The organism is Roseateles sp. GW821-FHT09H11, assembly GCF_059415845.1.
In genome coordinates this window covers 336,716-394,386 of sequence record NZ_JBWKOA010000005.1, presented here as the reverse complement: position 1 = coordinate 394,386, position 57,671 = coordinate 336,716, and the positions used below count along the sequence as shown (strand labels likewise).

Below are 57,671 nucleotides of genomic sequence, written 5' to 3'. Positions count from 1 at the left end.
GCTTGGCGCGGCTGAAGCGCCAGTCGTTGACACGCAACTGGCTTTCGCGGCGCAGGTCGACCGGCGTCACGACGACCGGGCGTTCCTTGCCGGAGGGCTCGCGGATCTGCAGCAGCACCTGCTTGCCGGCCTGGCCGCGCATCAGCTCGCTGGGATCCGGCACCGACTGGGCCTTGCGTCCGTTGATCTGCGTGATCACGGCGCCTTCGGCGATGTTGAGGCCGGGCGCGGCGAGCGGGCCGGCCTCCGACGGCAACTCCGGATCGCCGGCGAAGATGCGCGTGATCTTCCAGCCGTTGCCCTTGGGATCGCGCTCGAGCTGCGCGCCCAGGCCGGCGTAGCCGGGTTCCTCGGCGCCCTTGCGGAGTTCGCCCGGGGCGACCTGGCTGTGCAGCAGGCTGAGTTCGCCGACCATCTGCGCCATCAGCTCGGCGAGTTCGCCGCGCTCGGTGACGCGCTCCGTCAGCGGGAAGTACTTGGCGCGCATGGCGACCCAGTCCACGCCGTGCATGTCCTTGTCGTAGAAGAAATCGCGCTGCATGCGCCAGGCGTCGTTGAACATCTGGCGCCATTCGGCCTTCGGGTCGACCGCGATCTGCCAGTCGGACCAGCGCACGCGCGACTTGTCCAGATCGCCCGGCAGCTTCGGACCGGCGTCGACGATCAGGATCTCGGGCGCGGTGCCCGGCGCGGCCGAGCGGCGGATCATCAACTTCTTGCCGTCGGCGCTCAGGTCCCAGGCGGCGACGCCGTCGGCGAAGGTCTCGATCTTGGTCTCCTGCGGACCGATCGGCAGCTGGCGCAAGGCGGTGCCTTCCTGCACATACAGGCGCTTGGAGTCGACCGCCAGGCCGCTGTAGTTGCCGGCGGCGGCCGGGACCTCGTACAGGCGCAGCGCCAGGCCCGGGATCTGGATCTCGGGCTTGCCGCCCTTCGCGGCGGCAGGCTTGGCTTCCTTGGCCGCGTCGGCCTTGGCTTCCTCGACCTTCTGCTTGGACTCCTTGTTGTCGGGCTTGTCCTTCTCCTGCTCGCGGATCTCGGCTTCTTCCTTGGCCTTCATGCCTTGGAGTTCATCCGGCGCGGCGAACGGGAAGCGCAGGTTCGGCTGCAGTGCGATCGCGTAGATCTTCCAGCCCTTGTCGAAGTAGGGACCCATGTTGCGGTCGCCCCAGGGGCCGGGGTTGCCGGTCACGCTGAAGGTGCGACGCGACAGGAAGTACAGCCATTGACCGTCGGGGCTGAAGGCCGGCGCGGTGGCGGCGTAGCGATCGCTGCCGAGCTGATGGACCTTGCCGTCGGCGACGGTGAGCAGCATCAGCTGCTCGCGGTACGGGTTCGCCGTGGTGCGGACGAAGGCGAGGGACTTGCCGTCCGCCGACCAGCTCAGCGCCGCGGCGCCGTCGCCGAGCGTGTCGTGGTCGACCTCGCGCGTCGCGGCGGCGCGGGCGGGGTTCTTGAGGTCGGTGAGGAAGAGCCGGCCTTCCTTGTCGGTGTGCGCGATCCAGCGGCCGTCGGGCGACGGCGACAGGCTGCGACGCAGCACGGTGGCGCCTTCGGTGATCTGCCTGGGCTGGCCGGTGCCGTTCGCGGCGAAGCGCCAGATCTCGAATTCGCCGCTGAAGTCGCAGAACGCGAAGACGTCGCGGCTGTCGCCGCTGAAGGCGCTGTCGCGGCAGCGGCCGGCGTCGTCGGCGGAGGCGGGGATCGGCAGTTCGGCGCGGCGCAGCGGGCCGACGCCTTGCGTGGCGAGGCGGCCGCGCGCGGTCAGCACGACCTGCTCGCCGTTGGGCGAGAGCGAGACGCCGGTCAGGAAGTCCTGCGGACGAGCGATCCAGCGCTTGCGCTGCTGGTCGTAGTCGCCGGCCAGGCGGAGGTCGATCTTCCGCTCGGCGGTGCTGCCGTCGAGGTCGACGCGGTAGAGGTCCGCTCCGAGCGCGTAGACCGCCTGCGCGCCGTCCAGGCTGGCATGGCGGACGTCCCAGCCCTTGTGGCGGGTGTGCTGGCGCAGGTCGGAGCCGTCGGCCTTCACCGACCACAGGTTGTAGGTGCCGTCGCGGTCGGAGAGGAAGGCGACACGGGCGGTGCCGGACGCGTCCTTGTAGGGCATCGGGCGGCGGTCGTTGGCGCCTTCGGGCAGCAGCGGCCGGGCCTCGGCGGTGCCGGCGAGATCCATCACCCACAGCCGGGCGAGGGCGCCGCCGCGGTACTGGCGCGCGTTGTCGCCGCGCAGGCCGTTGCGGGTGAAGTAGAGGGTCTTGCCGTCAGGGCTCAACGCGCCGTCGCTGGCCTGACCGACCGGCAGCGCGCGATGCAGGCCGCTGGTGAGGGAGACCAGGTGCAGCTGGGTGCCGGGCTCGCCGCGTTCGGTGGCGCCGGAGTAGAGCACCTCGTTGTCGGCGGTGATGCCCCAGACGCGCACGGCGCCGGTGTCCCAGGTCAGGCGGCGGGCGATGCCGCCGGCCGCGGGCATCACGAAGACGTCGCCGGCGGATTCCTGCTGGCCGACGAAGGCGATCCAGCGGCCGTCGGGCGAGACGGCCGGGAAGGTCTCCGCGCCGCCGTGCGTGGTCAGGCGCTGCGCGGTGCCGCCTCCGACGTTGGCCTGCCAGAGATCGCCTTCCGCGACGAACACCAGGCGGTCGCCGCGCAGCGCGGGCTGGCGATAGAAACCGAGCGACGGGTCGACGAGGGCGGGCCGGGCCGGCGTGCTGCGGGCGACGGCATCCGCCGTTCCGGCGGCGGCGGCCGAGGTCGCGGTGGATTCGGCGGCGATGGCGAGGGTGGCCATCGAGCAGGCCGTGGCGATGGCCAGGCGACGGAGCGTGATGCGCATCGGAAGTCTTCCTTGTGGGAGTCCGGGACGGAGCGTCGGAACGTGAAGGGGAAGGGGCCCGGCCTGACGGCTGCCGGAAGTCATGCGGCGCGGATTCTGGCGCCGCGATCGGCGTCAGCGATTCGTCACCCCCATGGCCACGTGCCCGGCGGGCACGTGCGGGACGGCGTTCTGGACGTGGCCGTGCTGGTCGTCGAAGAAGAAGTCGGGCTCGAACTCCCGGAGGAATTCGCCCTTGGGCAGGCCGCCGAGGAACATGGCCTCGTCGACCTCGACGTCCCAGTCCATCAGCGTGCGGATGGCGCGCTCGTGGGCGGGCGCGCTGCGGGCGGTGACCAGGGCGGTGCGCAGGCGCATCGGCACGGCGGGCGCGGCCTGCAGACGCTGGAGCTCATGCAGCACCTGCTTGAACGGACCGGCGGGGAGCGGGGTCAGCTTGCGGGCGATCTCGTGTTCCTGGAAGGCGTCGAGGCCGTCGCGCTGGTAGATCTGTTCGGCCTCGTCGGAGAAGAGCACGGCGTCGCCGTCGAAGGCGATGCGGAGCTCATCGGGATAGGCGGCGGAGGCGCGCGCCGACTGCGGGAAAACACGGGCCGCGGCAACGCCCGCGATGAGCGCTGATCGCACATCGTCCTCGTTGGCGGAGAGGAAGAGCTGCGCCTTGAGCGGCTTCAGATAGCGCCACGGACTGTGGCCGCGGGTGAAGACGCCGCGTTCGATGTTCAGTCCGTAATGCTGCGCGGAGCGGAACACGCGCATGCCGGAGATCGGGTCGTTGCGCGACAGCACGACGACCTCGACGCGGGGCGTCTCGCCGGCCACGTTGAACGCGAGCAGCTTGCGCACGAGGGAGAACGCGGTGCCGGGTTTTGCCGGCTCATCCAGGCGCTGCTGCTGCAGGCGCATGTAGGCGCGGTCGTCGCTGTCCTCGAAGAGCTGGTTCTCCTCTTCGAAGTCGAACAGCGCGCGGGAGGAAAGGGCCACCACCAGGCGGCCGTCGAGAGAGGCGGGCATGGGCGGGATGATAGGCCGCCGCCCGACCTCGAGGCATCGGCGCGTGCGCCGATGGCAAGCCTTACTGCGCCGCCAGCTTGTTCATGTCGATGATCGGCAGCAGCACCGACAGCACGATCAGCATCACCACGCCGCCCATCGCGACGATCAGCAGCGGTTCCAGCAGCGTGGCCAGCGTCATCGCGCGGCGCTTCACTTCATTGCCGAGTTGCTTCGCCGCGCGCTGCAGCATGTCGGGCAGTTGACCCGTCTGCTCGCCCAGTCGTGCAAACATCGAGAGCAGGCCCGGGAAGCGCTTCTTCCCCGCCAACGCCGCGCCCAGCGGCGCGCCTTCGCGGACCTGCGCCAGCGCATCCATCGCGTCCGCGCGCATCGCCTGGTTGGACAGCGTCTCCGCCGCGGCCTGCAGCGCCTTCAGGATCGGCACGCCCGCGCCCGCCAGCATCGCCAGCGTGCCCGAGAAACGCGCCGCGTTGTAGCCGCGTGCAAGCCGACCCAGCAGCGGCAGGTTCAGGAACGCCGCGTCGAAGCGCTGACGCGGCCCTTCGCGCTTGAGGATCTGTCGCATGCCGATGACGCCGCCGACGACGACGATCACGATCAGCAGCCCCCAGTTCCGGAGCACGTCGGAGATGCCCATCATGATCCGCGTCAGCAGCGGCAGCGTCTGGCGCGTCTGCGTGAACACCGCCGCCACCTGCGGCACCACGTAGGTCAGCAGGAAGCTCACCGCCAGCACCGCGATGATGCAGACGATCACCGGATACGCCAGCGCACCGAAGAGTTCCGAGCGCAGCCGCTGCTGTTCCTCGAGGTCGTCCGCCAGGCTCTCCAGCACGGGGCCGAGCGCTCCGCTCTGCTCGCCCGCGGCGACCACCGCGCGGTAGACGTCGTCGAACTCGCGCGGCGCGGTGGCCAACGCCCGTGCGAAGGACGAGCCCGCATTGACCTCCGCCTTCAGCTGCGACATCAGCTCGCGCTGGCGCGGATCCTCGGCTTCATCGGCCAGCGCCGCCATCGAGCGTTCCAGCGGCAGACCCGCCGACACCAGTCCCGCCAGCTGTCGCGTCCACACCGCCAGCCCCGCCGCCTTGAACGCGCGCCGCGCGAAGCGCGACTGCTTGCCCGGCTGCGCCGCCACCGCCTTCACCTCCATCGGCACCAGCCCCTGCGCCCGCAACTGCGAGCGCGCGGCTTTCAGGGTGTCGGCCTCCAGCAGGCCCTGGCGGGCTTTGCCGGACGCGTCCAGGGCGTCGTACTTGAAGGCGGGCATCGCTCGGAACCTCGTGTCTCTACTGCTCGTGCGTCCGTGTCATCGCCGCGATCACTCGCGCGTGACCCGCAGCACTTCCTCTTCGGACGTGATGCCCGTGGCCACCAGCCGGTCGCCGTCCTCGCGCATCGAGCGCAGGCCGTTGGCGCGCGCCGCGGCCAGCAACTCGGACTCCGCCGCCTGGTTGTGGATCAGGCTGCGGATCGCGTCGTCGCACACCATCAATTCGTACACACCGGTGCGGCCCTTGTAGCCGCTGCTCGAGCAGGCCGGGCAGCCCACCGGGTGGTAACGCACGCCGCCGCCGGGCAGCGGCTCCGACGACTTGCACACCGGGCACAGCTTGCGCACCAGCCGCTGCGCCAGCACGCCCAGCAGCGAGGAGCTCAGCAGGAAGGGCTCCACGCCCATGTCGGTCAGACGCGTCACCGCGCTCACTGCGTCGTTCGTGTGCAGCGTCGCGAGCACCAGGTGACCCGTCAACGAGGCCTGGATCGCGATCTGCGCGGTCTCGTAATCGCGGATTTCGCCGATCATGATCACGTCCGGATCCTGGCGCAGGATCGCGCGCAGTGCCTTCGCGAAGGTCAGGTCGATCCGCGAGTTCACCTGCGTCTGCCCGATGCCGGGCAGCTCGTATTCGATCGGGTCCTCGACGGTCAGCACGTTCGTCGTCGACGTGTCCACCGTCTGCAGCGCCGCGTACAGCGTCGTCGTCTTGCCCGAGCCCGTCGGACCCGTCACCAGCACGATGCCGTGCGGCTGCTGCACGACGCGCTGGAAACGCTCCAGCCGCTCGCCGTCCATGCCCAGCGCCGACAGCGTGAAGCGTGATTCCGACTTGTCCAGCAGACGCAGCACGGCGCGTTCGCCGTGCGCCGACGGCAGCGTGCTCACGCGCACGTCGATCGCGCGGCCGCCGATGCGCAGCGAGATCCGGCCGTCCTGCGGCAGACGCTTCTCGGCGATGTCGAGCTCCGCCATGATCTTCAGGCGCGAGATCAGCGCCGCGTGCAACGCGCGGTTCGGCCGCACGACCTCGCGCAGCGTGCCGTCGACGCGGAAGCGCACCGAGCTCTCGCGCTCGTAGGGTTCGATGTGGATGTCGCTCGCGCCGTTGTTCGCGGCCTGCGTCAGCAGCGCGTTGAGCATCCGGATGATCGGTGCGTCGTCGGCGGCTTCCAGCAGGTCCTCGACCGCCGGCAGGTCCTGCATCAGGCGCGACAGGTCGACGGCGTTCTCGACCTCGCCGATCACCAGCGCCGCGTTGTCCTCGCCGCCCGCGTAGGCGGCCTGGATGCGCGTCGAGAGTTCGGCGACGCTCAGGCATTCGATGCGCGACGGCGCGTAGACGCGCTGCAGCTCGGACAGCACCGGCAGCGTCAGCGCCGGCGAGGCCCACAGCGTGCGCTGCTGGCCGTCGTCCTCGATCAGCAGGTGCTGCGCCTTGGCGACGGCGTAGGGAAGGGGATGGCGGCTGGCCATGATCGCTCCGGGCTCAGCGGCCTTGCGGGTTGCTCGGCGGGGTGTTGCTCGGCGTGGCTGGTCCCGGCACCGGCGACGACGCCGGGTACACCGGCAGCGGCAACTGCTGGGGCAGCGTGCCGCCCGGCGTCGAGGCCGGCTTCTCCGGCAGCAGCGGGGCGCCGGTCTCGGGCAGCACCAGCGTGCTCTTCGGCTGCGATTCCTGCTGGTAGGCGCGGATCGCGTCGTAGCGGTCCATCGTCAGCGCCGCGGCGCTTTCCGGCGTGCGCAGCACCACCGGACGCAGGAAGATCATCAGGTTGGACTTGACCCGCTTGCGGCTCTGGTTCTTGAACAGGTTGCCCAGGATGGGGATGTCGCCCAGGCCGGGAACCTTGTCCTCGCCGTCGGTGTATTCGTCCTTGAGCATGCCGCCGAGCACCAGCACCTGGCCGTCCTCCAGCGTCACCGAGGTCTCCACCGCGCTCTTGTCGAAGGTCGGACCCTGCGTGGCCGAGTTGACCGAGGCCACCACGCTGGAGTTCTCCTGATACGCCTTCATGCGCACCGTGCCGTTCTCGCCGACGGTGGCGCGCACCTTCAGCCGCAGGCCGACGTCGCGACGCTCGAAGGTCTGGAACGGGCTGGTGGTCGTGCCCGACGTCGTGGTCGAGTTGCCGGTCAGCACCGGCACGTTGCTGCCGATCAGCAGGTCGGCTTCCTCGTTGTCCTGCACGATCAGCGACGGCGTGGACAGCACGTTGGTCCCGGACACCGAGCCGAGCACGTTGGCGATGGCGCCCAGCGTGTAGAGGCTGCCGACCTTCTTGATGATGCCGACGTTCAGGCCGGTCGGGATCGTCCCGCTCGAGATCGCGCTGCTGACGCCCGTGGTGCCGCCGGCCGTGGCGGCCGTCAGGTTCAGGATGTTCGAGAAGCCGGTGCCGAAGTTGGTGCCGATGGCGCCTTCGCCGAAGAGCTGCTGGAACTGCACGCCGAACTGGCCGGCCTTGCTGGCATCGACCTTCACGATCAGCGCCTCGACGTAGACCTGCGCGCGGCGCGTGTCGAGCTGCTCGACGACCGCGCGGATCTGGCGGTACATCGGCTCGGGCGCCGTGATGATCAGCGAGTTGGTCGCGGGGTCGGCCTGGACGAAGCCGCCCGTGCTGACCTGCGCGGTCTGGCTGACCTGCGTGGAGGTGCCGCCGCTGCCGCCCGACCCGCTCGTGCCCGAACTCGACGAACTGCCGCCAAACGACGAGCTGTTGCCCGCGAAGCCGCCGGACTGTCCCGCGCTGCCGGTCTGCGCGCCGGCGAAGCTGCCGGTGCCGCCCTGGCCGCTGCTGGAGCCGCCCGCGCCCGGGCCCGCGTTGTTCGTGTAGGCCGCGCGCAGCACCGTGGCCAGACGCACCGCGTCCGCGTTCTTCAGGTAGATCACGCGGATGCTGCCGCCGGTGTCGCTGCTGGGCTGGTCCAGCTTGGCGATCATCGCGCGCAGCTGCATCAGCTTGGCCGGATTGGCCGCGCGCACGATCAGCGCGTTGCTGCGCGGATCGGCCATCACGCTGCCGCTGCCGCCGCCGGCGCCCCCCTGCACCTGGACGCCCTGCGTGCCGCCGCCGCCGTCCGACAGCCGCTGCACCAGCTGGACGATGTCCGAGGCCACCGCGTTGCGCAGCGGGATCACCTCGATGTCGGTGTTGGACGGCTGGTCCAGCGCCGCGACGATGCGGCTGATCCGCTGCAGGTTGTCGGCGTAGTCGGTGATGACCAGGCTGTTGTTGCCCGGGTTCGCGTTGATCGTGTTGTTCGGGGTGATCAGCGGACGCAGCACCGCGACCAGGTTGTTCGCGTTCTCATGGCTGAGCTTGAAGATCTGCGTCACGACCTGGTCGCCGCGCGTGCGCGACTCGCCGGCGATCGTCACCGCGCCGGTCTGCAGCTTGGCTTCGGCTTCGGGCACGAGCTTCAGCAGTCCGCCCGTCTCGACCATCGCGAAGCCCATGCCGCGCAGCGAGGCGAGGTAGCTCAGGTAGGCCTCCTGCACCGGCACCGGCTGTTCGGCCGTCAGCGTCATCGTGCCCTTGACCCGCGGATCGACCAGGATCGGCTTGCCCAGCGCGGCGGACATCGCGCGCGACACCGCCTCGATGTCGGTGTTGACGAAGTTCAGCGTGACCGGCGTGCTCGCGCGCACGGCCGGCTGTCGGCGGTTCTGCTGCTGATTCGACTGTGCGCCGGCCTGCATCGGCAGGCTGCCCGCGATCAGGGTGATCGCGACGCCCAGCGCCGTCGGTCGCATCATGTGCTTGTTCATGCTCATCCCACCGAGATGATCGAGCGCGCACCGTTGCGGCGCCCGATGATGTTCAACAAATTGGCCAATGCGGCTTCGCTGCCCGGCGCGGCTGTCGCCTCGCCCCGGAATTGCGTCCGCGTCGCGCCCAGGCTCCCCTGGCCGCTCAGTTGCAGCGGGCCCTGGATCGTGGTCAGGATCAGTTGCGGCGCCTCGCTGCCGCCCACGAGCCCCATCCGGTAGCTGCCCAGCGGCGTCACCTGCGCCAGGCGCGAGGAGAAGTCGCGCAGCTCGACCTGGGCCATGCCGTTCACCTTGACCGTCTTGCCCCGGCCCTCGAAGACGAAGCCCTGCGAGCTGACGGCGATGACGCCGTCCGGTGCCAGCGTGTTCCACGGCGTGCCGAGCCCGGCGAGCCAGGCGGCCGGCCAGCGGATCCACGGCTGCTCGGGCGTGGCGTCGGGCAGGCGCACGGTGACCCGGTCCATGCCGAAGCTCGCCGTCAACGGGACGCCGGGCTTGATGCAGCAGGACTGGTCCAGCGTCAGCCGCATGGCCAGTCCGCCGTCGATCCACGCCGGGCGCAGCGACCAGCCCAGCCGTTGCGGCAGTTCGCTCGCATCGCGGCTGCCTTCGCCCGGGCTCAGGATCACGCGCGCGCTGCCGTTCCAGAGGCTGCCGCGCGCGTCGGCGAGCAGCAGCCGTTCATTCGTGGCCGAGGCCACCGCCTTCGCCAGCCAGGCCGCCGGGGCCCAGACCACGACCGCGGTCAGCAGGCCCAGCACGGCGCCGGCCAACGCCCAGCGCATGGCGCCGCGATCGGTGCGGACCAGCGCCACGGCCTTGCCCGGAGCGGCCAGGAGCATGAAGGCCGACTGCATGAAAGCCGACTCCATGAAGCGTTGTTGTCGCGACATGGCTCAGTTCCCCGCCGCTGCGGGCAGCAGCACCGTCAGGCGACCGCTGAAACCCTGCGGACCGTTCTGCAGCTCGGCTTCCTGAGGCCGGGCGCGCGCGCCCTGGCGCGCCTCGCCGAGCCACATCGCCAGCGCGCCGCCGGGCACGCCGCGCAGCCGCAACTGCGCCTGCGTGCCGTTGATCGTCAGTTCGGCGGCCGGGCCGAGGCGGGCCGTCGCGGCCCGCAGCGCGGTCATCGACTGCTCGGCCGAGACCGGCACGGCTTGCTTCAAAGCCTGCGTCTGCTGAGCCATTGCCCGCATCTGCTGAAGCTCGCGATCAAGCCGGTCGATCTCGCCCGGCGCCTTGCGCAACGTGGCCCAGGCCGGCGCCAGCGCGATCAGCCAGAGCAGCAGCAGGCCGACGATCGCGGCGGTCGCCCGCGCGATCAGACGTTCGCGCGGCGTGGCGGCCTGCCAGCGGGCCCGGAGGTCCCGTTGCATGGTCGTGAGGGCGTTCATCGGTTGTCGGGTCGCAGGCTGAGTTGGAGCGTGTCGCCGTCCTCGGCGACCCGCAGTGCGGGGTCCTGGCCCAGCCGCTCGCGCAGTTGCGCGCGTTGCGGGGGCGAGAGTCCGGCGAGTTGCAGCCGGCCCTGTTCGAAACGGACGTTGGGCAGCGGCGGCTCGCCTTGCGGCCACACGCGCGCCACGGCGCCGAGCAGGTCCTCGAGGTCGCCGGGGCCGACCTGGCCGGCGCTGCCGCGCAGGGCCTCGGTCTCGCGGACCATCTGTGCGCGGGCGTCGCGAACCACGCGGACCTGCGGGAAGGCTTGTCGCAGCAGCGCTTCCTGCTCGGCCTTGCGCGCATCGATGGCGCGGCCTTGTTGCCACGCCATCGCGTTCAAGCCGATGACCTGCACGGCGATCAGGCCGATGACGCCCCAGCGGAACGGCCGCCAGGCCGGCGTCTGCAGCGTCTGCCACGCCTGGTGGACGCGCTGCCAGCCGCGCCGGCGCGGGGTCAGGTCGAACTGCAGCAGGTTGATCGGTGCCTCGCGGGCCGCCCAGGCGCGCTCGGTGTCGTTGAGGACGCCCACCGGGCGACCCAGCCACTGCTCGGCCACCGCCGAGGCGGCGGGGCTCGCGGTCACCGGTGCGTTCGTCCACCAGTCCTCGCCGAGCCAACCGCGCAGCCCGCCGCTGTCCAGCGGGAAGGTGGCCACGCCGTCGACGCGCGAGACGCGCAGCCGGGCGCGGTCATCGGAGCCGGCGTGGATGTGCCCGCCCTCCGTGCCGCCGGCGGTCTGCGGCCACGACAGCGGCAGCAGCGACTCCACCAGCAGACCGGCGGCTTCCATCGCCTGCAGATGCGCGCGCAGCGGTTCGCGCGCGGTCACGGCGATCCAGTGCGACTGGCCCTCGGTGCCGGAACTTTCCATCAGCGCGAGGTGCAGCCGATCGGGGTCCTCGAGCAGGTGATCCTCCATCACGCCGACGACGGCGCTGCGCAACTTTGCGCCCTTGATCTTGGGCAATTGCGCGGGGAGCCAACTGACCTGGTCGTCGCCGAGCAGCAGCATCACGCGGTCGGCGGGCGGCATCGCGGCCAGCGCGGCGCGCTGGCCGTGCCCGCGTGCGTGGGCCGGCGCCTGCGCGTCGTGGCTGAACCAGAATTCGTAGTCGTGCGGGGCGGCACCGTTCTGAGGCGGGCTGGCCGGCAGGAGGATGAGCAGGGTACTCATAGGATCGCGGATTCTAGGAGGGCTTGCGTGACGGAACGGCGCCGCGCGCCCCCGAGCAAGCCCGTAGTCGCGCCTTTACAAGTGCATGCATCCCGTCCCTCTTCTTTCCAATCGTTTCAAGAGCGCGTGGGCGGCGCGCGACGCCGCCTCCGGCGTTCAAGGTGTGGCCCCGTAGCCGTTGGTGGTTCCCGCCAGCGTCGACTGGCGTTGCAGGCGCTGCCGATCGATGACGCGAACGTTAGTGCCGTCCCGGAACACTAGTGAGCGCTGAGCGAGGATCCGATCATCCATGCGCAACTGGCCTTCGACGAAGAAGTAGTTCGAGGTGAAGGCGGCCATCTGCTGGCGCGTGTCGGTGGCGGGGATCCCGGCCACCAGCGAGGTCAGCCGGTCGTCCCAGGCGGTGAAGGCCTTGCTCTGGCGGGCCCGCACGATGCTGTCGGCGACGCCGAGGTCGACGCCCAGGACGTCCGCGATGACTTCCCGGGGCGCGGTGTTCAGGTTCAGCGTCGTCTGCGCCTTGGGCAGCAGCACGGCGAGCGTGCTCAGGCGGGCGATCTGTTCATCGTTGAGGCCGAACCAGCGCAACTGCTCGATCCGGGCCGGCCTCAGCGGCACCTCGCCCTGCTGGTCCGTGCCCTTGCTGCCGGCGGAGGCGATGAGATTCTTCTGGACCTGTTCGGCGATCGAGGCGCTCATGCCCGCGCGCTGGAAGATCCTGCGCGCCGCGTTCAGGTTGTCGAGGGCCTTCTGGACGGCCTGGGGATCGGGCGCCTGTCCGGGCTGGGTCTGCGCCGGCTGCGTCTCCAGGTTGCGCAGGTTGAACAGCCCCTGCGCGTCCTCGATGTGGCCGGAGAGGAACGCGTCGGGCCCCGAGTCCTCCGACTTGTTCTCGTCCTGCGACAGGAAGCTCGACAGCCGCGCCTCGGCCAGCGGCACCGCCCACACTTCACCGAGGTCGTCGCTCTTCGCGGTGTTGTTGCGCGCGGACCGGACATCCTCGCTCAGGATGAGCCGTGCCCAGTCCAGCGCGCCCTGCAACACCCAGTCCGCCTGTGCGCGACCGCGGTCGGCGGCCTCGATCTGGATCGAGCGCGACTGCCGCCACAACATCGCGGCGGACAAGGTCGTCACCAGCACCACGATCAGCAACGCGGTGAGCAGGGCCGCACCCCGGCGCGATCGCGTCGACCGCGGGGCGCGGGCGGGAGCGTGAACGGCGCGCATCAGCTGCCCCCCTCCACCGCGACCTCGCGGACCAGCTCGCCGCGGTAGCCGCTGTCCTCGCCGAACTGCAGCCGCATGCGGACGCCGTCAGGCACCGCGTTGGTCGCGGCCGCGTTCTTGTTCGCCGGGTCGCTGTTCGCCGGATCCTTGTCGAGCGTGGACTGCGCGTTGGCCCACGCCCCTTGCTGGAAGAAGTACATCTGCCAGCCGACGACACGATCGAGCCCCGGCAGCTCGCGCATTTCCTTGGCGTTGAGCTGCTGGCTGCGGAACCACGCGTCCCGCAACGCATCGGCGTTGTTCAGCGTCTGCGACTCCCAGCGCGCCAGCCGGCCTTCCTTCAACTGCCAGGCGACGAGCTGCAGGCCCGTCTCGCGCCGACGTGTGATGCGCAGCGTCGCGCCGTCGAAGGTCAACGCGTCGAACACGTCGCTCTTCTGCACCTCGCGCAGATCCAGCTCCCATTGGCGGATCAAGGTCTGCAGCGTCTCGGCGCGATCCATCGCGACCTCGTTGCGCTCGCGGCTGGTCGTCAACGCCGACACCGCGCGCCAGGCCATGACCGACATCACCGCCATCACGACGAGCGCGACGACGACCTCGATCAGCGTGAACCCGCGCGCCGCGCGCCGGGAGGAGCCTGTGGCGCGGCGCATCAGGAGTTGCGTCCCACGATGGTGGTGATGGTCAGCAGCGGCCGGTCCTTGTCGTCGAAGACCTGCGCCTCGACGCGGCGGAAGTTCGGATTCGGCGTGCCGCGCACGATCATCTTGACGCTGAAGTCGCGGCCGAGCTGCGAGCAACTGACGCTGTTGTCGCCGATGCCCGGGAAGGCCTTGGTCAGGCGCATCTCGGTGAGCTCGTTCTCGGCGCACCACTGCGCCAGCGAGTTGATCGCCAGCCGGTCGGAGTTCGAGGTCATCGCGCCCGCCGCGCGCAGCCCGGCGGCCAGGCACAGCGCGACGATCGTCAGTGCCACCAGCACCTCGACGAGCGTGAAGCCGCGGTCGCGCGGCGCAGGCCTGGCGACGGGCGTGGTTCTCATGTGCCGCCCTTCGCGATCGCGAACGGCCGCAGCCCATCCGTGGCCAGCGTGATGCGGTGATCGCCGCGGATCAGTGTCAGGCGTTGCGCGCCGATCAGCGGTTCAGGCCCCAGACGGATCGAGCGCCCATTGGCGCTGGCGCCCTCGATCTCGACGATCGGCGGGTCGCCCAGCCAAGGCCGCTCCAACTCCAGGCGCTTGATCAGCGCGACCGGCAGGCCGGTGACGCGGTAGCGGCTGGCGTCGTTGTTCGAGTCGGGGACCCAGCGCACGTCGAGCGACGCCGCGCGGGCCTCGGAGCGCGCGGTCTCGAGCACGGACGCCAGATGCAGCGCCTCGCGCTCCAGCTGCACGTCGGCGCGGTCGCGCATGGCCACCGCGACGGTGGCGCTGGCGATCGCCACGATCGTGATCGCGACGATCAGCTCGATCAGCGTGAAGCCGCGTTGAAGCAGTCGGCCGGACGGACGCGCGCGCACGGCTCTGGGCAGTCGGTGGGGGAGGGGACGAAGCGCACGGCGGGCCGCGCGCTTATTCCCAGGAGCCGATGTCGGCGTCGGAGCCCTCGCCGCCCGGCTTGCCGTCCGCGCCCAGGCTGTAGACGTCGATCTCGCCCTTCAGGCCCGGGTTGTCGTACTGGTACGGATTGCCCCAGGGATCCTTGGGCAGCTTCTCGATGTAGACCTTCCAGTTCGGCGCCGCCGGGCCGTTGGTGGGCTTGGCCACGAGCGCGCCCAGGCCCTGCTCGCCGCTCGGATAGCGGCCGTTGTCCATCTTGTAAAGCTTGAGCGATTGCATCAGCGTGTTGACGTCGGAGCGCGCCGCGGTGCGACGGGCTTCGGACACGTGGTTCATCACCGCCGGCACGACCACCGCGCCCATGACGGCGACGATGGTGATGGCGACGATCAGTTCGATCAGCGTGAAGCCGCGGGCACGGCGCGGAGAGAACTTGGAGAAGGGTCGACGCATGGTGTTGCAATCCTCGTGGAGCCACCCTTGGTGGCCCATCGCGCTGCATCATAATCGTCGGATGCATGCACGATGGTTAAGCTTCGTAGTCTGGGCGGCGCTGGCGGCGAGCCTTGCGTATTGGGCGTTGACGCTGATGGTGAAGGGGCCGCAGGCGCCCGCCATGACGCGTTCCGCGACCGGTGAAAGCGCGCCCGCAGACTGGACTCGACTGTTCGCTGCCGCGAAGGTGGCGGAGACGCCGGTCGAATCCACCTCGTCGCGTTTCCAGCTGCTGGGTGTCGTGGCTCCGACCGCCGGCGGGCGCTATCCCGGGGAAGGCGTCGCCTTGATCGCGATCGCCGGCGCGCCGCCGAAGCCCGTGCGCATGGGCGCTTCCGTCGATGGCGACCTGAAATTGATCGAGATCAATCGTCGTGACGTGGGCCTGGGCACCGGCAACGCGGTGACCGTCCGGCTGAGTCTCGCGCCGGGCGCGCCGGATGTGGTGCTCGCTCCGCCGCCGCAGTTCGCGCCAGGTGGCGGCATGGCCCCGCCGCCGAATTTCAACGTTCCGCAGATGCAGCCTCATGCTGGCGCGCCGGGACCCGACGGCATCGTGCCGCCCACCGCCGTCACCGGTTCCTTGCCGCAGATGCCTCCCGGCGACGGCAGCGCCAACCCCATCAAGTAGTTCCAAAGAGGTAGCGCGTGAGGCGTTGAGCACGCCTGGCGCGTCATCGGGCGCATCGGCGCGCGCGCAGGGTCAGTACTTGCTGCCCAGCGTGGACCGGCCCGGACCTGTGTGCAGCGCGCCCGCGTTGCTCGATCCCGTGTCGCGCAGGTCGGACGGACGACTGTGGATGGCCCCGTCGGGCAAGTCCTGCACTTCCGTCAGCAGCGCCGCCGCGCAACGGACCAGCGGCCACGCCAAGGTCGCGCCGGTGCCATCCCCGCATTCCATGCCGAGTTCCAGCAGCGCCGCCGCGTGGAACAGCTGAAGCGCCTCGTCCAGTCCGCGATGGGTGGTGCTGCGGCAGAACACCGCGTAATCAGTGACCGGGGGAGCGATCATGGACGCCACCTTCAAAGCCGCGCACGCGGCGATGCCGTCCACCAGAATCAGCTGCCGCTTCGACGCCGCGACCAGCATCGCGCCGACCATCACCGCCAGTTCGAATCCGCCGAAGGCCGCGAGCACCGCCATCGGTTCGCGCACCTCGCGGTGCCGCTGCTGAGCGCCTTGCAGCACCAGCATCAGATGCGACAGGTCGTCGTGCGGCATGTCGGGGCCGGAGATGATGAAGTCCTGCACCGGCATGTCCATCAACCGGGACAGCACCAGCGCAGAAGCTTCCAGCGAGCCTTGGCCCAGCCCCGCGCAGGCGATCACGTTGCCCGCCAGGTTGTCGGAGATCTCCATGCCGACGCGCACGCCGGCATGCGCCTGTTCCACCGTCATCGCCGCGCCAGCCCGCGAGTTGCGCGTCCCGTGCGCGATCTTGCGCGCGAGCAGACGCTGCTGCGGGCTGAGTGGCTCGGCGATGCCGCAGTCGACCACCGTCACATGCATGCCCTGGTTGCGCGCGAACACGGTCGAGGGCAGGCGGTGTTGCAGGGCGAGCAGGGCCTGCTCACGCGTGCTGCGACCGTTGGGCAATGCGATGCCGTCCACCGCCAGGCCGTGGTCGGCCGCGAACAGCACCAGCGTGGGGTCGCGGAACTTCGGTGTCTGCGTCGCCTGGATCAGGCCCAGTCGCACCGCGAGCGGTTCCAGTTCACCCAGTCGGCCGGCCAGCGTGCAGCGGCGTTCCAGGCGCTGGCGCAAGGCGCGTTCCAGCTCCGGATTGGCGGTCGGCGAGATGAGGGACTGATGAATGGACATGGGGACCGCCATTCTCGGTCCGCGCCGCAGGCGGGCCATCGGCAATTGCCCCCGCCGCCTCGCCTCTGCCCCTTGTCCCGGGGGCAGCTGTTGGTGTCAAGCCGTAACCGCCAGGCCGTCCGGGCGTCGGTGCGCCCGCGCGGTCACGGCCCCTTGACGCGGTTCAACGCAGGAAGAGCCGGTACACCGGGTTGTCGGTCTCTTCGGTACAGGGGTAGTTCAACTGGTCGAGGAAGGTCTTGAACGCCTTGCCGTCGCCCTTCGGAACCTGCAGACCGACGAGGATGCGGCCATAGTCCGCGCCCTGGTTGCGGTAGTGGAACAGGCTGATGTTCCAGTCCGGGCTCATGCTGGACAGGAAGCGCATCAGCGCGCCCGGCCGCTCCGGGAAGATGAAGCGGAAGAGGCGCTCGTTCTCCGCGAGTTCGGTCCGACCGCCGACCATGTGGCGGACGTGCTGCTTGGCCAGTTCGTCGTCGGTGAGGTCGACGGTGGCGAAACGATGGCGCTCGAAGCTGCGGACCAGCTTGTCGGCTTCCTCGCGCTTGGTGATGGAGACGCCGACGAAGACGTGCGCCACCTGGCGGTCGGAGATGCGGTAGTTGAATTCCGTGACGCTGCGGCCCTGGACCAGTTCACAGAAGCGCCGGAAGCTGCCGCGTTCCTCTGGGATGGTGACGGCGAACAGCGCCTCGCGCTCCTCGCCGACCTCCGCGCGCTCGGCCACGAAGCGCAGCCGGTCGAAGTTCATGTTCGCGCCGCAGGTGATGGCGATGTAGGTCTCGCCCCGGGTCCCGTGCTGCGCCGCATACTGCTTGATGGCTGCGACACCCAGTCCGCCGGCCGGCTCCAGGATGCTGCGCGTGTCGACGAAGACATCCTTGATCGCGGCACAGACGGCGTCGGTGTCGACCAGGATGTAGTCGTCGACCAGCTCGCGGCAGATGCGGAAGGTTTCCTCGCCGACCAGCTTGACCGCAGTGCCGTCCGAGAAGAGCCCCACGTCGGTCAGCGTGACCCGCTTGCCGGCGCGCACGGAGCGCACCATGGCGTCCGAGTCCTTGGTCTGGACGCCGATGATCTTGATCTCCGGCCGCACGGCCTTGATGTAGGCCGCGACCCCCGAGATCAAACCGCCCCCGCCGATCGCGACGAAGATCGCGTCGATCGGCCCCGGGTGCTGGCGCAGCAACTCCATCGCGATCGTGCCCTGGCCGGCGATGACGTCGGGATCGTCGAACGGGTGGACGAAGCTCAGTCCGTGCTGCTGCTCAAGCTCCAGCGCGTGCCCGTACGCGTCCGTGAAGGACTCCCCGGCCAGCACCACCTCGCCGCCCAGCGCCTGCACGGCGTCGATCTTGACCTTGGGCGTCGTCACCGGCATCACGATGACCGCGCGGCAGCCGAGTTTCTTTGCCGACAGCGCCACGCCCTGGGCATGATTCCCCGCCGATGCGCAAATCACCCCGCGCGCCAATTGCTCGGGCGCGAGATTTGCCATCTTGTTATAGGCACCCCGCAATTTGAAGCTGAATACCGGCTGCTGATCTTCGCGTTTCAGCCAGACTTTGTTGCCGATGCGCTTGGAGAGATTGCGGGCGGCATCGAGGGAGGTTTCCTGCGCGACCTCATACACCTTGGCGTTAAGAATCCGTTGGAGATAACTCTGGTCGGCCGGGAGTAACGCGGGGTGTTGCGCCGATGGGCGCGTCGAGGTGTTCTTGCGCGATGCGCGGCGGGTGCCGGCCATGGAAATCCCCTCCAGTTCCCCGTCCCGCGCGGACGCGGCGGGAGTCGGGCGGACGATGATAGCGAGGGTCTGCCCGGGGCGCGGGCACGCCTGAGCGGCGGCGGCCCATGCGCTTTCGCCATTGGAGGAGCGAGCCTTGCGCTGCGGAGCGTGCGCGGACGGACGAAAAAAAGCCCGAGGCTTGTGGCCTCGGGCTGAATCCACCATGGAGGCGGTGGAGGAGACAATCGGTGCGGGGCTGACCCTACAGAGTGGGGTAGCGCTATCGCATGCCTAGAATTCTAGGGGGATGCATGTTGCGCTGCAATATTTTTTGGGGGGTCCAGCCCTGGAGTCGGGCCTCTAAATGCGCAAAATCACCGCCAGAGTGGGTGACCGTGATGGGCGGTCCCGCAAGAATTGGGGTCAGATCACCGCCCCGCATGGCTCGAACGGCCCATGGAACGAAGGAACGACGAATGGAATGCACGATCAACTGGATGGGCGCCGACGGCATGAGCTTCATCGCCGAGACCGGCAGCGGCCACATGATCAACATGGACGGCGCGCCCGATGGGGGTGGTCGCAACCTGGCGCCGCGACCGATGGAAACCGTGTTGGCCGGGACTGGCGGCTGCACCGCCTATGACGTGGTGTTGATCCTGAAGCGCGGCCGCCACGATGTGCGCGGTTGCCAGGTCAAGCTGAGTGCCGATCGCGCCGACGCCGATCCGAAGGTCTTCACCAGGATCCACATGCACTTCGTCGTGACGGGCAAGGGCCTGCCGCAGGCGAGCGTGGAGCGCGCGGTGCAGCTCTCCCACGAGAAGTACTGTTCGGCCAGCATCATGCTGGCGAAGACGGCGGAGATCACCACGTCGGTGGAGATCGTCGAGGTCTGATTCCCGCCCGCCCGCCCGGCGGGCGAGGGCGCACGCTAGAGATGGTGCGCCGTGCGCGTCATGACCTTGGCGGCTAGGCGCATCAAACCCCGTACCGGCGCAGGCAGGTCGACGCCGCCGAGCCCGCGCGCCTCTTCGGCGTGACGGGCCTCCTCTTCCTTCATCTGCGCGACGATCGCTCGCGAGCTGTGGTCGCCCGCGGGCAGCCGCTTCAGGTGGCCGGCGAGGTGCGCCTCGACCTGACGCTCGGTCTCGATGACGAAGCCCAGGCTGACCTTGTCCCCGATCAGCCCGGCGACGGAACCGATCGCGAAGGCGCCGCCGTACCAGAGGGGATTGAGCAGGCTCGGGCGGTCGTTCAGCGCACGGAGTCGCCCGGCGCACCAGGCGAGATGGTCGATCTCCTCCTGCGCGGCGTGCTCCAGGTGTTGACGCAGGGCCGCGTCCCTCGTGGTCAGGGCCTGGGCGCGGTAGAGCGCCTGCGCGCAGACCTCGCCGACATGATTGACGCGCATCAGCGACGCGGCGAGCTTGCGCTGCGGCTCATCCAGCGGCTCGTCGGCGGATGCCGCTTCGGGCGCCGGTCTCGCCATCGGCGCGACACCCGCCAGCGTCTTCAGGCTGTGATCCAGCGTGGATATCCACGCGTCCGCTCGAGAAAGTATGCGCGCCGGGCGCTGAGGCTGGGATTCCATCTTGAATGCTCGCGGTGGGCGTGACGCCGCAGTTTAGGAGCGGGGCGTCAAGTGGTTCGGTGGTGCCGGGTGATCCTTTGTGCGAATGCGTGATGACACAATTTTTTAATCCCATACGCGTTGCTTCGATCCAACGAAATCAGGACTTTTACGGGGTGGCTGCTGGTCAGGCGTGATCGGACCTGTTGCAATACACCACAGCTTCATTGCAGGAGCTTGGTTTGCGGGCGATCTACCAACCGCAACCTCATTGAAGATCTAGGAGTCTCTAATGAAGAAATCTCTCGTCGCGCTGGCTGTGCTGGCTGGTTTCGCTGGTGCCGCTGCCGCTCAATCGTCCGTCACGCTGTTTGGCGTGATCGACGTGGCCGCCCGTTACACGAAGGCCAATGGCCAGGACACGAAGCAACTGACGAACGACGGCAGCTCCTCCAGCCGCATCGGCGTCCGTGGCGTCGAAGACCTGGGTGGCGGCCTGAAGGCTGGCTTCTGGCTGGAAGGCGCCCTGGCTGCCGACACCGGCACCGCTGACGCCACCCGCTTCTGGGGCCGTCGCGCTTCCGTGAGCCTGATGGGCGACTTCGGTGAAGTCCGTCTGGGCCGTGGCAAGACCTCGACCCGCCTGGTCGTCGATGATTTCGACGTCTACAGCACCACCGGTCTGGGTGACGTGACCCGCACGTACAGCCTGCTGGGCTCGAACATCGACACGATCAACCGTGCCGACAACCTGGTTCAGTACTTCCTGCCGGCCGACCTGGGCGGCGTGTACGGCTCGTTCGACGTGGCTGCTGGTGAAGGCACCGACGGCAAGAAGTCCTTCGGTGGCCGTCTGGGCTACAAGATCGCCGACTTCAACGTCGCCGGCGGCTACCAGTCGACCGACTCGCTGGGCTCGAAGTTCAAGCAACTGTCGCTGGGCGCCAGCTACGACTTCAAGGTCGTGAAGGTGCAAGGCCTGTTCAGCCAGCTGAAGTTCGGTTCGCGCAAGCAGAACCTGTTCACGGTCGGCGCCGTGGTGCCGGTGACGGCTGCCGGTTCGGTGACCGCTCAGTACACCAAGGCTGAGACCAACGGTGCTGCTGACGCAGTGGTGGCGGCACGCGGCGACGCTCAAGCCTTCACCATCGGCTACCAGCACAACCTGTCCAAGCGCACCGCGCTGTACACGACCGCGTCGATCATCGACAACGACAACTCGAACTTCCGCGTTCAGAACAACGCTGTTGCCGCTGCTCGCGGTGGCAAGTCGGGTGGCCTGGACGTCGGTATCAAGCACAGCTTCTGATCTTCGGATCAGCGCGCTGCGCTACGAAAGCCGCCCCTCGGGGCGGCTTTTTTTCGTCTCAACGTTAGCCCGTAGGGAGCCTGTCGCGCAGGTGCCAGGTCTTGCGCTAGTCGATCAAGCACTGTCGTCGCAACGCACTGTTGTAGATTTTGTAGACAGTCTTCGCGGGTTTTCCCTCTGGGAGGGCGTCACAAACTTGACAGGGTTTGCTCGCGTGGGCGATGTGCAACACAAAGCGTCTCCGTCTGGGGGCTTCGCTGAGAATCGATCTCGGCGACCACACCAAACATACAGGAGACATCACATGAAGAAAGCCGCCTTGGCGTTGAGCATCCTCGCAGCGAGCACCAGCGCCGCCTGGGCACAGTCGACCGTGCAGCTCTACGGCATCGTTGACGTAGGTCTGCGCTGGACCAGCAATGCGAACGCCGGAAGCTCCGAGAAGCAGGTGATCCCCGGTGGCATGTCCCAGAGCCGTCTCGGGGTGAACGTGACCGAGGACATGGGCGGCGGGCTGAAGGCCATCGCCAACCTCGAGCACCGTCTGAACTCCGACACCGGCACCGTGGCCGCCGCCGATTTCTGGCGTCAGTCCTGGGTCGGCATCCAGTCGGCCGACTTCGGCCGCCTCACGCTGGGTCGCCAGTACAACATCCTGTTCGACATCTACACGTCGACCTACGCGTCCTTCAAGTACTCGCCCTACATCGAGGCCTACAAGCCCGAGATCGGCCTGTCGATGGGCGCGCGCCAGGACAACATGGTCAAGTACCTGTTCGAGAAGGGCCCCATCCGCGGCGAGGTCCAGGTGTCGGCGGGTGAAGGCAATTCACAGAACAAGTCGTTCGGCGGCCTGCTGCGCTACAACCAGGGCCCCATCGCCTTCGGCGGCGCCTTCCTGCAGGTCGAGGACACCCTGGGCAAGAAGGTCAAGGGCTACACCGCCGGCGGCGCGTACACGAGCGGCCCGTGGTACATCAACCTGTCCTGGGCGACCAACAAGTTCGACCGGGGCGGCTTGCTGGGCGCGGCCTACACGTCCGGCTTGCTGGGCACGGTGCTGAATGCGGCCGCGAACGATGTGAAGAAGCGGGACATGATCTCGGTGGGCGCCGCCTATCAGCTGACCCCGCAACTGAACTTGGGCGCTCACTATTGGTACGCCACGCAGACGCACTACAGCGCTGCTCTGGCCAACACCAAGAGCAAAGGGCACTACGTGGCCTTCGTCGCGGACTACGCTTTCTCCAAGCGCACCGACGCTTACTTCGAGCTGGACTACACCAAGCACGAGGGCGCGGTCCGCTTCGCCAACAACGCCGAGAAGCGTGGTGGTTCGATCGTCGGTATCCGTCACCGCTTCTGATCGTCCTTTGGGAGACGGCGGACCTGACCACCCCGCCGCCGCCGCGCAGCAAACCGCCTTCGGGCGGTTTTTTCGTTCTTGTGCAACGGTCGGGACGACGTCGCGTTCGCGCCGCGTCAAGGGCTAACCCACTTGCCGGTGGGCGTACGCTGCTTGATGATGGTTCCCTTCTGAAGTGCTCCGCCTCCGGGGTCAGGTCGTGCCAGGGCCGATCACAAGTCGCGTCGCCCGAGCCCATGCCGGAGGCCCTCGTCCATGCTGGTTTTCATTCTTCGCCGTCTGGCGCAGGCCGTCGTCGTCATGCTGACGGTGGCCTTCATCGCCTTCATGCTGTTCCAGTACGTCGGGGACCCGGTCAACAACCTGCTCGGCCAGGACGCCACGCCAGAGCAGCGCGAGCAGCTGCGCAAGGATCTGGGGCTCGATCAGAGCTTCATCGTGCAGTTCGCGCATTTCGCCGGCAACGCGGCGCAGGGCGAGTTCGGCGTCAGCCTGAAGCAGGGGCGCAAGGTCTCCGCGCTGATCGCCGAGCGCTTCCCGGCGACGCTCGAGCTGTCTGCGACGGCCGCGCTGATCGCGCTGGTGTTCGGCATCCCACTGGGCGTCTACGCGGCGCTGCGGCGCGGGACCTTCGGCTCACAGCTGTTGATGACGCTGTCACTGCTGGGCGTGGCGTTGCCGACCTTCCTCATCGGGATCCTGCTGATCCTGATCTTCGCGGTGCAACTGGCCTGGCTGCCGAGCTATGGCCGGGGCGAGGTCGTGATGCTCGGCGCCTGGAGCACCGGGCTGCTCACCGGCGACGGGTTGCGTCACCTGCTGTTGCCGGGCGTCACGCTGGCGGTGTTCCAGCTGACGCTCATCATGCGCATCGTGCGCGCCGAGATGCTGGAAGTGCTGCGCGCCGACTACATCAAGTTCGCCCGCGCCCGCGGCCTCAGCGACCGGACGATCTACTTCGGGCATGCGTTGAAGAACACGCTGGTGCCGGTCATCACGATCACCGGCCTGCAGCTGGGATCGCTGATTGCCTTTGCGATCATCACCGAGACCGTGTTTCAATGGCCCGGCATGGGATTGCTGTTCATCCAGGCGGTGCAGTTCGCCGACATTCCCGTGATGGCGGCCTACCTCTGCCTGATCTCGCTGATCTTCGTCGTGATCAACCTGGTCGTCGATCTGCTGTACTTCGCTGTCGATCCGCGCTTGCGCGTGAGAGGCGGCGCGCATTGACATGAACGCTCCAGAGCACCTGACCGCCGCCGCGGCCGGCACCTACCAGCGACTCTTCGAGGCGCGCGGAGAGCTTGTTGCGCTGCGCCGCGAACTGCACACGATGCCGGAACTCGGCTTCGAGGAGCACCGCACCGCCGCGCGCATCGTGCAGGCGCTGAAGGCCTGCGGCGTCGACGAGATCCACCAGGGCCTGGGCCGCACCGGCATCGTCGCGACCATCCATGGTCAGACGACGCCGGGCACGGCGCCCAGACTTTTCGGGCTGCGCGCCGACATGGATGCGCTGCCGCTGCGCGAGCAGAACGACTTCGCCTGGCGTTCGTCGACGCCCGGCCTGATGCATGCGTGCGGACACGACGGCCACTGCGCGATGCTGGTCGGGACGGCGCGCTACCTGGCGCAGACGCGGCGTTTCGCCGGCACGGCGGTGCTGGTGTTCCAGCCGGGCGAGGAGGGCTATGGCGGCGCGCGCGAGATGATCGCGGACGGGCTGTTCGAGCGCTTCCCGGTGGAATCCATCTACGCGATGCACAACTGGCCGCACCTGCCGCCCGGGAAGATCGGTCTGAACCGCGGCGCGATGATGGCCGCGGCGGACCGCGTGAACATCACGATCCAGGGGCGCGGCGGTCATGGCGCGCATCCGCACCTGAGCGTCGATCCGGTGCTGATCGCCGGTCATGTGATCACCGCGGTGCAAAGCCTGGTGTCGCGCAACATCGCGCCGATCGAGCAGGCGGTCGTCAGCCTCTGTTCGATGCATGCCGGCGAGCCGAGCGCCTTCAGCGTCATCCCCGAGGCCGCGCAGTTGACCGGCACGGTGCGCAGCTTCAAGCCCGAAGTGCAGCAACTGCTCGAGGAGCGGATGACGCGCCTGGTCGAATCGGTCGCCCTGGGTTTCGGCGCGAGCGCCAAGGTCGACTACCAGCGGCTCTATCCCGCGACCGTCAACAGTGCGCGCGAGGCCGACTTCGCCGTGCGCGTCGCGCAGTCGCTGGTCGGCCCTGAGAACGTCGACGACAAACTCGTGCCGAGCATGGGGTCCGAGGACTTCGCCTTCATGCTGCAGGCCCGACCCGGCGCCTATCTGCGGCTGGGACAAGGGGGCCCCTGCGGGCTGCATCAGCCGCGCTACGACTTCAACGACGAGATCCTGCCGCTGGGCTCCGCACTGTTCGCGGCCCTGGTCGAGCAGGGCCTGCCCCTCGCCCCGCATTGAGCGGACCTCCGCGTCCCGCCCGCCATCGTCCCGACAGCCCGCCCTCCTGATCTCCGAATGACCGCCTCCCTTCCTCCCCCGCCGGCCTCCGGTGCACCGGCTCCGCGCCCGCCGACCGCGTTGAACCGCTTCTTCGACGGCGACGTCTGGCATTCGTTCACCCGCTCGCCGTTCGCCATGGTCGCGGCCTTCGTCGCGCTGTGCTGTCTGATCTGCGCGCTGTTCGCGACCTGGATCGCGCCGCACGATCCGTTCGACCTGTCGGCGCTGGAGCTGATGGACTCGCGGTTGCCGCCGGCGTGGATCGAGGGCGGATCGACGAAGTACCTGCTAGGCACCGACGACCAGGGGCGAGATCTGCTGTCCGCGATCATGTACGGCGCGCGGATCTCGCTGCTGGTGGGCGTGGCCTCGGTGATCCTGTCGATGATCATCGGCGTCGGCCTGGGGCTGCTGTCCGGCTTCGTCGGCGGCAAGGTGGATGCCTTCATCATGCGCATCTGCGATGTGATGCTGTCCTTCCCGTCGATCCTGATCGCGCTGCTGATCGACGGCATCGGCCGTGTCGTGTTCAAGGATGCGCACGAGTCGCTGGCTTTCGCGGTGCTGATCCTCGCGATCTCGCTGACCGGGTGGGTGCAGTACGCGCGCACGGTGCGCGGCTCGACGATGGTCGAGCGCAACAAGGAATATGTGCAGGCTGCTCGCGTGATCGGCGTGCAGCCGATGGCCATCATGTGGCGACACGTGCTTCCCAACGTGACCGGTCCGGTGCTGGTGTTGGCGACCCTGCAGGTCGCGTCGGCGATCCTGACGGAGGCGACGCTGTCCTTCCTCGGCGTCGGCGTGCCGCCGACCAGCCCTTCGCTGGGGACGCTGATCCGCGTCGGCAACGACTTCCTGTTCTCCGGCGAATGGTGGATCACGATCTGGCCCAGCACGATGCTGGTGTTGATCACGGTGTCGGTGAACATGCTCGGCGATTGGTTGCGCGATGCGCTCAATCCCCGCCTGCGCTGATTGGATGACGGCCCCATGACCGCCTCTGCTCCCCTGCTGCAAGTCCGCCATCTGCGCGTGGAATTCCCGACCCGGCGTGGCACGCTGCTCGCGCTGGACGACGTGTCCTTCGACATCGCGCCCGGCGAGGTGCTCGGTGTCGTCGGCGAATCCGGCGCCGGCAAGTCGCTGACCGGCGCGGCGATCATCGGCCTGCTCGATCCACCAGGGCGCATCGCCGGTGGAGAGATCCTGCTCGACGGTCGTCGCATCGACAACCTGCCTGCGGACCAGATGCGCCGTGTTCGCGGTCGGCAGATCGGCGCGATCTTCCAGGATCCTCTGACGTCGCTCAATCCGCTGTATACGGTAGGCCGGCAACTGGTCGAGACGATCACGACCCACCTCGGGCTCAGTGCGAAGCAGGCCCGCGCCCGTGCGATCGAGCTGCTGGCGGCGACCGGCATCCCGGCACCCGAGGCCCGAGTGGACCAGTATCCGCACCAGTTCTCGGGTGGAATGCGGCAGCGCGTGGTGATCGCGCTCGCACTCGCGGCAGATCCGAAGCTGATCGTCGCCGACGAGCCGACAACGGCCCTCGACGTGTCGATCCAGGCGCAGATCATTGCCTTGCTCAAGCGTGTGTGCAGGGAGCAGGGCGCGGCGGTCATGCTGGTCACGCACGACATGGGCGTGATCGCCGAGACCTGCGACCGCGTGGCGGTGCTGTATGCCGGGCGCGTGGCCGAGATCGGGCCGGTGCAGGAGGTGATCCATCGCCCGGGCCATCCTTACACGTCGGGGCTGATGGGCTCCATCCCCGCAATGGACGAGGACCGCGAGCGGCTCGTGCAGATCGACGGGGCCATGCCGCGCCTCACGTCGATCCCGACCGGTTGCGCCTTCCATCCGCGCTGTCCGCGGGCCTTCGATCGCTGCCACGAGCAGCGCCCCGATTTGATGAAGGCGCCTGCGACCCAAGCAGCGTGCTGGTTGCACGCCGCGGATGTCGCTGTCGTGCAGGGAGGCGTCGCATGACCGTGTTGAACGAGACGCCACGCGCGACGGACCCGACGAAATCGGGCGACGGCGAGCGAGCCACAGCCAGCCCCGGTGAGGTGCTGGTTGAGGTGCGTGATCTGGCCAAGACCTTCGACGTGTCGGCCCCGTGGCTGAATCGCGTGATCGAGCGCAAGCCACGGCAGTTCGTCCATGCAGTGGATGGCGTCAGCTTCTCGATCGAGAAGGGCCAGACGCTCGCGCTGGTCGGCGAGTCGGGCTGCGGCAAGAGTACCGTCGCACGCCTGCTCGTCGGGCTCTATGCACCGACGCGCGGCGAGGTGCGCTTTGATGATGCGGACATCGCCACCACGTTGAAGGGACCGGATGCACTGGCCTTGCGACGCCGGATGCAGATGATCTTCCAGGATCCCTATGCGAGTCTCAACCCGCGCTGGAAGGTCCAGGACATCGTCGCCGAACCGCTGCGCGAGCACGGCCTGGTGCGCGACGCGCAAGCACTGAAGCAACGCGTCGGCGAGCTGCTGCAGTCGGTGGGGCTGTCGCCGGTGGACGCGGAGAAGTTTCCGCACCAGTTCTCAGGCGGGCAGAGGCAGCGTATCTCCATCGCCCGCGCGCTGGCGACCGAGCCGGAGTTCCTCGTCTGCGACGAGCCGACGTCGGCGCTCGACGTCTCGGTGCAGGCGCAGGTCCTGAACATCATGAAGGACCTGCAGCGCAAGCAAGGCCTGACCTACCTGTTCATCTCGCACAACCTCGCGGTGGTGCGGCATGTGGCCGACCAGGTGGGCGTGATGTACCTCGGTCGGCTGGTGGAGCAGGCCGACAAGCGCGCGCTGTTCGCGACGCCGCGACATCCGTACACGCGGATGCTGCTCGACGCGATTCCCGACATCCACATGTCGGGTCGCTCTCGCACCCCCGTGCAGGGGGAAGTGCCCAATCCGCTGAATCCCCCGAGCGGGTGCAGCTTCCACCCCCGGTGCCCGCACGCGAACGCGCGTTGCAGCGCGGAGCGGCCACAGCTGCTCGAGTTCCAAGGGATCCGCGTGGCCTGCCACGCGGTGGAGGAAGGGCGGATCTGAGGTCCGCCTCGCGCGGACGCGGCGGCGTCAGTTCGCGGCGCTGGCGGCCGAGGCCGGCGAGGAGGCCGTCGACGCCGACGACGGCGTCGGATGCTTCGCCTGCGGCAACTGGAGCGGTCGCTTCTGGCCACAGGCGCTGACGGCGAGCGCAGCCGCGCACAACATCAGGGTTGTCATGGCCTTGGCGGCGCGGCGGCGGGTCGTCTTGGAGGCAGCGCCTACACTTCGCATCTTCACGTTCTTCATGGGCTCGCAGTCTAGTCTCTCGCGAGCCCGCTCCCGATTGCCCATGACGCCCACGCCACTGACCGATGCCGACTACGACGCCCGCACCGACGCCGTGCTGGCCAGCATCGAATCCGACATCGACACCTGGCTCGACGACGACGTGGTCGACATCGACCAGCATCGCACCGGCGGACTGCTGGAACTGGAGTTCCAGGACCGCAGCAAGATCGTCGTGAACACGCAGCCGCCGCTGCACGAGCTGTGGCTCGCCTCGCGGCGCGGTGGGTATCACTTCAAATTCGTCGACGGGCAATGGATCGACACCAAGGATGGCGTCGCCTTCTTCGCGCGCCTGTCCGAGGAAGCTTCGCATCACGCTGGCAAGCCGCTGGTCTTTTCCCGGAGCTGACTGAGCGAGTCCTGAGCGAGATCGTCCCGACCAGGCGGTCGGGGGGAACTAGCGCTTGAAGAGATCGAGGATGCTCTTTTTCTCTTCCTCGGAGCCGGTGGTCGGCACGTGCTCCTCGTTGCCGAGCGCCTTCACGCCGCTGTTGCCGGCGAATTCGTCGTAGTACCACTCGCCGTTGAAGTTCACCACGCCCTCGGGAGGCTGTATCTCCTGGACCGGCGTGTTGCGCAATGCGTATTGCATGAACTCGATCCACACCGGCAGGGCGAGCCCACCGCCGGTTTCCCGGTCACCCAGCTTGCGCGGCTGGTCGTAGCCGATCCACACCACCGACACCAACTCCGGCTGGAAACCCGCGAACCAGGCGTCCATCGAGTCGTTGGTCGTGCCGGTCTTGCCGTAGATGTCTGGGCGCTTGAGCGTGGCCTGGGTACGGGCCGCCGTGCCGCTGCGCGCGACTTCCTGGAGCAGGCTGTCCATCAGGTAGGCGTTGCGAGGTTCGATGGCCCGCTGCGAATCCTCGAACTGCTTGGGTTGCTGCTGGTAGAGCACGCGGCCCGCGTGGTCCGTGATGCGCTGGACCAGCTGCGGCGCGATCCGGTACCCGCCGTTGGCGAAGACCGAGTACGCCTGCGCCATCTGCATCGGCGTCACCGACCCGGCGCCCAGTGCCATCGTCAGATAGGCCGGGTGCTTGTCTGCGTCGAAGCCGAAGCGCGTGATCCAGTCCTGCGCGTACTTCACCCCCACCGATTGCAACACCCGGATCGACACCATGTTCTTGGACTTGGCCAGCGCGCGCCGCAGCGGCATCGGACCGTCGAACTGGCCATCGTAGTTCTTGGGTTCCCAGGGCTGGCTGCCGGTGGTCGTCGCGTCGAAGAACAGCGGCCCGTCGTTGACGATCGTCGCGCCGTTGAACCCCTTCTCCAGCGCGGCTGAATAGATGAACGGCTTGAAGCTCGAGCCCGGCTGCCGCCAGGCCTGCGTGACGTGGTTGAACTTGTTCTTGTTGTAGTCGAAGCCGCCGACCAACGCCCGCACGCTGCCGTCCTTCGGGCTGAGCGCCACCATCGCGCCCTCGACTTCGGGCAGCTGGGTGATCGTCCACTCGTCCTTGTTGTTCCTGATCAGCTTGATCACACGGATCACCGCACCACGGCGGATGCGCGTCTTCGGGTTGCCCTTGTCGGACAGCCCCGAGGTGGCTGGCTTGAGTCCCTCGCCGGTGATGGTCACCGACTCGCCGCTCTGCAGCGCCGCGACGACCTGCTTCGGACCGGCTTCAAGCACCACGGCCGCCAGCAGTTCGTCATTGGCCGGGTGGTCCGAGAGCGCCTCGGCGATGCGGGTGTCCAGTTCCTTGGGGTCGGCCGGCAGATCCACATAGGCCTCGGGTCCCCGGTACACCTGGCGGCGCTCGTAGTCCATGATCCCGCGGCGCAAGGCGCGGTAGGCACGTTCCTGCTCGTCCGCGTGCAGTGTCAGATAGACATTCAGACCGCGCGTGTAGGCCTCGTCCCCGTACTGGCTGAAGATCAGTTGGCGGGCCAGTTCGGCGACGTACTCGGCGTGGCTGGCGGCTTCCTGCGGCGGCCGGATGCGCAGTTTTTCGGCCTTGGCCTGGGCATGCTGCTCGGGCGTGATGAAGCCCATTTCCAGCATCCGGTCGATGATGTATTGCTGGCGCAACACTGCCCGGCGCGGATTGTTGATCGGGTTGTAAGCAGATGGTGCTTTCGGCAACCCGGCGAGCATCGCCGCCTCGGCGATCGAGAGGTCCTTCAGAGGCTTGCCGAAGTACACCTCGCTGGCCGCCGCGAAGCCGTAGGCGCGGTGCCCCAGGAAGATCTGGTTCATGTAGATCTCGAGGATCTTCTCCTTGGGCAGCGCGCTCTCGATCTTCAGCGCGAGCAGGATCTCGTAGATCTTGCGGGTGAAGGTCTTCTCGGTGGACAGATAGAAGTTGCGCGCCACCTGCATCGTGATGGTCGAGGCGCCCTGGCTCTTGGACTCGCTGACGTTGGCCAGGCCGGCGCGGATCACGCCCAGGTAATCCACGCCGCCGTGCTGATAGAAGCGCGCGTCCTCGATGGCCAGGATCGCGTCCTGCATCAACTTGGGGATCTCTCGGATGTCGGAGTAGCTGCGGCGTTCCTCGCCGTACTCGGCCAGCAACTGACCCTCGCTGGACATCACACGCAGCGGCAGCTTCGGCCGGTAGTCGGTCAGTCCGCTGATGTCGGGCAGTTGGGGGTAGGCGATCGCCAGGGCCATGCCGACCAGCAGCACCACTGCACCCACTCCCGCCAGCACCAGGCCGAAGAGCCAGCCGACCAGCCGCACAAACCAGGGCCGGCGCGGCTTGCCGTCGCCCTGGGGCTTCTTGCGGGTGGAGTTGCTCTTCTCTTTCCTGGATGCGGCGCCCTTGCCCGAATCGGACGGGGCGTCGAAGGAGGGTTCGTTGTCGGAGGAATTCTTCGAGGGCATGGGCCGGAGTGTGCAATCTTGCGTGCCTGGCCGCGCCCTATCAGGGCCTGTACGGGTGACGATGCGGGCCGCGAGCGACGATTATAGGAACGGCCCCCACTGGGGCTTCGCCGGGTCAGTCCGCGACCGCTTGACTGTTACAGGAGTTGTGGGGACTTTCGCGGACACTGCGCGGCTGCCTTTTTCCTCCGCCCGGGACATCCCTCTTGAAGGTGTCCCGGAGGGGATTCGGCAAAGCGGGAATCTGTCGCAAAACCGTTCCGAATGGGGAGTAAAAGGGCCATTTTTTGGCGCTTTACCACCCGTCGGTGGCGTGTATGTTACGCAACGCTGCGTTACTTGCTGTGACCGCTTTGCCTTGGGGCGACAAAGGCTTTGCTGATAGCATTCAAGTAACTTATTAACAAACCGGCGCATGAGCGGCGCGTTGGGGGAACGCATCATGGGGCTGTTGGACCTACTGCGCGGACGTGCGCATCCACCCATGATTGGCCTGGACATCTCGTCGTCCAGTGTCAAGCTTGTGGAATTGAGTCAAAACTCGAATGGCGAATACGTTCTTGAACGTTTCGCCACCGAGCCATTCGAAAAAGGCTGGATTACCGACGGCCAGATCGAGAAATTCGACGAGGTCGCGGACGCCGTCCGTCGGGTGGTCACGCGCAGTGGCAGCAGGACCCGGCAGGCTTCGCTGGCGATGCCGCAAAGTTCGGTGATCACCAAGAAGATCATGCTGCCGGCCGGCCTCCGCGAGGAGGAGCTTGAGCTGCAGGTCGAGGCCGAGGCCAACCAGTACATCCCGTTCTCGCTGGACGAGGTTTCGCTGGACTTCTGTGTCATCGGCCCGAGCCCGACTTCGGTCGGCGACGTCGAAGTGCTGATCGCCGCGTCCCGCAAGGACCGCGTGCAGGATCGTCAGGCGCTGGCGGAAGCTGCCGGCCTCAAGCCGGTCGTGCTGGACATCGAGTCCCACGCGTCGCGGATGGCCGTGGGCCGTCTGGTGGAGACGCTGCCCAACGAAGGCAAGGACGCGCTGGTCGCGCTGTTTGAGATCGGTGCCGACACCACTTCGCTGAAGGTGCTGCGCGACGATGAAATGCTTTACGACCGCGATCAGGCCTTCGGCGGCTCGCAGTTGACTCAGCTGATCTCGCGGCAATACGGTTTCTCCTTCGAGGAGGCGGAGCTGAAGAAGCTCAGTGGCGAATTGCCGGATGACTACGAGACGCAGGTGCTGAATCCCTTCGTCGATTCGCTGTCGCAGGAAATCGGCCGGGCGCTCCAGTACTTCTTTACCAGCACGCCCCATCACAAGGTCCATTACGTGATGCTCGCCGGCGGTACCGCCACCTTGCCTGGCCTCAAGGAGCGGGTGACCGAACTGACGGGCTTCGCCTGCATGGTGGTCAATCCTTTCGAGAACATGGTGCTCGGGTCTGCGGTGCGCGAATCCAAGTTGCGCCGTGAAGCCCCGGCCTATCTGACAGCGTGCGGCCTCGCCATGCGGAGGTTCTTTCAGTGATTCTGATCAACCTGCTCCCGCACCGCGAGGAGAAGCGCAAGCGCCGCAAGGCCGCGTTCTTCGTCGGGCTGGGAATGTCCTTCGCCGTCGGCGTGCTGATCGCCGCCTTCATCTACCTGTTGCTGCAGCAGTTGACCGCCGCGCAGGCGAGCCGAAATGACTATCTGAAGGCCGAGATCACCAAGCTCGACATCCAGATCAAGGACATCGCGACGCTGCGTGCCGAGATCGACGCGTTGCGTGCCCGTCAACGCGCCGTCGAAAACTTGCAGAGCGATCGCAATACACCGGTGCACCTGCTCAACGAACTGGCGAAGTTCACACCCGAGGGTGTGTTCCTGCAGTCGGTGCGCCAGGTCAACAAGGCGGTGGTGATCGCCGGCGTGGCGGCGTCGAACGAGCGTGTATCCGAGATGCTGCGCAATCTGAGCCGCGCCGAGTGGGTCGAGAACCCCGATCTCGTCGAGATCAAGGCGGCTCCCGTGAATCCGCGTGATCCGCGCCGACTCTTCGATTTCTCCATCAAGGTCGGGATCAAGAGCGCGACGCCGGAGCCCGCAGCCGGCGCTGCCAGCGGCCCCGGCACCAAGCCGGCCACGAACGCCCCGGCGAAGAAGGCGTGAGGACCCCATGGCAAGCTTGAAAAACCTGGACCTCAACGCCTGGTTCGCAGACTTCTCCGGTCAGTTCCAGAACCTGAACATGCAGGAGCCGGGCCAATGGCCGCCGGCGCCGCGTTATGCCGCCTTCGTGGTGGTGGCGCTGCTGACTGTGGTGCTGGGCTGGTTCGCCGTGCTGTCGGACGAGCAATCGGCGCTGGACGCTGAGGTCCAGAAGGAACCGCAGTTGAAGGAAGACTTCAACAACAAGCTGACGCAGGCAGTGAACCTGCCCGAGCTGCGCAAGCAGAAGAGTCAAGTCGAGGAGTACGTCCTGCAGCTTGAAAAGCAGCTGCCGGGCAAGGCCGAGATGGATGCGCTGCTGTCGGACATCAACCAGGCGGGCTTGGGTCGAGGCCTGCAGTTCGAACTGTTCCGTCCTGGCGGCATCGTCATGCGCGACTACTACGCAGAACAGCCGATCGCGATCAAGGTGTCTGGCCGTTATCACGACATCGGCGCCTTCACGGCGGACGTGTCGAATCTGTCGCGGATCGTGACGCTGCACGATCTGGCGATCGTGGTGCCGGGTGTCTCGTCCAACGCGAATACGCCCCCACGCACGGACACCAATGCGGTGTTGTCGATGGAAGCCACGGCTCGGACCTATCGTTACCTCGATCCGGCTGAGGTCGAGGAACAGAGGAAGGCCGCGGCGGCCGCGGAGAAGAAGAAATGACGCGCTTCATTCGCTCCCGCACAGCGTCGCCCGGCGTGGCGACCCCGGATCGAGCGCCTGTGCGTGCGCTCGGCCTGCTTGGCCTGGCGCTGACAGGTGCGTTGCTGACGGGTTGTACCTCCAGCACTGATGAGCTTCAGCAGTGGATGGAAGAGCAGCGCCAGCAGACGCGCCCGACCGTCAAGCCGCTGACGCCGCCGAAGACCTTCCAGCCTCAGCCTTACGAAGCGCAGGCGATGGTCGACCCCTTCAGCACGCAAAAGCTGACGGTGGCGTTGCGGCGCGAAGCCACCCAGCCCAGTTCGCTGCTGGCTGCGGAGATGAAGCGCCGTCGCGAGCCGCTGGAGGCCTTCCCGCTGGACTCGATGGCGATGGTCGGCAGCGTCTCCAGGGACGGTCGTCCGTACGCGTTGCTGCGGGTGGACAACCTGCTGTACCAGGCGCGGGTCGGTGACTACATGGGGCAGAACTTCGGCCGCATCACCAAGATCAGCGAAACCGAAATCACGTTGCGAGAAGTCGTCCAGGACGCTGCGGGCGAATGGATTGAACGCACCAGTACTCTCCAGCTTCAGGAGCAGGGACGATGAAGAACACTGTTGTGGAGAACGCTTCGATGAGCGTCCGTACGAGGGAACGAGAAGGGCGCGTCAAGCGCTGGAAAGCGCTGGCCTGCGCAGTGGGACTGGCGGTCCTGTTGCCGGCACAAGCCTGGGCGCAGAACATGATCCGGTCGATCAGTGCGACGCAGCAGGCCGGTACGGACATCGTCCGCATCGAACTGGCGCAGCCGCTGACCGAAGTGCCGCGTGGCTTCGCCGTGCAGGTGCCGCCGCGCATCGCGCTGGACCTTCCCGGTGTGTCGAACGGGCTAGGTCGCAACGCGGTCGAAATCAATTCCGGCAACATGCGTTCGGCCAACGTGGCGCAGGCGGGGGATCGCTCCCGCGTCGTGCTGAACCTGCGTCAGGCGAGCACTTATCGCGCCCAGTTGCAGGACAACTCGCTGCTGATCTTCCTGGATGGCGCGCCGGCCGCGGCAACCACCGCCACTGCCGCCACGACGGCTGCGACGGAGCCGGTGCACTTCGCTCCGAGCCAGAATGCCGCTGCACAGGGCTTGCAGGACATCGATTTCCGCCGCGGCAACGACGGCGCGGGTCGCGTCGTCGTGAACCTGCCCAGCAGCCAGGTCGGCGTGGACATCCAGCAGCAGGGGCAGAACCTGGTCGTGGAGTTCTTGCGCAGCACGCTGCCGGAACGCCTGCGCCGCAAGCTGGACGTGACCGATTTCGGCACGCCGGTGCAATCGATCACTGCCACGCAGCAAGGCGATCGCGTGCGCCTGGTCGTGACGCCGAAGGGCATCTGGGAGCACAGCGCCTATCAGAGCGACAACCAGTTCGTGCTTGAAGTGCGTCCGCAGAAGGTCGACCCGAACAAGCTGACGCAAGGTCCCGGCTACGCCGGCGACAAGCTGAGCCTGAACTTCCAGAACATCGATGTGCGGGCGTTGCTGCAGGTCATCGCCGACTTCACCAACTTCAACGTCGTCACCAGCGACACCGTGACCGGCAACGTGACGCTGCGCCTGAAGGACGTGCCATGGGACCAGGCGCTGGACATCATCCTGCAAGCCAAGGGCCTGGGCATGCGCAAATCCGGCAACGTGCTGTGGATTGCGCCGAAGGAAGAGCTGGCCAACAAGGAAAAGGCCGAACTGGAAGCCAAGCAGGCGGTCGCCCAACTGGAGCCGCTGCGCACGCAGTCGTTCCAGATGAACTACACGAAGGCTGAGGAAGTCGCCAAGGGCCTGACCGGCCAGAACAACCAGGGCAGCGGCGGCAATACCCAGACCTCGCGCATTCTGTCGCCGCGCGGCAGCGTGATCTGGGAGACGCGTACGAACCAGCTGTTCGTGTCGGACATCCCTTCCAAGCTCGAGGAGATTCAGGCGCTGATCGCCAAGATCGATATCCCGGTCCGTCAGGTGCTCATTGAGGCGCGCATTGTCGAAGCCGATGACAAGTTCGGCCGCGCTCTGGGCGTCAAGCTCGGTGCGACTGACTTGCGCGGTCAGCAGGGCGGTATCCCCGGCTACAAGGTCGGCGGCAGCAACTACGTGACCATCGGTGGCAACTACAGTGCCGTGGGCGCGCAGACCGGCCAGGTCGGTTCGCCGGTCAGCTACACCGATTCGCAGTTCGTGAACCTGCCCGCCAACGTCGCCGGGGACGCCTTCGGAGGCGCAACGGCCGCGAACTTCGCGCTGTCACTGTTCAGCGCCACCGCGAACCGCTTCCTCAACCTGGAGATCTCCGCGCTGGAGGCCGACGGTCGCGGCAAGGTGGTGTCCAGCCCGCGTGTCGTGACGGCGGACCAGACCAAAGCGTTGATCGAGCAGGGCGAGGAAATCCCGTACCAGCAGTCCACCTCCAGCGGTGCCACGTCGATCACCTTCAAGAAGGCCGTGCTGAAGTTGGAAGTCACGCCGCAGATCACGCCGGAAGGCAACGTGATCCTGACGGTGGACGTGAACAAGGATAGTCGCGGCACGCTGACCCCGCAGGGTTATGCCATCAACAACAAGCATGTGCAGACGCTGGTGCTGGTCGAGAACGGCGGCACGGTCGTGATCGGCGGCATCTATACGCAGGAAGACCTGGAGAGCGAGAACAAGGTGCCTTACCTGGGCGATATTCCGCTGCTGGGCAACCTGTTCAAGAATCGGTCGCGAAGCACTGCTAAAACGGAACTGCTGATCTTCATCACCCCGAAGGTGGTCAGCGATCGGGTGACGGCCCGCTGAGGCCGAAGCCGCAACGGGGGCGATCCGAACAACAGGGAGTGGCCGTGCGCGTCGACGCGTACGGCTTGGCTGGAGTAGCAATCAAATGACGACATTCGCGAAGTACGCCCGGTGGATCCGCACCGCGGCGCTGGGGGCCCTGGTGGCCGGCGCGCTGACCGCCTGTGGCGGCGGCGGCGGTGATGCCGGCACGCCGGTCAACGGCGGTGGCAGCGGCGGTGGCGGCGTCACGCCGACCGCAGCCAAGCTGGTGGTCGAGCTGGACAAGACGACAGTCAACAATAGCGGCACCACGGTGGTCGACGTCAAGGTGACCTCGACCGATGCCAATGGCGCTGCAGTCGCCAACGTGCCGGTCGGCTTTGCCATTGATGCCAACGGCATCATCACGCCTGCGGGCACCAAGACGGACGGCACTGGCGTGCTGCATGCGACGGCCGCCATGGGCGCCGATCGTACGAACCGCACGATCACCATCACGGCAGTGTCGGGCACGATCAAGCAGACAGCGGCCTTCAACGTCGTGGACAGTCTCACCGGCGGCAAGGTCGCCGACCTGTCGATGACCCTGAGCGCGCAGTCCATCCCGAATGATGGGAGCTTGAACTCCACGCTCACGGTGACGACGCTCGATGCCAACCGCAGCGCCATCGGCGGCTCGCCGGTGACGCTGGCGATCGCGGACCCGGCGGGTACGGCCTTTGTCTCGCCCGGCGGCACCACCGACACCACGTCGGGCCAATTGACGGCCCAGATCTCTGTCGGTGCCAACACCAGCAATCGCGTACTGACGGTCACGGCCACGAGTGGCACCGTTACGCGCACGGTCACGGTCAATGTGGTCACCCCGACGTCGTCGACGCCGCAGCTTGCGGATATGACGCTGGTCCTGGACAAGATCAGCATCGGCAACACTGGCAGCGACAAAGTCACGGCGACCGTCACGGCCGTCGATGCGCAGCGCAATGTTGTGCCGGGGATTGCCTTCAAGTTCGAAGTCAATAGCGGCGCTACCCTCACGGTGCTCAACGGCACGACGAACGCCTCTGGCCAGGCGACGGCGACGGTCAACAGCGGCGCCGACAAGTCCAATCGCTTGATCACTGTCAGCGCCAGCAGCGGCACGTTGTCGCGCACGGCCACGTTCCAGGTGCTGGGTGCCAAGCTGGTGAGCTCGGCAGTGCCGCAGCAGCCGGCTGCGGGATCGACCGGCAACAAGATCGACTATCGCCTGAGCGACGTCAACCAGAATCCGATGACCTTCCAGGCGGTCACGGTGACGGCGCCGGGCTTCACCACGGTCACCGGCCAGACGGACGCGAACGGTGCCTATTCGTACATCTATACCGCGCCGACCACGCCAGGTCCGATCGACTTCACGGCCACGGCGGGTGGTGTGTCGATGATCACCACGGTGACGGTGCCCAGTGCGTCGTCGACGGTGCCTCCGGCGGGTGCAGCGGTGGTGTCTTCGTCGCTTTCTGCCAGCCCAACGGTGGTCAGCGTGAACACCGATTCAACCAACAACCGTGCTGAATTGCGGGCGATCTTCCTGGCCGCGAACAATGCCCCGGTGAAGAATGTCCGCGTGCGTTTCGACCTCAATGGCGACGTGAACAGCATTGGCGGAAGCATCGGTTCGGGCACTCAACTGGTTTACACCGATGCCGCCGGCGTCGCGACGACCAACTACAGCCCGGGCAACCGTCCGAGCCCGACCAGCGGCGTGACTATCCGTGCTTGCTGGGACTACAACGACTTCGCTGTAGGCGCCTGCCCGAACCAAGTCCTGACGACCCTCACGGTGGTGTCCGACCCGCTGTCGATCTCGATCGGCACGAACTCGGCGCTGGATGTCACCAATCCATTGACCTACCGCCGTCAGTTCGTTGTCCTCGTGGTCGACGCGGCCGGTCAGCCCAAGGGGGACGTACAGATCACCCCGTCTCTCGACCTGACGAGCTACAACAAGGGCTTCTGGGTGCGTGCCAACAACCTGTGGTCGCCGTTCTATTACGAGACCACGGTGGGCAACACACAGGTCGGCACCGGTCCCTCGTGCCTGAACGAGGACTCGAACCGCAATGGTCTGATCGACGGGACTGAGGACCGCAATGGCAACGGTCAATTGGATCCTCGTAAGTCGGACGCGTCGGTGGTGATGACCGGTTCGACGCGGACCGACGTCAACGGCCAAGCCGTGCTGGTGCTCGAATACCCACGCAGCCTCGCCACTTGGGTGAACTACACGTTGACTGCCTCGGCTTTCGGTGTGCTGAGCCCGCCGGCGAGCTTCAGCGGCACACTGGCTTATGTGGCGGAAGATCTGACCAACACGACGTCGCCAGCCTTCTTGGTCAGCCCGTACGGACGTCGTCGCGTGACGGCAGACGGCGCGTACTGCCTGAATGCTGACTGACCTGACGCAAGGCTCCCGCAGTTGACGTTGGTGATCTCACTGGTCGGCATGCCCGGCGGTGGCAAATCCACCGTCGGCCGTCTGCTGGCCAGGCAGCTTGATATCGCCTACGTCGACTCCGACGCCGAGATCGAAAAGGATCTCGGCGGCGAGTCGATCAAGGACTACTTCGCCCGTGAGGGCGAAGCGTCGTTTCGGGACCTCGAATCGCGCACCATCGCGCGACTGCTCGACGGCGCGAACAGTGGCCAGGAGCTCATCCTGGCGACTGGCGGCGGCGCGGTGCTGCGCGAGATCAATCGCGATCGACTCAAGGCGCATTCGACAGTCGTGTACCTTCGCTCGTCACCTGAAGAACTCTTCAGACGTCTGAGGCACGATACCCAGCGCCCCCTGCTGCAGGTGGCCAATCCACTGGCGAAGTTGCGCGAACTCTATGCGCAGCGCGATCCGCTCTACCGGCGTTGTGCGCATTTCGTGCTCGAATCGAGTCGTCCATCGGTGCATGGCTTGGCGAACATGATCCTGATGCAGCTGGAGTTGGCGGGGTTGATCGATCCAGCGCGGGTCGCGGCCACCGTGGGGGCGAGCGAGGCCCCGTACACTTCCGGGAATGACCGCTCCGGCTCCTGATCCCACATCCACCGTCGCCATCGACCTCGACGACCGGCGCTACGACATCCTCATCGGCTCGGGTCTCTTCGACGCTTCGTCGTCCTGGTCCGGCTTGCCGCATGCCTCCGCTGCGCTGATCGTCACCAACGACGTGGTTGCGCCGCTGTACCTCGAACGCCTCCAGCGACAGCTCGCACCCCATTACTCGCGTGTCGAGACGGTCATCCTGCCGGACGGAGAACAGCACAAGAGCTGGGAGTCGCTCGACGCAGTCATCGACCATCTGCTGGCCGGCGCGGCCGACCGTAAGACGGTACTGTTCGCACTGGGTGGTGGCGTGGTTGGCGACCTGACCGGCTTTGCGGCCGCGATCTACATGCGCGGCGTGCCGTTCGTGCAGGTACCGACGACCTTGCTGGCGCAGGTGGACTCATCCGTCGGCGGCAAGACGGCGATCAATCATCCGCGCGGCAAGAACATGGTCGGCGCGTTCTATCAGCCGGTCCGTGTTGTCGCTGATCTGGACACGCTTGATACGCTGCCGGAGCGCGAACTCTCGGCTGGTCTCGCCGAGATCATCAAGTACGGACCTATCGCCGATGTGTCCTTCCTCGAGTGGATCGAGGACAACCTGGACGCCCTGCTGGCCCGTGACAAGTCAGCGCTCGCTTATGCAGTGAAGCGCAGCTGCGAGATCAAGGCGTGGGTGGTCGGACAGGATGAGCGCGAGGCCGGCCTGCGTGCCATCCTCAATTTCGGCCACACCTTCGGCCATGCGATCGAGACCGGCCTCGGTTACGGTGCATGGTTGCACGGCGAAGGGGTGGGTTGCGGCATGGTGTTGGCCTCCGAGTTGTCGGCCCGGCTGGGGCTGATGCCGGCGTCGTTCGTCGACCGGATGACGCGGCTGATCGAGCTGGCGCACCTGCCGGTGAAGGCCCCCCGGATGCCGATCGAACGCTGGCTGGATCTCATGCGTGTCGACAAGAAGAACGAGGGTGGCGAGATCCGCTTTGTCGTGATCGAGAGCCTTGGCAAGGCGGGCATGAGGGGTGCGTCCGATGTGCTCGTGGCCGAGGTGATCGCCGCTCACACTGAGACAGGGCCGCGTTGAAGGCTTGAACCGACGATGATGATGCTGCGCGCGCCCTTTGCCTCCGATCCCGCGCGCAGCCGCGGTCGACGGCACGTCGAGGTGTCCGCGCCGACGCGCAGCGAGTTCCAGCGCGATCGCGACCGCATCGTTCACAGCACGGCGTTCCGCCGGCTGGTCTACAAGACCCAGGTCTTCCTCAATCATGAAGGCGACCTGTTCCGCACGCGGCTGACACATTCGCTCGAAGTCGCGCAGTTGGGGCGATCGATCGCGCGCAGCCTGGCATTGGACGAAGACCTCGTCGAGACCATCGCGCTCGCGCACGACCTCGGGCATACGCCTTTCGGGCATGCCGGGCAGGACGTGCTGGACGACTGCATGAAGGCGCACGGCGGCTTCGAGCACAACCTGCAATCGCTTCGAGTCGTCGACAAGCTCGAGCAGCGCTACCCGGCATTCGACGGGCTCAACCTCAGTTTCGAGAGCCGCGAGGGCATTCTCAAGCATTGCAGCAAGCGCGACGCCCAGCGCATCGAGGATCGCGAGCCCGGCGGTGTCGCGGCTCGCTTCCTTCGCGGCGGGCAACCGAGCCTGGAGGCGCAACTCTGCAACCTTGCGGACGAGGTTGCCTACAACGCCCACGACGTCGATGACGGCGTGCGATCGGGACTGGTGACGCTGGAGCAGCTGGAGCAGGTGCCACTGGTCCATCGTTACCTGCGCGAGACCTTGGCCGCATACCCGGGGCTCGTGGGGAAACGGCTTCTGGCGGAGACCATCCGCCGCATGCTGTCGCAGCAGGTCTACGACATCATTGACGCTACCCGCACCGCGATCGAGGTGGCTGATCCAGTCGATGCTGAAGACGCGCGCACCAAGGGGCCGCTGGTGCGTTTCAGCCCGGAGATGCGTCACGCGAGCACCGAGCTCAAGCGATTCCTGTTTGCCAACCTCTATCGCCATCCCATGGTGCAGCAGCAGCGCGACCGCGCCGAGCAGGTGCTGCGGGAACTCTTTCAGCTTTACCTCTCAGATGCGGGACACCTGCCTGCGGATTTCGCTGACGCCGAAGACCATGCCCGCGCCTGCTCGGACTACATCGCGGGAATGACCGACCGCTTTGCAATCAAGGAACACGAGCGGCTGACCGGGAAGAAGTTGATCCCAGCATAATTGGGGACAGATTACTGCTGTCCCCCTCATGGCAAGACTCCCACGGCTGGCGCTCGCCGGCCATCTGCATCATCTGATCCACCGCGGGCATAACCTGCAGCCCATCGTCGTCGACGACGAGGACCGAAAGGCCTTGCTTGCTGCGCTGCAGGACAGCGCCGCCACTCACCGGGTTGCCATTCACGCGTACGTCGTGATGCCGAACCATCTCCACCTGCTGGCCACGCCCTCCTCGGACGACGGCCTGAGTCGAATGATGCAGGCGCTGGGGCGGCGTTACGTGAGCGCTTTCAATCTGCGCCATGGTCGCCTGGGCACGCTCTGGGAGGGGCGTTTCCGCGCCGCACCGCTGGAGGCCGACAGCTACTTGCTGGCCGTCATGCGCAGCATCGAGCTGAACCCGCAGCGCGCCGGCCTGAGTGGGGATCCCGGCGAGTTCGTCTGGTCGTCGGCCGCGCACCATCTCGGTCAACGGCGTGATCCGCTCATCACAGATGCGCCGGGGTTCTGGGCGCTCGGGAACACGCCGTTCGAGCGCGAACTGGCTTGGCGTCGCTGGCTGGAGGAGGGAGAGTCCGAGACGGAGCGCCAGAAGCTGATCGATTCGGCGCTGAAGGGTTGGCCGCTTGGCTCGGCACGTTTCCTGCAGACGCTTGGCGAGATCAGTGCCCGACCGATGAGCCCGCGCCCCCGTGGTCGACCTCGCAAGGAGAAGACACCGAGGACAATTTGACTCTTCCCGTGATCTGTCCCCAATTAACAGGCGCCAATTCGCCACGCATCCATTTAATCGATACTGACCCCGTTTAGTTGTGCTTGTGCCCTTGCGGTACGCGTCTTAATCTGCGCGGGTTTCGTTTTCGAGTTCAGGAGGCCACCGATGTCGGCAGCTCAAGATCCGCGCACCGCGCAACCGTCGTCTAGTATCACGAGCCCGGCAACGATGCCGGCCAGCGGGCCGTCCACCAATGAGATCCGCGAGCTTGCCGCACACGGCCTCTACGACGGCGCCAATGAGAAGGACGCCTGTGGTCTGGGATTTGTCGCTCACATCAAGGGCCAGAAGGCGCACCACATCGTCCAGCAGGGTCTGAAGATTCTGGAAAACCTGGACCACCGCGGCGCGGTCGGCGCGGACAAGCTGATGGGCGACGGTGCTGGCATCCTGATCCAGATCCCGGACGAGTTCTATCGCGCGGAGATGGCCAAGCAAGGTGTCACTTTGCCCCCGCCTGGCGAATACGGCGTCGGCATGATCTTCCTGCCGAAGGAACATGCGTCGCGCCTGGCCTGCGAGCAGGAACTGGCGCGCGCCATCAAGGCCGAGGGTCAGGTGCTGATCGGCTGGCGCGATGTGCCGGTGGATCGCGACATGCCGATGTCGCCCACCGTGCGCGAGAAGGAGCCGATCATCCGGCAGATCTTCATCGGTCGCGGTCCGGACATCATCGTCCCCGACGCGCTCGAGCGGAAGCTGTACGTGATCCGCAAGACCGCCTCCAGCGCGATCCAGGCGCTCAAGCTGACGCACAGCCGCGAGTACTACGTGCCGTCGATGAGCTGCCGCACCGTCATCTACAAGGGCCTGCTGCTGGCCGACCAGGTCGGGAAGTACTACCAGGACCTGGCCGATCCGCGCGTTGTCAGCGCGATCGCGCTGGTGCACCAGCGTTTCTCGACCAACACTTTCCCCGAGTGGCCACTGGCGCATCCGTACCGGATGGTCGCTCACAACGGGGAGATCAATACCGTCAAGGGCAATTTCAACTGGATGCGCGCCCGCGAGGGCGTCATGAAGTCCCCCGTGCTGGGCGACGACCTCAAGAAGCTGTATCCGATCAGCTTTGAGCACCAGTCCGACACGGCTACCTTTGACAACGCCATCGAGTTGTTGACGATGTCGGGGTACCCGCTCGCGCACGCGGCGATGATGATGATCCCCGAAGCCTGGGAGCAACACGAGTGGATGGACGAACGCCGCCGCGCGTTCTACGAGTACCACGCCGCGATGATGGAACCGTGGGACGGTCCGGCCGCGATGGTCTTCACCGATGGCCGCCAGGTCTGCGCCGCACTGGACCGCAACGGCCTGCGCCCGGCCCGCTACTGGGTCACCGACGATGATCTCGTGGTCCTGGCGTCGGAATCCGGCGTCCTGCCGATTCCCGAATCGCGCGTCGTCAAGAAGTGGCGGCTGCAGCCGGGCAAGATGTTCCTGATCGACCTGGAGCAGGGGCGCATCATCGACGACGAGGAACTCAAGACCCAGTACGCCAACGCTCGTCCGTATCGCCAGTGGATCGAGAACGTCCGCGTCAAGCTCGACGAGATCCCGGCGCCGGAGGTCACCGCGCCCGTTTTCCCTGCCTCCCTCCTGGACCGCCAGCAGGCTTTCGGCTTCACGCAGGAAGACATCAAGTTCCTGCTCGCGCCGATGGCCGCGAACGGCGAGGAAGGCATCGGCTCGATGGGCAACGACAGCCCGCTGGCCGTGCTCTCCGACAAGAACAAGCCGCTCTACAACTACTTCAAGCAGCTGTTCGCACAGGTCACCAACCCTCCGATCGATCCGATCCGCGAGGCGATCGTGATGTCGCTGAACAGCTTCATCGGCCCGAAGCCCAATCTGCTCGACATCAACGCGGTGAACCCGCCGATGCGGCTCGAGGTCACGCAACCCGTGCTGGACTTCGAGTCGATGGCTCGCCTGCGCGCGATCGAGCATCACACCAACGGCAAGTTCAAGCCTTACGAACTCGACATCACCTACCCGCTGGACTGGGGGCGCGAAGGCGTCGAGGCGCAACTCGCGTCGCTGTGCGCCGAGACCGTCGATGCGATCAAGAGTGGACACAACATCCTGATCATCACGGACCGCCACCTGAGCGCGAACCGGGTCGCCATCCCCGCGCTGCTCGCGCTGTCGGCCGTCCACCATCATCTGGTACGCGAGGGCCTGCGCACGACGGCGGGTCTGGTCGTCGAGACCGGCACCGCGCGCGAAGTGCATCACTTCGCCGTGTTGGCCGGCTTCGGCGCCGAAGCGGTCCACCCCTACCTGGCATTGGAAACGCTGCAGGCGATGACGTCGGAACTTCCGGCCTCGCTGTCGGCCGACAAGGCGGTCTACAACTACATCAAGGCGGTGGGCAAAGGGCTGTCGAAGATCATGTCCAAGATGGGCATTTCGACCTACATGTCCTATTGCGGCGCGCAGATCTTCGAGGCCATCGGTCTGAAGGCCGATCTCGTCGCCAAGTACTTCCGGGGCACGCCGACCCAGGTCGGCGGCATCGGCGTTTTCGAGGTCGCGGAAGAGGCGTTGCGCCTGCACCGCGCTGCCTTCGGCGATGACCCGGTCCTGGAGCACATGCTCGACGCTGGCGGCGAGTACGCGTGGCGCGCCCGCGGCGAGGAGCACATGTGGAGCCCCGACGCCATCGCCAAGCTGCAGCACAGCACGCGTTCGGGCAAGTTCGACACGTACAAGGAATACGCTCAACTGATCAACGACCAGAGCAAGCGTCACATGACGCTGCGCGGCCTGTTCGAGTTCAAGTTCGATCCTGGCCAGGCGATTCCGCTGGAGGAGGTCGAATCCGCCGCCGACATCGTCAAGCGCTTTGCCACCGGCGCGATGTCGCTGGGTTCGATTTCCACCGAAGCACACGCGACGCTGGCAGTCGCAATGAATCGCATCGGCGGCAAGAGCAATACTGGCGAAGGCGGCGAGGATCCGGCGCGTTACCGCAACGAGCTCAAGGGCATCAAGATCACGGCCGGCACGAAGATGTCGGACGTCGTTGGCAGCAAGGTGGTCGAGGCCGACTACGAACTGCAGGACGGCGATTCGATGCGCTCGCGCATCAAGCAGGTCGCGTCGGGCCGCTTCGGCGTCACGACGGAGTACCTGGTCAGCGCCGACCAGATCCAGATCAAGATGGCGCAAGGCGCCAAGCCCGGCGAGGGCGGTCAACTGCCTGGCGGCAAGGTTACCGACTACATCGGCTTCCTGCGCCATTCGGTGCCTGGCGTGGGTCTGATCTCGCCGCCGCCGCACCATGACATCTATTCGATCGAGGATCTGGCGCAGCTGATCCACGATCTGAAGAACGTCAATCCGCGTGCCGACGTCTCGGTAAAGCTGGTGTCCGAAGTAGGCGTCGGCACGATTGCGACCGGCGTGGCGAAGGCCAAGGCGGACCACATCGTGATCGCGGGGCACGACGGCGGGACCGGCGCTTCGCCGTGGAGCTCGATCAAGCACTGCGGCACGCCGTGGGAGTTGGGGCTGGCGGAGGCGCAGCAGACATTGGTGCTGAACCGCCTGCGTGGCCGCGTCCGCGTGCAGGCTGACGGTCAGATGAAGACCGGCCGTGACGTCGTCATCGGCGCTTTGCTGGGTGCGGACGAATTCGGCTTCGCGACGGCGCCGCTGGTCGTCGAGGGCTGCATCATGATGCGCAAGTGCCACCTGAATACGTGCCCGGTGGGCGTCGCGACGCAGGATCCGGTGCTGCGCAAGAAGTTCAGCGGCAAGCCCGAGCACGTGGTGAACTACTTCTTCTTCGTCGCGGAAGAGGCGCGCCAGATCATGGCGCAGCTGGGCATCCGCAAGTTCGACGACCTGATCGGCCGCGCCGACCTGCTCGACACGAAGAAGGGCATCAGCCACTGGAAGGCCAAGGGCCTGGATTTCACCCGCGTCTTCCACCGTCCGGAACTGTCGGCTGACGTGGCCCGCCTGCACAACGACCAGCAAGACCATGGACTGGATCGCGCGCTGGACGTCAAGCTGATCGAGAAGTGCCTGCCCGCGTTCGACAAGGGCGAGAAGGTGCGCTTCATGCAGGAGGTGACCAACGTGCGCCGCACCGTTGGCGCCATGTTGTCGGGCGAGCTGATCCGCCGCCGTCCCGAAGGACTCGACGACCAGACCATCTTCATCCAGATGGAAGGCACGGGTGGTCAGAGCTTTGGCGCCTTCCTTGCGCCGGGCATCACCTTCTACCTGATCGGCGACGCCAACGACTACACCGGCAAGGGCTTGTCTGGCGGTCGTATCGTGGTGCGGCCGTCGATCGACTTCCGCGGCGATGCGACGAAGAACATCATCGTCGGCAACACCGTGCTGTACGGCGCGACCAAGGGCGAGGCCTTCTTCCGTGGTGTCGCCGGGGAACGCTTCGCGGTGCGCCTGTCTGGCGCGACGGCGGTCGTCGAAGGCACGGGCGACCACGGGTGCGAATACATGACCGGTGGTACTGCGGTCGTGCTGGGTCGGACCGGTCGCAACTTCGCCGCCGGCATGAGCGGAGGGCTCGCGTACGTCTTCGACGAGGACGGTCAATTCGCCAAGCGCTGCAACACCAGCATGGTGTCCCTGGACAAGCTGCTGCCCGCGCATGAGCAGGAGGCCACGATGGACAAGGCGCTCTGGCACAAGCTCGGCGACGGGCAGGCCCGCACCGACGAGGCGCTCCTCAAGAAGCTGATCGAGGACCATCACCGCTGGACCGGTAGCCAGCGTGCGCGGGACATCCTGGACCACTGGGCCGAATCTCGCGCCAAGTTCGTCAAGGTGTTCCCGAACGAGTACCGCCGCGCCTTGGGCGAGATGGGTGCCGCCAAGGAAACCGCCGCCACGATTGCCCAAGCCAAGGCGCCCGCCGCCAAGGCCAAGGCCTGATCGTCACCGCATCGAAGATTCAGGAATTCAGGAGCGAGCCGTCATGGGAAAAGTCACCGGCTTCATGGAGTACGAGCGTCTGGAAGAGGGCTATGAGCCCGTCGAGGCGCGACTCAAGAACTACAAGGAATTCGTCATCGGCCTCAATATCGAGCAGGCGAAGCAGCAGGGCGCGCGCTGCATGGACTGCGGCACGCCGTTCTGCAACAGCGGCTGCCCGGTCAACAACATCATTCCGGACTTCAACGATCTGGTGTATCGGGGCGGAGATACGGACTGGAAGAGCGCCATCGCGGTGCTGCACTCGACCAACAACTTCCCCGAGTTCACCGGCCGCATCTGCCCAGCGCCCTGTGAAGCAGCTTGCACGCTGAACGTCAATGACGACGCCGTCGGGATCAAGTCGATCGAGCACGCGATCATTGATCGAGCCTGGGCCGAGGGCTGGGTGCCGCCACGTCCGGCGAAGGTGAAGACGGGGAAGACCGTTGCCATCGTCGGTTCCGGCCCGGCGGGTCTGGCCGCCGCGCAGCAATTGGCGCGCGTCGGGCACAGCGTCACGGTGTTCGAGAAGAACGATCGTGTCGGCGGTCTGCTGCGCTACGGCATCCCCGACTTCAAGATGGAGAAGAGTCACATCGATCGCCGCGTCCAGCAGATGGAGGCGGAGGGCGTGGTCTTCCGGACCGGTGTGATGGTGGCGCATCTGCCGGAGGGGTCCAAGGTCACGAACTGGGCCAAGGACGTGATCACCGCGGACGAGCTGACGCAGCAATTCGACGCTGTGCTGCTCGCCGGCGGCGCGGAACAGTCGCGTGATCTGCCGGTGCCGGGGCGTGACCTGGCCGGCGTGCATTTCGCGATGGAGTTCCTGCCGCAGCAGAACAAGGTCAATGCCGGTGACAAGCTCAAGGGCCAGTTGCGCGCCGACGGCAAGCACGTTGTCGTGATCGGCGGCGGCGATACCGGCAGCGACTGCGTGGGCACCAGCAATCGCCATGGCGCCACGAGCGTGACGCAGTTCGAGTTGATGCCGCAGCCGCCCGAAGTCGAGGACCGGCCGATGACCTGGCCCTATTGGCCGATCAAGCTGCGCACCTCGTCCAGCCATGAGGAGGGTTGCGAACGCGAGTTCGCGATCGCAACCAAAGAGTTCCTGGGCGAGAAGGGCAAGGTCACCGGCGTGAAGACGGTGCGCGTGCAATGGGTCAACGGCAAGGTCGTCGAGGTCCCGGGCAGCGAGCAGATCCTGAAGGCTGACCTCGTGCTGCTGGCGATGGGCTTCGTGAGTCCGGTGTCGGCGATCGTCGAAGCATTCGGGGTGACCAAGGACGCGCGTGGCAACGCCAAGGCAACGACCGAATTCAACGGCGGCTACAAGACGAACGCAGCCAAGGTCTTTGCTGCCGGAGACATGCGACGTGGTCAGTCGCTGGTGGTCTGGGCCATCCGGGAGGGCCGGCAGGCCGCCCGGGCGATCGATGAATTTCTGATGGGAGACAGCGAGTTGCCGCGCTGAGGCCAATCCCGCCGACGCGCTGGATTTCCAGCGCGCTTCGGAAGCTAGCAGAACAGGGGCCCGCCGGTGAAGACCGGCGGGCTTTTTTCCTGCTACTCCACAAGGAAAAACACCCCGGCAACTGTCGTCGCCGGGGTGCTTGAAGCAAGACATGAGGAGGCTACCTCTCATGCAGCCCGCCAATCGTCGGGCTTTATTGAGGAGCGCCGCAGGATCAGAGCGTGCCGCCCACCGAATTTCGCAGCGGGACTTCGCGCCAGTTCAGGATCTTGTTCCCAAGGCCCGGGGTCGGATTGATACATTCGCCGTTGAAACCGTTCGCGTTGTAGCAAGGCGTTTGATTCGGAGGCCTTTGCGTTGGGCTGTCGGTAGAACCGCCGATCGCCAGGATCACCTTGTTGCCGACTTTGATGAACCGCAGATCGGTCACGGAGAAGCCCGGTGAAACGTAAGCCGCATTGTTGGTGAACTGAGTCTTCCCAGTGCCCAGGTCGAGGGCGTACACGACGCTGCTGCCGCTCGGGTTGCAGGGGTCGGTGTTGTTCGGCAATGTTGCCGCGAATGCCACAGTGCTGCCGAAGGACGCCGGGTCATTGATGATCCGATAACCGGCCATGGCATTGAGATACCAGCCGCTCTTCACGTTGAAGTCGATCACGACCGGTTGAGTCACGTCGGTCAACTGAACAAGGTTCGCCGTCGAGATCGGGAAGGCCGTACCCGCGGGAAGATCGGTTTCGCTGGCAAACTTGCCGGCGCTGCCATCGACGACCGCGTACATGCGTTGAATCTGCGTGCTGCCTAGATCGCTCGCGGCGAGCATCTTGCCTGTGCCAAAGGCCAGGAAACGACGGTTGCTACCCGCCTGGATGATCGCCAGCACCCGCGTGGTGATCGGCTCGACCGCGCCTGCGGCATCTGTCGCTCGCGCCACCTTGACTGCCAAAGGATAGCTGCCGCTGGCTGCACTCAGATCGAAACGCCACACCGAGCCGTGCAGGTCGCCCGCATAGATGCTCTCGGCTTGCACCGTTGCCGTGTCAGGGTAATACGCGGAGATATTGGACATGCCGCTTGGATTGGTCGGCGAGCCATCGTCCGCGGTGATAGCGGTGCCGGTCGGCGTGTCCACACGCTGCAGGAGGGCGCCAGTGCGGGCGTTCAGGATGTAGAGGTGATTCTTGCCCGACGGATTGTTGTGGCCCGCCGGCACGATCACGACCCAGCCGTACTGTGCGAGCTTGGTGACCAACGGCTCGCCATATGTGAAGCCCATGTCGCTGTCGGTGAACTCCCACAGGACCTTACCCGCCGCGGCAGTTTCGCTGGTGATGCTTCCGACATCAGTGAGGTCCAGCGCATAGATGCTGCGGCCACCCTTGCCCATGCCGCCTACCACGATCGAGCGCCAATCCGTGCCGGAACCGCCCACGGTCTTGCCGAAGTCGACATCCATCATCGTGAGCGGCCCATCTACCAGGTAGCGATGCTCGAAGTCCGGATTGCCGACCCATTGCATACCGTCCGTGGCCGGCGTGCCGTTAGGGCCGGTGTAGACGCCGCCAGGGACGTAGGCGAACAATTCCTTGCCTGCTGTGGCGCTGGTCAGCGAGCCATCGATGACGTGCACCACGCCGTAGTTGGTTGCCGCGACGACGACGTTGGGACGGTTGGCCTTGAGTGTCATGTAAGCGCCGTAACCAGGATTGCTCGCCTCGGAGAACGGGAAATTCGGCGGGCCGACGACGGCGAGTTTGGCATTGACGATGTCGCCGACCAGTGCAACGCGGGTGCGATAAGCCTTAGAGCTACCCGTCACGGTCGAGTTCTGTTCCTGACTGCGATCACCGCGGATGTAATTCAGGTAGTCCTGGGCATCGTTGCCACTCCGATATGACGTGTCCAGCGCCGCCGATTGCGAGGAGGCAATGCTGCCTAGGCGGAACGGCACCGCCGTTCTTGTCGACGTGTTCCAGGTGGCCATGTAGCGGCCAGTGTCCCAGCCGTTGCCGCCCGCCTGGGCGGCCAGCTTGTCGGTGAAGCGCCAGACGTCTGAGCTCGATGCGCCGTTGCTGTTCGGGTCGAGGCTCAAGCTGCGCGCCACGACCTCACCTGTCCAGCTCGAAGCGTCGAACTGCGCGGCGTAGTTGGCCGTGCCGGTGGAGCTGACCTGCGGATCTGCCAGCGCAAGCGAGGTCGAGTACGCCTTCATGCGCGAGGCGATGCTGGCAAAGGCTTTGGTCAGGCCGCTAACCATGGCGGCGGGCTGGCCGGCGGTGAAGTACGTGTCTGGACGCAACTGACCGCCAACGGTGTCCGTCGAAGCGCCGGTATGCCACCAGCTTTGCGGCAGGTCCGTCGTGCGCGTGGCTGGGTTGAAGTCCGCGGGCAGCTGCGCGCCGCCGTACTTGGTGGCCAAGTAGTACTGGTTATTCGTCTTGTAGGTCTGCGCTTCTAGCACGTCCACCCAGTAGGTCTGGACCGTCTGCTTGCCTTGGGACTTCGTGTCCACGTCCGGACGGATGTCGTTCGAATTGGCCCAGTAAGCCAAGCCCGCCATTAGCGCTCCGTTGTTCGTGCAGCATCCGCCGTAGGGACTGGTGCCGGCGATGTTGCCCTGGCCGTTCATCACACCAACGTAGTTGGTGTACGTCGTCGCGTTCACGCCCGTGTCGGCGGATACCTCGGCCGGCTTGGCGGGCTCGGACGTGCCAGTCGCGCCCGGCAGATTGCGGTCTGCATGCGTGTTGACGTCTCCGATGCCCAGGATGAAGTTCTTCTGGCAGGAATATAGGATGGGATCGTCCCAGGTATCGATCACCGGGAAGCCGTCTGCATAGGTTGCCTTGGTGGAGGCGTTGCTGGTGTTGGGGATCGACCAGGCCGATACATTGCCCAGATTGCGGAAGTAGCGCAGCGCGGCGTAGTACAGCTCGCCGACCGGGTCATAGGTCTTGTACGAGCCGGAACTGCCAAACTTGTTCAGGTAGTTCATCACCCCGCTGTTGCTGATCGGCGTGCCGAAATAGCTCGCCGCTGCGCTTGCGTCAGCTGCGTCCGGGTTTGGGATCATGATGCCGGTCGACGAGTCCCATTCGGCCCGCGCGTTGGCCATCTCCGTGCCGCCCGGAACCGGCTGCGAGGGGCCGACGAACTTCTGGCGGGCGCGCAACACGGCACCGTCACGGCTCAGGTTGCCGTCGTTCAGGTAACCGAAGGCACTGAAGCGGATCTGGTTTGCGTACTGCTGGATCAGCCCTTCCGGCTTGTAGTTCGAACCATATGTTTTGCAATTCGATTCCAAGTAGTCGGTGCCTAGCGTCTTGTCGCAGACCCGCGCGCGGACCGCGACGACATAGGAGGTCCCCATCGCCCAGTTGCCGGCCGTCGGGACGAAACCCGTGGGATTGCCCGAGTTGTTGTCACCGCTGCCGCTGAAGCGCATCTGGATGCCCAATCCCTGGATGCGGATCTTGAGGCTCGTCCAGGTTGAACCGTTGGAGGAGACCAGCGGCGTGGCACCGGCGATGGTGGTGGCGTTCGTGATCGTGCGGTCCGGGAAGTTGCTAGTGCCGCCCTGGCCGCTGGCAGTGGCCTTCTCGAGAACCGTCGCAAAGGTCGTGTCGAAGACGCGGTAGCCGCCGGTCAGCGCCCAGCGGAACGGGTCGATGGTCTGGGTGGTCGCCCAGTTCAGGAAGTTGCCGCTCCACTTGCGATTGCAGACGTGGGCCGTCGCCTTGGCGACCGGTGCGAAGTTGTCCAGCGGAATCGGATTGGTGCCGCTGGTGGTTCCCAGTCTGTAGTCGTAGCACTTGTCGGGATCGAAATATCCCAGATATGCGGTCGCCGGGTTGTACGTCGAGTCGATGTGGGCGTTACCGACAGCGGTCGGGAATTCCACGGAGGGTGTGAGCGCCAGATTGCCGGGCACGGAAACCGAGGCGAATACCGGTTTGTCCGACAACTGGGTCTGTGCCATGGCCCCGGTGGCGGCGAGGAGTGCTGCGGCGACGCCGACCAGACGGCGTTTGGGAATGAGTATGGACATCGGTGGACCTCGATCAATTCATCTGCGTCGTGTAGGTCGACTGGAAGAAGGAGAACGCGTTGTTCGGGCCCATGACCCGCACGGTGATGCGATAAGTCACCTGGGGATCCGGTTTCAGGCCGTCGGGATCATTGCCCCCGGGGGGCGGTTCGCCGGTGACCAGGCAGTTCGTCGTCGAGAACGGACCGACGGTGTTGCAGAGCCGGTCGATGAGGTAATGGATGCGAATCGATTCCGTCGGCACGGTAATCTCTCGTGCAGCGTTGCCAAGACCGTTCAAGGAGGCTGGCGACGAGCCCACGTTCAACATGGCCAGCGGAATACCGGAGGCATCGGTCGGCAGGATCGTGGCGCTGTAGTTCTGGGCCACGTTGGAGGTCTGGCGAGCGCCCTCGTTGAACAGCGCTCCGGTGTTGAGGGCGTCGGCGGCGGCGCGGATACCCTGCTCGGCACGGTTGGCCATGTCGCGCTTGAAGCCGAAGTTGCCGACGCTTCCGAGCGTGACGTTCATCGAGCGCATCGCGACGGCCGCGCCGATCAGCAGGACTGACAGCGTGATCAGCGCAATCACCATGATCACACCGCGCTGGGCCCGGGTGCCGGCCGCGGCACACGCACGCCGGTGCGGCGTGGCGGTAAGGGGGTGCATCGTTGTCATGCTGGTGCGGGGCGTCAAGGGATGGGTTGGCGGGCGGGCGCGTTGGCGATCGCATTGCGCAGCGGCACCGTGAACTCCACGAGGCGGTAGGCACGGTTGCGCTCGTCGCCGGCCGGGACGTTGAAGGTGCGCTGCATGCCGTTCGGAAGCGACTGGAACATCGTCAGCGTGGCCGGCGAGACCGGATCGCTTTCGATCCGGTCGCTGCGCAGCACGATGGCCACGCGGATCGCCATGATCTGTCGCACTTGTGCCCGCGCCGGATCGGAGTCGGCGCTCATGAATGCCGGTGTGAAATTGCCGGTACCGGGTTCAGCCCAACCGGTGATCGTGCCGTCGGGCTGGGGCTTGGCATCGATGCCGTACCGGACGCGCAGGTCGACCACGCCGTCGGCCAGAGGGACTGGCGTCGTCGGCGCGCCCGGCAGATTATTGAGGCGGAGCATGTCATAGCTCACCAACTGGTTCGTCGCGTTGACGCCGAGCAACTGGAACCGTGGGTTGTTGCCGCTCTGGTTACCAAGGTTGGAGAGGTAGGTGTTCCCCTTGCCGACGCCGAACGCCATCAAGGCGGCTGGGCCGACCGCGTTGGCCTGGAAGGGGCCGGCAAGATTCAGGAGCTGAGCCGCGCCGCCGGCAAAGTTGGGGGCGGCCTGCACCATCAGGCAACCCGGCAGTTGGGCTTCCGACAGCAGCAGGAGATCGCCCCCCCGGATGCCCAACGTATTCGAGAGCTGCACAGAGGCCGCCTGGACGCTGCCCGGCGACACGCGCAACGGTGCTTCGCTGACGCCAGCTGAGCCTGTGATCACCTGGATCACGTCCGATCCATTGGCACCGATGCCTGGATACACAAGCAACGGGATTGCGCGGACGGTCTGGTTGACGGCGGCGAAAGGCGCCGGGAAGGCCGACGTTGCCGGCAGGAGTTGCACGCCGTTTCCGGCCACGCTCACGATGCAGCCGAACGACTGCGTGATCTGGTACACGCCCGAGCCGGCGCTGCGCAGTTGGCGGTCCAGGTCGTAGGCGAGGTAGCCGGTATTCAGCGCGAGATCGGAGCTCGATGCGTTTCGACGCTTGGAGATCTCGAAGCGGTTCATCACCACGCCGAGCGCGCCGATCAGCACGAGGCCGATGGTCATCGAGATCAGTAGTTCGATGAGCGTGAAGCCGCGGACGCGTCGCGCCGCCGGGGATTTGGTGGGCGTCGTCATTGTCAGTTCAGCCGAACGTCGGTGAAGTACTGGCGCGCGGCGCCCGCAGGCGTATTCCAGGTGATCGTGATACGGGCGACCTGACCGTTGACCTGGACTACACCGCGGCCATTGCGCAGGCCGGACTGGGTGATGCTCGCCACACGTGCAGTCCAGGCGGCGATGGTGGGAGGATTGATGGTGCTGTAGGCCCACATGTCGTTGGACAGGTCGGCGGCGAGCACCGCCGCGCGTTGAGAGTCCTCGGCGCCGGTCGTGGCTTGCGACGCGCGTGCCATGAGCGTGAGCAGGCCGACGATGCCAATCGTCATGATGACCATCGCGACGAGGAGTTCGATCAGGGTCATGCCGCGCGAGCGGGCGCGCCCGTGGGCGCGGATTCGGGCAACAGGCTGTACGGAGCGGAAAGAGGTCGTCATGATGCGTAGCCTTTAGACGCTGAACCCGGCGTTGGCCACCGGGCAGCCATCGGGTGCGGTGGCCGACTGCACGCGGTCCCGGTCGCACAAGCGGATGCTGCCGCCGAGCGTCACCCAAATCGACAAGCGCTTGAGCTTGTCTGCGGGGATGCTGGTCGACGAGTCGACCCAGTAGACGACTTGGCCGCCGGCGGGGACGTTGCAGGCGGCGGCGCCGCCGGTCAGTGGCGTGGCGTTGGTCAGCGCCACCGGGCGGCCGTTGGGGCCGAAGCAGACGGCCGTCGGCCCCTGGATGGTGACGGTGTTTGTGCGCTCGAACAGTCGGCCGCAGGTGGCAGGGGCGGTGACGGCGTTGTTGGCCATCGTCAGGGCGACGTTGGGCACGACGCGCACCACGAAGTAGTCACCGTTCGCGGATGGGGCCTCGTTACCTGTGCAGGTGGCTGCCGCTGTGCGATAGAACGCGACTGGCTGGTAGCTCTTGACGGCTTCCGCCTGGGCGAGTCGAAGCGCGGTGGAGATGCTGCTGCCCGACGTGCGCGTCTGCGCGTTGGCGCCGAAGGCGCGAAGCGCCGGCGCGGCGAGCGCCGTGGTCAGTCCGATGATGGCAATGACGATCAGCAACTCGATCAGCGTGAAGCCGCGCACTCTGCGGCCGACGGGCATCAGCATGATTCACCCTTGACCATCACCCAGCGTGTCGGACAGGAGGTTGCGTTCTTGATCCAGCCCGCGGGGGCCTTCGCTGTCGCGCGCACGTCCGACTGGTCGACGGTGTAGGCAAAGCCGCTCAGGGTGTTCTCGGTACTGACCGCCTGCAGCGTGTACCCGCCAGCGCCTGTGGCACCGTAGGTGCCGGTGCAACTGACCATGAACTTGCCGTTCTTCTGCGCAGTGGCGCAGGGCGGCGTGTTGCCGCCGTTGGCTGCATAGGTGCGGAAATTCTGGAAGTAGGCTTCCATGTCGGTCCGCATCGAGGTGAGGCCCGCTGCGGCATCGGTCAGGGAGCCGCGGATGACGTAGTCACGGTAGGTCGGCATGGCGATCGCGGCCAGGACACCGATGATGGCGACCACGATCATCAGCTCGATCAGCGTGAAGCCCCGGCCGCTGTGGGGCCGGCGTTGAGCGGAAGAGGTCTTGAAGGTCCCGAACATGAAGCGCTCCTTGTTTCCGAAATTATCGACAGCGGCCTTCGGAAGGCGAGGCCGCTCGTCGTGCCTTGGATTCCGCCCGTCTCGCGACGACCTCCGAATGTGACGTCCGTCACGCCTGGGCGGCGGACCCCTGGCACGAACGCTCCCGGGGCGCCTCATATATCTGCACCCCGCCCCAGGTGCCCTCCGGCATCAATTCGGGCTTTACCCTATGATCCCGGCTCCCGGACGCCTGCCGCCCGGCATCGTCCCGGATCGATCCCAAGGAAATGGCATTCACTGATCCCAATTCATCCAGAAGCGTCCGCCCACTGATCGAAGTGAAGGATGTGACCGTCGGCTATGGCGACCGGATCATCCTGAAAGACGTCAACGTCACCTTGCCACGCGGCAAGGTGATGGCGCTGATCGGCTCATCGGGCGGCGGCAAGACCACGTTGCTGCGGCTGCTGACCCGGCAATTGCGGCCGCGCTCCGGACAGGTGCTGTTCGATGGGCAGGATCTTGCGCCGATGGACCAGACCCAGCTCTATGCTCAACGTCGCCGGATGGGCATGCTGTTCCAGTTCGGCGCGCTGTTCACCGACTTGAGCGTGTTCGACAACGTCGCGTTCCCGTTGCGCGAGCACACACGGCTGCCTGAACCCATGATCCGCGACCTCGTCCTGATGAAGCTCAACGCGGTCGGGCTGCGCGG

47 protein-coding genes (2 of these 47 running past the window's edge) are annotated in these 57,671 nt (G+C 66.4%); 23 read left to right on the top strand and 24 right to left on the bottom strand.

Annotated features, from left to right (window positions below; translation table 11 throughout):
• The 13 genes from AC07PR_RS18740 to gspG form a co-directional block, all read right to left on the bottom strand.
• A protein-coding gene (locus AC07PR_RS18740; RefSeq protein ID WP_495136161.1) for a S41 family peptidase crosses the window boundary here: on the bottom strand, positions 1-2,833 show its 5' portion. Its footprint begins 638 nt before the window's first position; the window shows 2,833 of its 3,471 coding nt (coding positions 1-2,833); the start codon lies at positions 2,831-2,833; the stop codon falls past the left edge of the window.
• A gap of 114 nt (positions 2,834-2,947) precedes the next feature.
• Positions 2,948-3,847, bottom strand: a complete 900-nt coding sequence (locus AC07PR_RS18735; RefSeq protein WP_377160042.1) for a 5'-nucleotidase — start codon at positions 3,845-3,847, stop codon at positions 2,948-2,950.
• Between the two features lie 61 nt (positions 3,848-3,908).
• Complete coding sequence (gene gspF / locus AC07PR_RS18730) at positions 3,909-5,120, bottom strand: type II secretion system inner membrane protein GspF (protein WP_377160044.1); 1,212 nt, start codon at positions 5,118-5,120, stop codon at positions 3,909-3,911.
• A gap of 51 nt (positions 5,121-5,171) precedes the next feature.
• A complete protein-coding gene (gene gspE / locus AC07PR_RS18725) occupies positions 5,172-6,605 on the bottom strand; it encodes a type II secretion system ATPase GspE (RefSeq protein WP_495136160.1) in 1,434 nt (477 codons plus the stop codon).
• A 13-nt stretch (positions 6,606-6,618) separates the two neighbouring features.
• Positions 6,619-8,904, bottom strand: coding sequence for a type II secretion system secretin GspD (gspD, locus tag AC07PR_RS18720; RefSeq protein ID WP_377160048.1), 2,286 nt, complete (start codon positions 8,902-8,904; stop codon positions 6,619-6,621).
• A gap of 2 nt (positions 8,905-8,906) precedes the next feature.
• Entirely contained in the window at positions 8,907-9,800 is an 894-nt protein-coding gene (gene gspN / locus AC07PR_RS18715) for a type II secretion system protein N (RefSeq protein WP_495136159.1), read from the bottom strand.
• A 3-nt stretch (positions 9,801-9,803) separates the two neighbouring features.
• The gene (locus AC07PR_RS18710) at positions 9,804-10,301 is read right to left on the bottom strand and encodes a type II secretion system protein M (RefSeq protein ID WP_495136158.1); all 498 of its coding nucleotides are present in this window, start codon (positions 10,299-10,301) and stop codon (positions 9,804-9,806) included.
• Positions 10,298-11,521 carry a type II secretion system protein GspL gene (gene gspL, locus AC07PR_RS18705; protein WP_377160054.1) on the bottom strand — a complete coding sequence of 408 codons (1,224 nt, stop codon included), beginning with the start codon at positions 11,519-11,521 and terminating at the stop codon, positions 10,298-10,300. The genes AC07PR_RS18710 and gspL overlap by 4 nt, the downstream gene beginning before the upstream one ends.
• 156 nt (positions 11,522-11,677) lie before the next feature.
• Positions 11,678-12,748 (bottom strand): type II secretion system minor pseudopilin GspK, encoded by a 1,071-nt coding sequence (gene gspK, locus AC07PR_RS18700; protein ID WP_483107872.1) that lies wholly within the window; start codon positions 12,746-12,748, stop codon positions 11,678-11,680.
• Positions 12,748-13,404: a PulJ/GspJ family protein gene (locus AC07PR_RS18695; protein WP_377160060.1), complete on the bottom strand. Its 657-nt coding sequence runs from the start codon at positions 13,402-13,404 to the stop codon at positions 12,748-12,750. The genes gspK and AC07PR_RS18695 overlap by 1 nt, the downstream gene beginning before the upstream one ends.
• Positions 13,404-13,793, bottom strand: coding sequence for a type II secretion system minor pseudopilin GspI (gene gspI, locus AC07PR_RS18690; protein ID WP_377160062.1), 390 nt, complete (start codon positions 13,791-13,793; stop codon positions 13,404-13,406). Before gspI ends, AC07PR_RS18695 begins: the two co-directional genes overlap by 1 nt.
• Entirely contained in the window at positions 13,790-14,272 is a 483-nt protein-coding gene (locus AC07PR_RS18685) for a pilus assembly FimT family protein (protein WP_377160064.1), read from the bottom strand. Before AC07PR_RS18685 ends, gspI begins: the two co-directional genes overlap by 4 nt.
• 52 nt (positions 14,273-14,324) lie before the next feature.
• Entirely contained in the window at positions 14,325-14,765 is a 441-nt protein-coding gene (gspG, locus tag AC07PR_RS18680; RefSeq protein ID WP_377160066.1) for a type II secretion system major pseudopilin GspG, read from the bottom strand.
• Here gspG and AC07PR_RS18675 point away from each other — a divergent pair.
• Positions 14,764-15,438, top strand: a complete 675-nt coding sequence (locus AC07PR_RS18675; protein WP_377160068.1) for a hypothetical protein — start codon at positions 14,764-14,766, stop codon at positions 15,436-15,438. The genes gspG and AC07PR_RS18675 overlap by 2 nt on opposite strands.
• A 72-nt stretch (positions 15,439-15,510) precedes the next feature.
• On the opposite strand, the gene AC07PR_RS18670 is transcribed toward AC07PR_RS18675, so the two are convergent.
• Both AC07PR_RS18670 and ilvA read right to left on the bottom strand, forming a co-directional pair.
• On the bottom strand, positions 15,511-16,629 hold the full coding sequence (locus AC07PR_RS18670; RefSeq protein ID WP_377160070.1) for a nicotinate-nucleotide--dimethylbenzimidazole phosphoribosyltransferase: 1,119 nt from the start codon (positions 16,627-16,629) through the stop codon (positions 15,511-15,513).
• A gap of 163 nt (positions 16,630-16,792) precedes the next feature.
• Positions 16,793-18,586: a threonine ammonia-lyase, biosynthetic gene (ilvA, locus tag AC07PR_RS18665; RefSeq protein WP_495136157.1), complete on the bottom strand. Its 1,794-nt coding sequence runs from the start codon at positions 18,584-18,586 to the stop codon at positions 16,793-16,795.
• A 251-nt stretch (positions 18,587-18,837) separates the two neighbouring features.
• On the opposite strand from ilvA, the gene AC07PR_RS18660 reads away from it, so the two are divergent.
• Positions 18,838-19,260, top strand: a complete 423-nt coding sequence (locus tag AC07PR_RS18660) for an OsmC family protein (RefSeq protein WP_377160072.1) — start codon at positions 18,838-18,840, stop codon at positions 19,258-19,260.
• Positions 19,261-19,295: 35 nt separating this feature from the next.
• Here AC07PR_RS18660 and coq7 read toward each other — a convergent pair whose 3' ends face one another.
• Positions 19,296-19,955, bottom strand: coding sequence for a 2-polyprenyl-3-methyl-6-methoxy-1,4-benzoquinone monooxygenase (coq7, locus tag AC07PR_RS18655; RefSeq protein ID WP_483107869.1), 660 nt, complete (start codon positions 19,953-19,955; stop codon positions 19,296-19,298).
• A 271-nt stretch (positions 19,956-20,226) separates the two neighbouring features.
• On the opposite strand from coq7, the gene AC07PR_RS18650 reads away from it, so the two are divergent.
• The 7 genes from AC07PR_RS18650 (at position 20,227) to AC07PR_RS18620 (ending at position 28,168) form a co-directional block, all read left to right on the top strand.
• Entirely contained in the window at positions 20,227-21,243 is a 1,017-nt protein-coding gene (locus AC07PR_RS18650; RefSeq protein WP_377160076.1) for a porin, read from the top strand.
• A 304-nt stretch (positions 21,244-21,547) separates the two neighbouring features.
• Entirely contained in the window at positions 21,548-22,609 is a 1,062-nt protein-coding gene (locus AC07PR_RS18645) for a porin (RefSeq protein ID WP_377160078.1), read from the top strand.
• Between the two features lie 255 nt (positions 22,610-22,864).
• Complete coding sequence (locus tag AC07PR_RS18640; protein ID WP_431100239.1) at positions 22,865-23,842, top strand: ABC transporter permease; 978 nt, start codon at positions 22,865-22,867, stop codon at positions 23,840-23,842.
• Position 23,843: 1 nt separating this feature from the next.
• A complete protein-coding gene (locus AC07PR_RS18635) occupies positions 23,844-25,064 on the top strand; it encodes a M20 aminoacylase family protein (RefSeq protein ID WP_377160082.1) in 1,221 nt (406 codons plus the stop codon).
• A 57-nt stretch (positions 25,065-25,121) separates the two neighbouring features.
• The gene (locus tag AC07PR_RS18630) at positions 25,122-26,084 is read left to right on the top strand and encodes an ABC transporter permease (protein WP_495136156.1); all 963 of its coding nucleotides are present in this window, start codon (positions 25,122-25,124) and stop codon (positions 26,082-26,084) included.
• Positions 26,085-26,099: 15 nt separating this feature from the next.
• Positions 26,100-27,101 carry an ABC transporter ATP-binding protein gene (locus AC07PR_RS18625; RefSeq protein ID WP_431100237.1) on the top strand — a complete coding sequence of 334 codons (1,002 nt, stop codon included), beginning with the start codon at positions 26,100-26,102 and terminating at the stop codon, positions 27,099-27,101.
• Positions 27,098-28,168, top strand: coding sequence for an ABC transporter ATP-binding protein (locus AC07PR_RS18620; protein ID WP_377160089.1), 1,071 nt, complete (start codon positions 27,098-27,100; stop codon positions 28,166-28,168). The genes AC07PR_RS18625 and AC07PR_RS18620 overlap by 4 nt, the downstream gene beginning before the upstream one ends.
• 27 nt (positions 28,169-28,195) lie before the next feature.
• Here the strand turns inward: AC07PR_RS18620 and lptM are convergent, their stop codons facing one another.
• Positions 28,196-28,399, bottom strand: coding sequence for an LPS translocon maturation chaperone LptM (gene lptM, locus AC07PR_RS18615; protein WP_495136155.1), 204 nt, complete (start codon positions 28,397-28,399; stop codon positions 28,196-28,198).
• 58 nt (positions 28,400-28,457) lie between these two features.
• On the opposite strand from lptM, the gene cyaY reads away from it, so the two are divergent.
• Entirely contained in the window at positions 28,458-28,805 is a 348-nt protein-coding gene (gene cyaY / locus AC07PR_RS18610; protein WP_495136154.1) for an iron donor protein CyaY, read from the top strand.
• 48 nt (positions 28,806-28,853) lie between these two features.
• Here cyaY and AC07PR_RS18605 read toward each other — a convergent pair whose 3' ends face one another.
• Complete coding sequence (locus tag AC07PR_RS18605; protein WP_495136153.1) at positions 28,854-31,295, bottom strand: penicillin-binding protein 1A; 2,442 nt, start codon at positions 31,293-31,295, stop codon at positions 28,854-28,856.
• Positions 31,296-31,737: 442 nt separating this feature from the next.
• Here AC07PR_RS18605 and AC07PR_RS18600 point away from each other — a divergent pair, with 442 nt between their 5' ends.
• The 12 genes from AC07PR_RS18600 (at position 31,738) to AC07PR_RS18545 (ending at position 49,475) form a co-directional block, all read left to right on the top strand.
• Entirely contained in the window at positions 31,738-32,817 is a 1,080-nt protein-coding gene (locus tag AC07PR_RS18600; protein WP_297528858.1) for a pilus assembly protein PilM, read from the top strand.
• Positions 32,814-33,440 (top strand): PilN domain-containing protein, encoded by a 627-nt coding sequence (locus tag AC07PR_RS18595; RefSeq protein WP_377160097.1) that lies wholly within the window; start codon positions 32,814-32,816, stop codon positions 33,438-33,440. Before AC07PR_RS18600 ends, AC07PR_RS18595 begins: the two co-directional genes overlap by 4 nt.
• Positions 33,441-33,447: 7 nt before the next feature.
• Positions 33,448-34,155: a type IV pilus inner membrane component PilO gene (locus tag AC07PR_RS18590; RefSeq protein ID WP_377160099.1), complete on the top strand. Its 708-nt coding sequence runs from the start codon at positions 33,448-33,450 to the stop codon at positions 34,153-34,155.
• Entirely contained in the window at positions 34,152-34,745 is a 594-nt protein-coding gene (locus AC07PR_RS18585) for a pilus assembly protein PilP (RefSeq protein WP_495136152.1), read from the top strand. Before AC07PR_RS18590 ends, AC07PR_RS18585 begins: the two co-directional genes overlap by 4 nt.
• Positions 34,746-34,771: 26 nt before the next feature.
• Positions 34,772-36,964 carry a type IV pilus secretin PilQ gene (locus tag AC07PR_RS18580; RefSeq protein ID WP_495136274.1) on the top strand — a complete coding sequence of 731 codons (2,193 nt, stop codon included), beginning with the start codon at positions 34,772-34,774 and terminating at the stop codon, positions 36,962-36,964.
• 85 nt (positions 36,965-37,049) lie between these two features.
• A complete protein-coding gene (locus AC07PR_RS18575) occupies positions 37,050-39,383 on the top strand; it encodes an Ig-like domain-containing protein (protein WP_495136151.1) in 2,334 nt (777 codons plus the stop codon).
• A 27-nt stretch (positions 39,384-39,410) separates the two neighbouring features.
• Entirely contained in the window at positions 39,411-40,016 is a 606-nt protein-coding gene (locus AC07PR_RS18570) for a shikimate kinase (protein WP_495136273.1), read from the top strand.
• Positions 39,997-41,112, top strand: coding sequence for a 3-dehydroquinate synthase (aroB, locus tag AC07PR_RS18565; RefSeq protein ID WP_495136150.1), 1,116 nt, complete (start codon positions 39,997-39,999; stop codon positions 41,110-41,112). Before AC07PR_RS18570 ends, aroB begins: the two co-directional genes overlap by 20 nt.
• Positions 41,113-41,133: 21 nt before the next feature.
• On the top strand, positions 41,134-42,267 hold the full coding sequence (locus AC07PR_RS18560; RefSeq protein WP_495136272.1) for a deoxyguanosinetriphosphate triphosphohydrolase: 1,134 nt from the start codon (positions 41,134-41,136) through the stop codon (positions 42,265-42,267).
• A gap of 28 nt (positions 42,268-42,295) precedes the next feature.
• Positions 42,296-43,000: a transposase gene (locus AC07PR_RS18555; RefSeq protein ID WP_495136149.1), complete on the top strand. Its 705-nt coding sequence runs from the start codon at positions 42,296-42,298 to the stop codon at positions 42,998-43,000.
• A 210-nt stretch (positions 43,001-43,210) separates the two neighbouring features.
• A complete protein-coding gene (locus tag AC07PR_RS18550; protein ID WP_495136271.1) occupies positions 43,211-47,956 on the top strand; it encodes a glutamate synthase-related protein in 4,746 nt (1,581 codons plus the stop codon).
• Between the two features lie 43 nt (positions 47,957-47,999).
• A complete protein-coding gene (locus AC07PR_RS18545; RefSeq protein WP_495136148.1) occupies positions 48,000-49,475 on the top strand; it encodes a glutamate synthase subunit beta in 1,476 nt (491 codons plus the stop codon).
• A 214-nt stretch (positions 49,476-49,689) separates the two neighbouring features.
• Here AC07PR_RS18545 and AC07PR_RS18540 read toward each other — a convergent pair whose 3' ends face one another.
• Genes AC07PR_RS18540 through AC07PR_RS18515 form a run of 6 tightly spaced genes read right to left on the bottom strand, consistent with a single transcriptional unit; the run spans position 49,690 to position 56,974 of the window.
• A complete protein-coding gene (locus tag AC07PR_RS18540) occupies positions 49,690-53,523 on the bottom strand; it encodes a pilus assembly protein (protein ID WP_495136147.1) in 3,834 nt (1,277 codons plus the stop codon).
• A gap of 13 nt (positions 53,524-53,536) precedes the next feature.
• Positions 53,537-54,172 (bottom strand): pilus assembly PilX family protein, encoded by a 636-nt coding sequence (locus AC07PR_RS18535; RefSeq protein WP_495136146.1) that lies wholly within the window; start codon positions 54,170-54,172, stop codon positions 53,537-53,539.
• Between the two features lie 23 nt (positions 54,173-54,195).
• Positions 54,196-55,398, bottom strand: coding sequence for a PilW family protein (locus AC07PR_RS18530; protein ID WP_495136145.1), 1,203 nt, complete (start codon positions 55,396-55,398; stop codon positions 54,196-54,198).
• A gap of 2 nt (positions 55,399-55,400) precedes the next feature.
• Positions 55,401-55,817 (bottom strand): type IV pilus modification PilV family protein, encoded by a 417-nt coding sequence (locus AC07PR_RS18525; protein WP_495136144.1) that lies wholly within the window; start codon positions 55,815-55,817, stop codon positions 55,401-55,403.
• Between the two features lie 12 nt (positions 55,818-55,829).
• Positions 55,830-56,489: a pilus assembly FimT family protein gene (locus AC07PR_RS18520; RefSeq protein WP_495136143.1), complete on the bottom strand. Its 660-nt coding sequence runs from the start codon at positions 56,487-56,489 to the stop codon at positions 55,830-55,832.
• Positions 56,483-56,974, bottom strand: coding sequence for a type IV pilin protein (locus AC07PR_RS18515; RefSeq protein WP_495136142.1), 492 nt, complete (start codon positions 56,972-56,974; stop codon positions 56,483-56,485). The genes AC07PR_RS18520 and AC07PR_RS18515 overlap by 7 nt, the downstream gene beginning before the upstream one ends.
• A 269-nt stretch (positions 56,975-57,243) precedes the next feature.
• Between AC07PR_RS18515 and AC07PR_RS18510 the strand changes: the two genes are divergently transcribed.
• Positions 57,244-57,671, top strand: partial view of an ABC transporter ATP-binding protein gene (locus AC07PR_RS18510; RefSeq protein WP_377160123.1) — the 5' portion only. It continues 415 nt past the right edge of the window; the window shows 428 of its 843 coding nt (coding positions 1-428); its start codon is at positions 57,244-57,246; its stop codon lies off the right edge, out of view.

Bases quoted from the DNA above. Each gene is read 5' to 3' on its own strand.
- AC07PR_RS18555 (WP_495136149.1), top strand. From the start codon at position 42,296: ATGGCAAGACTCCCACGGCTGGCGCTCGCCGGCCATCTGCATCATCTG.
- AC07PR_RS18710 (WP_495136158.1), bottom strand. From the start codon at position 10,301: ATGAACGCCCTCACGACCATGCAACGGGACCTCCGGGCCCGCTGGCAG.
- ilvA (WP_495136157.1), bottom strand. From the start codon at position 18,586: ATGGTGGATTCAGCCCGAGGCCACAAGCCTCGGGCTTTTTTTCGTCCG.
- aroB (WP_495136150.1), top strand. From the start codon at position 39,997: ATGACCGCTCCGGCTCCTGATCCCACATCCACCGTCGCCATCGACCTC.
- gspF (WP_377160044.1), bottom strand. From the start codon at position 5,120: ATGCCCGCCTTCAAGTACGACGCCCTGGACGCGTCCGGCAAAGCCCGC.
- gspI (WP_377160062.1), bottom strand. From the start codon at position 13,793: ATGAGAACCACGCCCGTCGCCAGGCCTGCGCCGCGCGACCGCGGCTTC.
- AC07PR_RS18645 (WP_377160078.1), top strand. From the start codon at position 21,548: ATGAAGAAAGCCGCCTTGGCGTTGAGCATCCTCGCAGCGAGCACCAGC.
- AC07PR_RS18530 (WP_495136145.1), bottom strand. From the start codon at position 55,398: ATGACGACGCCCACCAAATCCCCGGCGGCGCGACGCGTCCGCGGCTTC.
- gspE (WP_495136160.1), bottom strand. From the start codon at position 6,605: ATGGCCAGCCGCCATCCCCTTCCCTACGCCGTCGCCAAGGCGCAGCAC.
- AC07PR_RS18630 (WP_495136156.1), top strand. From the start codon at position 25,122: ATGACCGCCTCCCTTCCTCCCCCGCCGGCCTCCGGTGCACCGGCTCCG.
- AC07PR_RS18695 (WP_377160060.1), bottom strand. From the start codon at position 13,404: ATGCGCCGCGCCACAGGCTCCTCCCGGCGCGCGGCGCGCGGGTTCACG.
- AC07PR_RS18535 (WP_495136146.1), bottom strand. From the start codon at position 54,172: ATGCACCCCCTTACCGCCACGCCGCACCGGCGTGCGTGTGCCGCGGCC.
- lptM (WP_495136155.1), bottom strand. From the start codon at position 28,399: ATGCGAAGTGTAGGCGCTGCCTCCAAGACGACCCGCCGCCGCGCCGCC.
- AC07PR_RS18520 (WP_495136143.1), bottom strand. From the start codon at position 56,489: ATGCTGATGCCCGTCGGCCGCAGAGTGCGCGGCTTCACGCTGATCGAG.
- AC07PR_RS18670 (WP_377160070.1), bottom strand. From the start codon at position 16,629: ATGTCCATTCATCAGTCCCTCATCTCGCCGACCGCCAATCCGGAGCTG.
- AC07PR_RS18550 (WP_495136271.1), top strand. From the start codon at position 43,211: ATGCCGGCCAGCGGGCCGTCCACCAATGAGATCCGCGAGCTTGCCGCA.
- AC07PR_RS18540 (WP_495136147.1), bottom strand. From the start codon at position 53,523: ATGTCCATACTCATTCCCAAACGCCGTCTGGTCGGCGTCGCCGCAGCA.
- gspG (WP_377160066.1), bottom strand. From the start codon at position 14,765: ATGCGTCGACCCTTCTCCAAGTTCTCTCCGCGCCGTGCCCGCGGCTTC.
- gspL (WP_377160054.1), bottom strand. From the start codon at position 11,521: ATGAGTACCCTGCTCATCCTCCTGCCGGCCAGCCCGCCTCAGAACGGT.
- gspN (WP_495136159.1), bottom strand. From the start codon at position 9,800: ATGTCGCGACAACAACGCTTCATGGAGTCGGCTTTCATGCAGTCGGCC.
- AC07PR_RS18515 (WP_495136142.1), bottom strand. From the start codon at position 56,974: ATGTTCGGGACCTTCAAGACCTCTTCCGCTCAACGCCGGCCCCACAGC.
- gspD (WP_377160048.1), bottom strand. From the start codon at position 8,904: ATGAACAAGCACATGATGCGACCGACGGCGCTGGGCGTCGCGATCACC.
- AC07PR_RS18605 (WP_495136153.1), bottom strand. From the start codon at position 31,295: ATGCCCTCGAAGAATTCCTCCGACAACGAACCCTCCTTCGACGCCCCG.
- AC07PR_RS18650 (WP_377160076.1), top strand. From the start codon at position 20,227: ATGAAGAAATCTCTCGTCGCGCTGGCTGTGCTGGCTGGTTTCGCTGGT.
- AC07PR_RS18635 (WP_377160082.1), top strand. From the start codon at position 23,844: ATGAACGCTCCAGAGCACCTGACCGCCGCCGCGGCCGGCACCTACCAG.
- AC07PR_RS18590 (WP_377160099.1), top strand. From the start codon at position 33,448: ATGGCAAGCTTGAAAAACCTGGACCTCAACGCCTGGTTCGCAGACTTC.
- coq7 (WP_483107869.1), bottom strand. From the start codon at position 19,955: ATGGAATCCCAGCCTCAGCGCCCGGCGCGCATACTTTCTCGAGCGGAC.
- AC07PR_RS18575 (WP_495136151.1), top strand. From the start codon at position 37,050: ATGACGACATTCGCGAAGTACGCCCGGTGGATCCGCACCGCGGCGCTG.
- AC07PR_RS18625 (WP_431100237.1), top strand. From the start codon at position 26,100: ATGACCGCCTCTGCTCCCCTGCTGCAAGTCCGCCATCTGCGCGTGGAA.
- AC07PR_RS18545 (WP_495136148.1), top strand. From the start codon at position 48,000: ATGGGAAAAGTCACCGGCTTCATGGAGTACGAGCGTCTGGAAGAGGGC.
- gspK (WP_483107872.1), bottom strand. From the start codon at position 12,748: ATGCGCGCCGTTCACGCTCCCGCCCGCGCCCCGCGGTCGACGCGATCG.
- AC07PR_RS18735 (WP_377160042.1), bottom strand. From the start codon at position 3,847: ATGCCCGCCTCTCTCGACGGCCGCCTGGTGGTGGCCCTTTCCTCCCGC.
- AC07PR_RS18640 (WP_431100239.1), top strand. From the start codon at position 22,865: ATGCTGGTTTTCATTCTTCGCCGTCTGGCGCAGGCCGTCGTCGTCATG.
- AC07PR_RS18525 (WP_495136144.1), bottom strand. From the start codon at position 55,817: ATGACGACCTCTTTCCGCTCCGTACAGCCTGTTGCCCGAATCCGCGCC.
- AC07PR_RS18620 (WP_377160089.1), top strand. From the start codon at position 27,098: ATGACCGTGTTGAACGAGACGCCACGCGCGACGGACCCGACGAAATCG.
- AC07PR_RS18675 (WP_377160068.1), top strand. From the start codon at position 14,764: ATGGTGTTGCAATCCTCGTGGAGCCACCCTTGGTGGCCCATCGCGCTG.
- AC07PR_RS18600 (WP_297528858.1), top strand. From the start codon at position 31,738: ATGGGGCTGTTGGACCTACTGCGCGGACGTGCGCATCCACCCATGATT.
- cyaY (WP_495136154.1), top strand. From the start codon at position 28,458: ATGACGCCCACGCCACTGACCGATGCCGACTACGACGCCCGCACCGAC.
- AC07PR_RS18560 (WP_495136272.1), top strand. From the start codon at position 41,134: ATGCTGCGCGCGCCCTTTGCCTCCGATCCCGCGCGCAGCCGCGGTCGA.
- AC07PR_RS18660 (WP_377160072.1), top strand. From the start codon at position 18,838: ATGGAATGCACGATCAACTGGATGGGCGCCGACGGCATGAGCTTCATC.
- AC07PR_RS18580 (WP_495136274.1), top strand. From the start codon at position 34,772: ATGAGCGTCCGTACGAGGGAACGAGAAGGGCGCGTCAAGCGCTGGAAA.
- AC07PR_RS18585 (WP_495136152.1), top strand. From the start codon at position 34,152: ATGACGCGCTTCATTCGCTCCCGCACAGCGTCGCCCGGCGTGGCGACC.